The sequence below is a fragment of the Stenotrophomonas geniculata genome, assembly GCF_034508895.1.
In the GTDB taxonomy this organism is placed as follows: domain Bacteria; phylum Pseudomonadota; class Gammaproteobacteria; order Xanthomonadales; family Xanthomonadaceae; genus Stenotrophomonas; species Stenotrophomonas geniculata.
Genome location: NZ_CP140571.1, coordinates 1,907,986 through 1,952,500, shown reverse-complemented (window position 1 = coordinate 1,952,500; position 44,515 = coordinate 1,907,986). Strand labels below are relative to the sequence as shown.

The window sequence follows — 44,515 nt, the reverse complement described above, 5'->3', positions numbered from 1 at the left end:
CGTTGCGCGGTCAACGCCGCAACCGCTATCAATGCATGGATGCACACAGGAGAGACGGCAATGAACATGCAGGCGCGGCAAGCATGGTGGCGCGACCTTTCAGTACCGGCCCTCGTTGCCGGCTTCATTACTGTGCTGGTTGGCTTCGCCAGTTCGGCCGTCATCGTGTTCCAGGCTGCACAAGCCGTCGGTGCCAACCAGGCACAGATCGCCTCATGGATGTGGGCACTGGGACTGGGCATGGGTGTCACCTGCATCGGGCTGTCGCTGCGCTATCGCGTGCCGGTGGTGACCGCGTGGTCGACACCGGGCGCGGCAATGCTGGTGGTCGGTGCCGGTGGCGCCTCGCTCGCTGAAGCCACCGGTGCATTCCTGCTCGCCGCGGTGCTGGGCATGCTGGCAGGCTTCTCCGGCATCTTCGCCCGGTTGATGCAGCGGGTGCCGATGGCGCTGGCCGCCGGCATGCTGGCCGGCGTCCTGCTGCGCTTCGGTCTGGACGTGTTCGTGGCCATGAACACCCAGCTGGTGCTGGCGCTTGCGATGTTTGCCACCTGGCTGGCCGGACGCCGCCTGTTCCCGCGCTATGCGGTCATCGCCACCCTGCTGGTCGGCATCGCGGTCGCGGCCAGCCGTGGCCTGCTGCACGCACAGCAGGTACAGCTGCAACTGGCGGTACCGCAATGGGTGACCCCATCCTTGTCCTGGACGGCGGTGGCCGGCATCGCCCTGCCCCTGTTCGTGGTCACCATGGCCTCGCAGAACATTCCGGGCGTGGCGGTGATGCGGGCCTCCGGCTACGACGCCCCGGTGTCGCCGCTGATCGGCTGGATCGGTGTGGTCAATACGCTGCTGGCACCATTCGGGGCGTACGCGCTGAACCTGGCGGCAATCACCGCGGCGATCTGCATGGGTCGCGATGCGCATGAGGACCCGGCACGACGCTATACCGCCGCCATGGCGGCAGGTGCCTTCTACATCGTCATCGGACTGTTCGGTGCCACCGTGGCCGCGCTGTTCGCTGCGTTCCCGAAGGAGCTGGTGGCCTGCGTGGCCGGTATTGCGCTGTTCGGCACCATCGCCAACAGCCTGGCCAGTGCGCTGGCGGTGGAGCGGGACCGCGAGGCGGCACTGGTCGCCTTCCTGGTCACCGCCTCGGGCGTTTCACTGGCCGGCATCGGCTCGGCGTTCTGGGGCCTGGTGGCCGGTGCGCTGTGCCTGCTGGTGCTGCGGCCCCGTCAGGGCCGCTGACCCACCCTACCCCGCCAATGCGGCACCGACGGTGCTCAGTACCACCGCGATGACGATGGCGATCAGTGTGGCGACCACGCTGGTGCCGCCGCGCGCGGTCAGCTCGCTGCGCAGCCGTGCGTCATCGCCGCCGGTGATGGCTCGGGCCTGGGCGATCAGGCGCTGGCAGTGTGCCAGGTACCAGCTGTTGCCAAAGATGCCGGTGGTGATGCTGAGTGCCAAGGTGATGACCAGCGACAGGCCATCCGGCACGTCCAGCAAGGTCTCCACCACGCTGATCAGCAACAGCAGGCCAGCCCACATCGCCGCCAGGCGGTACATCCTGCGGTACATCATCCAGATCAGGCCGAGCAGGAAGGCCGGCCAGTGCCAGGTGCCACTGCCCGTGGCAATGCCCTGATCCAGCCGCCAGCGCTGGCGGTAGATCGGGAAGTTGCCGCCGACCACGCTGGCGTACAAGGCCATCTCGCCCTCCAGCCCGGCAGCCACGGCCCTATCCGGTACAGCGACCGGCGCTCGATAGGGATCGGACGGATCGCCGACACTCGGCGCGATGCCCTCAACCGCAGGGGCTGCGTCGATATCCGGGGCCGGGGCCACCTCGATGGGCGTGGAAGCCTGCTCCAGTTCCGACAACGGCCGCCATGAGGGCATGCCTTCGCACCAGAGCAGCGTGCGCGCCGTAACCGTCCCTTCCTGCTGCAGCTGGCGAAGACCGGCCAGATCCACCGGCCCACTGCTCTGCCTGCCATTGGCGTACCACCATTGTGCTTCCTGCATGTTTTCCGTCCTTGCTACCTGCATCGACAAACTGAAATCGCTGCCAGCGCCTACAGCGCGGCACTGGTCAGGGTCTGCACCAGCTGATGGCGCGCACCCGGCGCAAGCGTAATCTGCTCCGGGCCTGCGTTGGCCACTTCAAGGCAGACGTAATCGTGCCACCCATCGCCGACATCGGACATCCTGGCTGCGGCCTCGGCACCGGGATTCCAGGCCACCAGGGTCTGGCTGCCTTCGCTGCGGATCTCGATCCGCCGCTGCAGTACGGGGTCACGCAGTACGTAATGGCCGCCGGCACCGGTATAGATGCGATCGCTGCGACCGGGATCACGCGGATCGCGCAATGACCACGGTCCCTGTTGCAGGCGCAGCTGCGCATAGTCCTCGTACTTGTCCAGGTACTGCAGGCCATCAAGGCCCTCGACCTCGACCCGGTTGGCATCGCCCACCCGGAAATAGCTGTGCAGGGCCTGGGTGAAGGTCACCGGCGAGGTTCCGGTGTTCTGGGTGACCAGCTGCTGGCGCAGCTGGCGGCCGATGCGCAGCTGCATCTGCAGGCGCAGGCCGGGATCAGTGCAGGGCGCCGGCGCCAACTGCAGCTCGACCTCACCGTCATCGCTCTGGCTGGCCTGCAGAAGCTCCCAGCGCGCGGTACGTACCAGGCCATGCGCCGGTACATCGGCACTCTGGCCTTGGCGCCCGAACCATGGCCAGCACACCGGAACGCCACCGCGGATGGGCGTAGGCAGCTCGGCGCGCGTGGGCGAAAGCCACAGCAGGTCGGGCTGCCCATCGGGAATGAACGACAGCAGCTGGCCACCAAACACACTGACGACCGCCGTGGCATTGGCGGTTCGCACCTGCCAGGCCTCCAGGCCGTGATACAGGCCGGTGCTGATGTCCGGATTCAACTGCATGCGATGACGCTCCTTGAAGACCGCGGGGATGATGTCGCGGTCAACGTGCCGCCGGCAAGGCCTTCTGCCCAGCGGGTGCGATAGCGGCCTCTTCCTGCAGCGTGCGCAGGATGCGCTGGCCGGCGCGGCCGTCCACCTCACTCCAGCCCAGGCGCTGCTGCTCGGTCTGGATCGCGCGACGCGTGGCGGTACCGATCATGCCGTCGGCGGCACCGATGTCGTGGCCACGGGCCAGCAGCAGGGTCTGCAGCTGGCGGCGCTCATCGCGGCCCAGGCCCGGGTCATCGGTCGGCCAGGCGGTGGCCAGACCGTTGCCGCCACGCAATTGCTCAGCCAGCGTCGCGATCGCCAGCGCATAGCTTTCGGCGGCGTTGTAACTGTAGATCGCGTCGTAGTTGCGGAACACCAGCAATGCCGGGCCCTTGTTGCCGGCCGGCATCAGCAGGGCGGCGCGCGCATCCGCCGGCAGGTTGACCGGAACCAACGCGCTGCCATCCAGCGCGGTCACGCCCTGCGCACGCCAGTCGGCCAGGGCGCGACGCTGGGTGCGCCCCGCCTGGCTGGCGTTGAAGCCGGCAGGAACGCGAACTTCCATGCCCCACGGCTCTCCGCTGCGCCACCCGGCGCGCTTGAGGTAGTTGGCGGTGGACGCCAGCGCATCGGGAACGCTGCCGACCAGATCGCGGCGGCCATCGCCATCACCGTCCACGGCGATGCGTGCATAGGTACTGGGCATGAACTGCGTATGCCCGAAGGCACCGGCCCAGGAACCGGTGAGCCCCTGGGCCTGCAGGTCCCCGCGGTCGATCAGCTTGAGCAGCGCCAGCAGTTCACCGCGGAAGAAGGGTTGGCGACGGCCGGTGCAGGACAGCGTGGCCAGTGATTGCAGCAACGGGCGCTTGCCGAACACGCGGCCGTAGTCGCTCTCCACGCCCCAGACCGCGACGATGGTGGCCGGATCGACGCCGTACTGCGCCGAGACCCGATCGAGCAGGTCGCGGTGCTGCTGCAGCATGGCGCGACCATCAGCCACGCGCTGGCGATCGACCAGCGCGGCCAGGTAGTCCCAGATCGGCGTGGTGAATTCGGGCTGCGCATCGAGCAGGCCGAGCACGCTGGGGTCCGGGGTGAGCCCGGCGGTGATCTCGTTGAAGCGGACGGCGCTGATGCCCTGGCTGGTGGCCGTGGCCTGCAGACCCGCCAGGCAGCGGCTGAAGGTCGGATCGACGCTGGCATTGGATGCTGCAGGCAGCACGGGGGGCGAGGCGAGAGCGGCCGCCAGGCCGAGCGTGGTCAGAATGGGCATGGCGTCCTCCGTGTTGCCGTTGCACGGCCATCTTAGGGGTAGCGGTACTGCTGAACCTGAAGGGGCACCGGCTGGCCGTCCGCCCTAGATGGCACGCAGCAGGCGCAGGCCGTAGGCGGGACTGTCGGCATTCCAGCGCTGCGTGACCTGCAGTCCCGCCTCCTGCAGCAGCGACTCGAAGCTGTCGTCGGTGTACTTGTGGCTGTACTCCACGCGGATCGGTTCGTCGGCGGCAAAGTGGAAGGTCCGGCCATCCAGATGGACGTCCTGTGCCCGCTGGCTGACCAGATCGGTCTCGATGCGCAGCCGCGCAACGCTGTAGCGGGCACGATGACGGAAGCCATCGGGATCGAAGTCGCTGCCGATCTCGCGGTTGAGGCGCGCCAGCAGGTTTAGGGTGAATGCGGCGGTGAGGCCCTGCGCGTCGTTGTAGGCCGCCTCGATCAGGGCCGGGTCCTTGTGCAGATCGATCCCGACCAGGGCCAGGCCGTCGCGCCCCATCGTCTGGCGCATCGCCCGCAGCAGGGCGACGGCGTCTTCGCCTTCAAAGTTGCCCAGCGTGGAACCGGGGAAGAACAGCAGTCGTCGCGCGGGCTCGCGTTCGGGCAGGGGCACGGCCACGGGATGGGTGAAGTCGGCACAGACCGGCAGCATCTCCACCTCGGGCAGCGCCGGTGCCAGATGGTCGATGCTGGACAGCAGCGCGGCGCGCGAGATCTCGATCGGGGTGTAGGCCACGGGGTTCTGCAGCGCGGCCAGCAGCAGCGCGGTCTTGCGTCCGCTGCCGCTGCCCAGCTCCACCACGTGCAGGCGCGGGCCAGCGGTGCGGGCGATGTCCGGCAGCACGCGCGCCAGCAGGGCCAGCTCGGTGCGCGTGGGGTAGTACTCGGGGGTCTGCGTGATCTGCTCGAACAGGCGCGAGCCGCGTGCATCGTAGAAGTATTTGGACGGCAGCTGGCGGGGCGTGCGCGACAACCCGGCCACCACGTCGGTGAGGACCTGCTGGCGGCCGGGGGTGAGATCGGTCAACGCCTGCAGCGCATCCTGCACCGTACTCATGCGAGGTCCCTGGCCAGACGCAGCCCGGAGAACTGCCAGCGCGCCGGTGGCATGAAGAAGTTGCGGTAGCTGGCGCGCACATGGCCGCGGGGCGTCACGCAGCTGCCGCCGCGCAGTACCCATTGCCCGCACATGAACTTGCCGTTGTATTCACCGAGGTTGCCGGCGAAGGGGCGGAAGCCCGGGTAGGCGCCATACGCGCTGTGGGTCCATTCCCATACATCGCCGAACAGCTGCCGCAGTCCACGGCCCTGCCCTGCCTGCGGGTGCAGCCGATCGTCATCGGCGAAATGGCCGCGCAGCGGCTGCGACGCGGCAGCGGCCTCCCACTCGAACTCGCTGGGCAGGCGCGCGCCGGCCCAGCGGGCGAAGGCATCGGCCTCGTAGTAGCTGAGGTGGCAGACCGGCGCGTGCGGATCCAGTCCGCGCCAACCGCCCAGGGTGTACTCGCGCTGCAGGGCGTCATCCCAGTACAGCGGATGCCGCCAGTCCTCGGCTTCACGCATTGCCCAGCCTTCACTGAGCCACCAGCGCGGCTCGCGGTAGCCGCCGGCGTCGATGAAGGCGCGGTACTCGGCATTGCTGACGGGACGCTCAGCGAGCGCATGCGCGGGGAGCAGCACGCGATGCGCCGGCGATTCGTTGTCGTAGGCGAAGGCGGCGTGCTGCGGCCAGGCTGCGGCACCGACGGTGACGATGCGCTCGGGTGATTCGATCCAGCCCTGCGCACTGGCAGCGCTGGCGGCAGGCTGCAGGTCCTCGCGGTAGGCGGGCTGCAACGGGTTGCACCAGAACGCATGCTTGATGTCGGTGAGCAGCAGTTCCTGGTGCTGCTGTTCGTGCTGCAGGCCCAACTGCAGATGCTGCAGTGCCTGCTCATCAAGGTCGCCTGCCGCCAGCCGCGATTGCACCTGTGCATCGACCTGCTGGCGGTAGTCGCGCACCTGCTGCAGCGATGGCCGCGACAGCAGCCCACGCTGCGGCCGGGCATGCGCCGGCCCGATGCTCTTGTAGTAGCTGTTGAACAGGTAATCCCAGGCCGGGTCATGCGCCGGTGCAGCAGTGAAACCCGCCAGCACGAAGCGTTCGAAGAACCAGGTGGTGTGGGCCAGGTGCCATTTGCTCGGGCTGGCATCGGCCATGCTCTGCAGCATGGCGTCCTCGGCGCTGAGCGGCGCGGCCAGTTGCATGCTGCGCGCACGCACCCGTGCGAACTGGTGGGCGAGATCGTGCTGCGGGGCAGCGACGGCGGCGGGTACGCTGTCCATGTGGGCAGCATCGGCGCTGGACGGTGAGTGCAATGTCATGGTTCAGCGTCACTTCGTTCACATGGATGAGCCTGCCGCATTCAAGAAGCCACCCCGAACGCCGCTAACGGCAATGCTGCGGCCGCGTCGTCACCGCGCTGGAATTCCTGCTTGCCCCTGCATCCGCTCCGCCAGCCTGCGCACTACCTGTTCGTGCTGCCCGCCCTGCTGGTTGCCGTAGTGGTATGGACCGCATTGGATACCGCAGACGTGGCCAGCCCGGCGCAGCGCATCCTGCCCTGGCTGCTGGCCTGCCTCGGTGCCGGCCTGGCCCTGCTCTACCACCAGGTACGTCCGCTCTGCCTGCTGCTGGTGGTGGCGGTCATGTTCGCGCTGCTGCACCAGGACGTGGGCGGCTACCTGCGCAGCGGCCATGTCGGCGCGCTGACACCCCTGCGCTTCCATGCCATCTCGGCGTGGCTGCCATTGCTGTTCGCCGGCCTGTCGTTGTGGCCGGAGCGCGGGCGTCGCCGCCACGACCTGCTGTTGCGCTCCGTCGCCAGCGGTACGGCATTGCTGATCTTCCTGCTGCTGGCCACGCAGCAGCCGCGCGGCATGCACGATCTGCTGTCGAACCGTCACTGGGCGTGGATCCCGGCCGACTGGAACGCGCTGGCGCAGCTGCCGGCGCTGCTGTTCCTGCTGGCCACGGCGGCGCTGGGCTGGCAGGCCTGGCGGCATCCGCGGCCGCTGCACACGGCGATGCTGCTGGCCCTGCTGTGCCTGTGGTGGATGCTGCCACGGGTATTCCTGCAGCCGGTGCTGCTGCCAGCGCTGAGCAGCGCTGCCCTGCTGCTGATGCTGGGTGCGATGCTGCAGGAGTCCTTCCACATGGCCTTCCGCGATGAGCTGACCGGCCTGCCCGGGCGCCGCGCGTTCAACGAGACCCTGCAGCGGGCACGCGGCACCTACAGCATCGCGATGGTGGACGTGGACCACTTCAAATCGTTCAACGATACCCACGGCCACGACACCGGCGACGACGTGCTGCGCCTGGTGGCCTCGCGGCTGGCGCGGGTCGGTGATGGTGGACGTGCGTTCCGCTATGGCGGCGAGGAGTTCGCGGTGGTGTTCCTGGACCGCCCGGCAATGGCCTGTGTCGATGCCGTGGAAGCCTTGCGGCAGAGCATCGAGGACACGCGCATGCAGCTGCGTGACCGCAGCACCCGCAGCCGCGACGATGACGCCGGGCGCCAGCAGCGCGGGCGCGGCGGCAGCGGACAGGTAGTGCAGGTAACGGTAAGCATCGGTCTGGCCGACACCCGCGTCGGTCCGCGGCCGACGGCCGTGGTCAAGGCTGCCGACCAGGCGCTGTACGTCGCCAAGGACGGCGGCCGCAACCAGGTGCGCGCCTATGCCGGGCAGGGCGTGCTGGCAGTACGCGGTGGCTGAGGCTCAGAGCGCGTCGAGGTAATACCAGCGGCCTTCGATGCGCAGGAAGCGGCTGTGCTCGGTCATCTTCACCGCGCTGCCGCCGCCCACCCGGTAGCGCGCGGTGAACCGGACCTCAGCGCAGTCGGCGCCGGTGACGGTGTGCTCGTGCACGGTCAGGCCCAGCCAATGCGTGCGCTGACCGGGCGCATCATCCAGCGACAACTCGGCCGGACGCGTATCCGGGTGCCAGCTCTGGCGCAGGTAGTCGGCCAGGCCCCGCACATAGGCGCTGTAGCGCGAACGCATCAGGCGCTCGGCATCCGGCGCGGCTTCACCGGCGTGGAAGCGGCCGCAGCAGGCCGTATAGTCGGCGGGCAGGCCGCAGGGACAGGGATCGGCAGGTTTTTTGCTCATATCCGTATTGTCGCCGGGTTGCACAGATCGATCCACGCACGGAACGGGTCGCCGGTACAGGACAGGCGTATGCTGTCGCGCCCCCACCTTGATTGATCGCCGTGCTGGAACTGGTTCCCCCCGAGTTGTGGTGGCTGGTGGTGATCGCCTTCATCGCCGGTCTTGTGGATGCCGCCGTGGGTGGCGGTGGCCTGGTGCAGCTGCCGGGACTGTTCACGGTGCTGCCGCAGCAGACGCCAGCGATGCTGTTCGGTACCAACAAGTTCAGTTCGATGTTCGGTACCGGTGCGGCGGCCTGGCGCTATGCGCGCAACGTGCGCTTCCCGTGGAAACCGGTGCTGTTCGCGGCCGGCACGGCCTTCATCTTCTCCTTCGCCGGGGCCACGGCGGTAAGCCTGCTGCCCAAGGACGCGGTGCGCCCACTGGTGCTGGTGCTGCTGATCGCGATGCTGGCCTACACACTGTGGAAGAAGGACTTCGGCGCGCTGCACCGCCCGCAGGAGATCGGTCGCCGCGAGCTGGCGATCGCGCTGGCGATCGGTGCGGCGATCGGGTTCTACGACGGCTTCTTCGGGCCGGGCACCGGCAGCTTCCTGATCTTCCTGTTCGTGCGCTTCTTCGGCCTGGATTTCCTGCGCGCGTCAGCGGCATCGAAGGTGGTGAACCTGGCGACGAATGTTGCGGCGATCTCGTTCTTCGTGCCGACCGGCAACATCCTGTGGCTGTTCGCGCTGCCGATGGCGGCGGCCAACATCATCGGTTCGGTGGTGGGCACGCGACTGGCGCTGAAGGGCGGCACGCCGTTCATCCGCAAGCTGTTCGTGGGGCTGGTGGTGGTGCTGATCGCGCGGATGGCGTGGGATACGTTCCGCGGTTCGTGAGGGACGTTATGAAATGGCAGGTGCCAACCTTGGTTGGCACGTTGTTTCAGGTCGCGAAGAGCAGCCGAGCATGGCTCGGCTCTACAGGTAGATGGACCGAGGCGCTCAGGCCTCGGCTTCTTCCGGTTCGTTGGCCTGCTGGCGGCTGCGCTCGGGCAGCTTCAGGCGCTTGCCTTCTTCGTCGTACTCGATCAGCAGCACGCCGGAGTCGTGGCGGCCGCTGATCTCGACGAAGCAGGCGCCGCCGATGAACGGTTCCAGCGTCATCACCGACTTCAGCGGGGTGGCGACCACCATCTGGAAGCCGAAGTTGTCGAAGATGTTCATCGCCAGCGCGGTGAACTCGTTATCGGCCTTGTCGAAGGCTTCGTCGAGCACCACTGCGGCGTAGCTGGGCAGCTGGCTGTCGGCACCACCGAGCTGGTAGCGCAGCGCGGCCGCCAGGCAGGTCGTGGCCAGCTTCTGGCGCTGGCCACCGGACTTGCCGGCGCCGCTGCGGTAGATCTCGACCTGCTGGCGCGTTTCCGCATCCAGCTCGACGCCGATGAACTCCACGTGCATGCGCACGTCCAGCACCAGCTCGCGCCAACGCTTGTCCTCGCCTTCCTGCGAGCCCAGGCGGTTGACCAGCTGGCGCAGCACGGTGAACTGCGATTCGGCCAGCTCGCGCTGCTCGGTCTGCTGCTGCGACAGCACTTCGCGCAGCTGCAGGTGGAACTCGCCGACTTCCGGCAGGCGTCGGTCGTTCAGTTCGATGGTCAGCAGCGTGCCTCGGTTGAACGGCACCTGTTCCAGGCTGGCGTTCACTTCGTCCAGGCGCTGGCCGATCGACTTGCGGGCCTCGGCGCTGTGCCGCTGCAGGGCCAGTAGGTTGTTCTTGCTCTGGTTCTGCAGCAGGTCGAAGAAGCGCTCTTCGTGCTGCGGCAGGCCATCGCGTTCCAGGCGTTCGAGGCGCGCGAGGAAGTCCTCGGCCGAGGCCACCGAGACGGTGAAGTCGCCCGATTCCTCCGGCCACTGCTGGATGAAGCGACGGAAGCAGCCGATCAGCTGGTTCTCGATGCGGTTGAGGTCCTGCTGCGAGGAAGACAGCTGCTCATTCAGCGCGTTGCTGACCTGGCGCATGTGCGCTTCCAGCGTTTCCAGGCTGAGCGGGCCCTGCTCCTGAAGGCGCTCGGCGAGGCCGGCTTCCTGCTCCTGGGCCAGGCTCGGCAGCACCAGCGCACGGCTCTGCTGGCGTGCGCGGTCAAGGCGATCGCGCTCCTTGACCAGCTGGCCGCGCTCGACACGCACGTCTTCATAGGTGCGGCGCGACTGTTCGATGTCCGCGCGCACCGCATCGATCTGCTTGGCCAGCTTGGCGAGGTCGGCATTGCCTTCGCGCAGGTCGCGCAGCGTCGCTTCGATATCGCTGAGGCGCTGCTGCGGGGCGGCGATATCGATCTCGTTCCAGCTGATGCTGACCAGCTCGTGGCAGGCCAGGCGGCGTTCGTTGTCGCGATCACGCTGGCCACGCAGGCGCGCGATGTCGGTCTCGCAGCCGGCGATGCGCTTGGCCAGTTCCTGTGCTTCACGCTCGAAGGCGCCGACCTTGTCGTGGTTGTTGAAGCCGAGAATCCAGCGACGGCGGTCACCCACGGCACTGCGGTCGTCCTTCTCGAAGCGGTCACCCGGATGCTTGACCTGGCCTTCGCGGGTGATGCCGCGATCGACGTTGCGCAGCTGCTTGGCATCGACGCACTCGTAGTCGAAGCGCTTGCCAAGCTCACGGCGCAGCCAGCTTTCGAACACGTGCTCGCGCAGTTCCAGCTTGTGCAGCAGCGACTTCGCCGACGGCTCGCGCGCGAACGCATCATCGTTGCGGCGCACGCGGTAGTAGGTGAAGCGCATGCCCAGGTGGGTGCGGTTCACCCACTCGGCGACGTCGTTGTAATGCTTGTCATCGACCAGCAGCGACAGCGCGAAACCGCCCAGCACGCGCTCGATGGCACCCTGCCAGCCCTGCTCTTCGGAGCGGACCTGGATCAGTTCGCCAACGAACGGCAGCGCTGCTTCGGCGATGCCCGTTTCCTCGGCCAGGCGCGCGCGCAGCTTCTGCATCGGCGCAGGGATGTTGGACGGCGTGCGCTGCATCGCTTCGAGTTCCGCACGGACTTCGCCGAAGCGGCGCTCGTCATCGCGCTTGCCACCCAGGCGATCACTGATCGCGTCGTCCAGCGCCGAAGAGGCACGCTGGCGGTCCTGCAGTTCGTTCTGCGCGCGCTCGACCAGCTCGGCGAAGCCGTGGGCGTCGTCCGGCAGTTCAGCCTGCAGCTGCTGCGCGGCCTGGCGTGCCTGCTCGCGCTTGGCCTGGCGGCGGTCGCGCTCGGCTTCAGCACGGCCCTGCTCGCGTTCCAGTTCCTCGATGCGCTCACCGCCCTGCTGGCGGCGCTGCAGTTCCAGTTCGGCCAGGCGCTCGGTGTGGTTGTCCAGTGCGGCACGGCGCTGGGCTTCCTCGCCAAGCAGGCCACGGTCACGCACGTCCATCTCGCGCAGGCGCGCTTCGATCAGCGCCTGGCGGCGGCTTTCGCGGAAGCTGTCGACGCCGAGCTTCAGCGCTTCGTCGTCGCCACGCCGGCGGTGCATTTCCTTCAGGTCGTTGTAGTAGGCGCGTGCCGGCAGCAGGGTTTCCACTTGGCGGCGCGCGGTAACCACCGCCTGGTGCGCGCCATCGAGCTCGGCGAAGTCGCTGACCAGGCGCTCGGCGGCGTCGAAGGTCTTCGGCGTGTCGAGCATGAAGTCGCGCAGGAAGACATTGAGGTCGCCCAGGTTCTTCGCCGACTGCGTCTTGTGCAGCAGGCGCAGCGCCATCTCGTTGTCGATGCCGAGCAGGTCGCGGAAGCGCTCGGCGTAACCGGAGAAGGTGTCGAAGTGGTGCAGGTCGGACAGCTTCTGCTTGAGCTTGCGCAGGTCCAGGTCGAAACCACCAAGATCCTTGGCGATGTCGAACGGGCGCTCGGCGATCATGTAGTGCTTGCGCACATCGCCAGCCGAGGTGCCGTTGCCGGAGATCCACAGCAGGCGCACCAGGCTGACCACGCGGCCATCGCCGGCGCGGTATTCCAGCACCAGCGCGGTCCAGGTCGCACCCTTGCGCAGGTACTGGGTGGCGATTTCGCCGGTGCCGCTGTCCTGCTGGTCGGCCCACGCGCCACGCACGTAGGACACCAGGTTGCGGTCGCGGCCACTGCGTTCGGCTTCACGCGCGGCGGCGTTGAAGTCGACGATGGCCGGCGGCGTCAGCAGCGCGGACATGGCATCGAGCAGGGTCGACTTGCCCGAGCCGGAACGGCCGACGAACAGGAAGCCGCGCTCGGCGATCGGCACTTCGGTCAGGCCGTTGAAGGTACCCCAGTTGTGCACCTGCAGGCGGCGCATGCGGAACTGCTGCAGGCGTGGGTCCGGCAGGCCTTCGTTGAACAGGGCGGGAGTGTGCTTGGAGATAGCCATGCGATGGTCGGGTCTCTCAGGCCTCGGCGGCCGGGGTTTCGCGCAGCTGGCGGTAGACCGCCGAGAGCTGGGACACGTCTTCGGCGGAGAACAGCAGCTTCAGCGCCGGCGAGACTTCGTGGCGGTCTTCCTGGCCGCTGAGGCGGGTCAGGATGTGGTTGTCCTTCATCTTCTGCACCGCCGAAGCGACACGGCGGTTGAAGCCGGCGCGGTCGGTGGACAGGTTCTTTTCGTAGATGGCCAACGCTTCGGCCATCTCGGCATCGGCGACCACCGCGCGGTTGCCGCGCGCATCGGCCTCGGCCAGCTGCTGGCGAAGGTACAGCAGCAGCACCGAGTCGATGAAGGTCAGCGGCGAGGTGCGCAGCAGCACCGGCGCATCAACGTCTTCGGTATCGGCCTGGCGGGTGAACGCCACGCCGCTGTCACGATCGAGCACCAGTTCCAGGAACAGGTCCGCCAGCGACGAGCGGATGGCCGCCTCGCTGCGGATCAGCGCCGGCCACAGTTTGGCGTGGCGCAGCTGGTCGATGCTGGGGCCGATCAGCAGCTGGCACAGCGCGCGGCGCGCATCCAGCGGCAGGCGCCCGGTATCGCCGAGGTAATACACGTCGTTGCCACGGCGGGGCTGCGCCACGGCCGCCACCGGCTCGGCCTCGTAGGCGTCTTCCGCCACGTCGGCCTGCGGTGCGTCGATGGGATCTTCATGCCAGCTCATGGCGTCTCTCCTGAGTGAACCAAACCAGCGGGATGCGGGCGCGACGGATCTGGCCGTCGCCACCACGCCATTGCGCAAGCTCCTGCTCGCCGGCAACCACGTTGCCGAAGCGCGTGCCCAGCGACAGGTAGCCGATGACGCTGCCGAGGCCCTGCGGCGCTTCGCGCTGCGACAGGGCCTGGGCGATGCTGAGCCGCGGCTGTGCATCGAGCAGGTCGTGCAGGTCGCGGCGCAGGGTACGGAAATCGATTTCGGACGAAGCGACTAGATCACCGACGCTTTCCAGGCTGATGGCCGCGGCGTCGTTGTATTCGACATTGCCATCGACCTGGGCACTGCGCGGATCGTGCAGCCTCCACTGCGACCACGAGCGCAGGCGGCTGGTGGTCAACTGCAGGTCACGGCCGATGCCACGCTGTGCGGGGAATTCGTCGCGCAGAGCCAGTGCTTCGGACTGCGCCTGCTTCAGCAGCTGGTTGAGGCGACGCTGTTCCAGGTAGCCACGGCTCTGCACGAAGCCGCGCAGGCTGCGCGCGAAGTTCTGCAGCACGTCGTGCACCTGGCCACCGCGTTCGAGCATGGTGCTGGTGAAGCTGCGCAGGAAGTTGCGTTCGTTGCGGTCCAGGCGGCGCGCAAAGCCACGCGCCAGCACCGCTTCCAGCGCGGCATCGAGCTGGGCGCTCTGCTCGGCGTCGTTGAGCAGGCGCCAGAACGCCTGGAAACTGCGCCCGGCGTCACTTTCGCCGATGACATCCACGCCTTCGAACAGCTGCGACAACACGTCGCCGCGCTCGCCCTCGTCGTCGATGATGCGTTCGCGGAAATCGCGATTGAGCTGCTCGAAGTCATCGCGCACACGGCGGAAGTCCTCGGTCAGCTCGTCGGCCAGGCCGATGATCTGGCGGGTGCGTTCCAGCGCGCGCTTGCCGTCCAGCGCAACCACGCGGCCAGTGCCGACCCGGGCGATTTCGGCATCGATGCGGTCGCGCTCGTCGTGCAGCGCGGACAGGCGCGCATCAGGATCGGCTTCGGTCTGCGCAGCCAGCGCCGAGAGCTGCTCAATGACCAGCGCCAGGCGGCTTTCGGTGGCGGCCACGCGGGCCTGCTCGAGGCCGTCGGCGAAGCGGATCGCCTGCAGTGCGGCGGTGGACAGCTCGTACTGCTCCTGGTCGGCGCCTTCGGGCAAACGGCGTTCCAGCCAGCCCTGGGCCAGCCAGTGCGCGATGTAGGCCTGCGCGGTACGCGGCAGCTCGCGCGAGAGTTCATCGCCGGCCAGCTGGTCCAGCGCGCGCTGCAGGCGCTCGTTGAGCACCGACGAAGGCAACGTGCGCTCGCCGTCCATCAGCAGGCCCTGCAACAGGCCGATGATTTCCGGGGCGTGGTCGGCGGCAAGCAGCTTCCACTGGGGCTGTTCGCGCAGGTGGCGGTAACGGGCAATGCGTTCGCGATGCTTCATGCAGCGAAAGAAGTCTGTAGGGCTGACAGGGACGAGCCGCCATGCACGGCTGCCGCGGGGGCAGCCGTGGGCATGCCGGCCTGCAGGGGCCGGCGCGGTGCGGGCAAGCGGCTCAGCGCTTGCCGCCCACTTCGATGAAGCGCAGGAACTCGGCGCGGGTGCGCGCGTCGTCGCGGAAGCTGCCCAGCATCTTGGAGGTGACCATGCTGACGCCGCGCTTGTGGATGCCGCGCGTGGTCATGCACTCGTGGGCGCCTTCGACGACCACGCCGACGCCGATCGGCTGCAGCACATCCTGGATGCACTGGGCGATCTGCGCGGTCATCTTTTCCTGCACCTGGAAACGACGGGCGTAGGCTTCGACGACGCGGGCCAGCTTGCTGATGCCCACCACCTTGCCGGCCGGCAGGTAGCCGACGTGCACGCGGCCGATGATCGGCGCCATGTGGTGCTCGCAGTGGCTTTCGTACTCGATGTCCCGCAGGACGATCAGTTCGTCGTAGCCGGCCACTTCCTCGAAGGTCCGCTCCATGTAGGCGCGCGGGTCGTCGCGGTAACCGCTGAACCAGTCGCCATAGGCTTCGGCGACACGGCGGGGGGTATCCAGCAGGCCTTCACGGGACGGGTCCTCACCGGCCCAGCGCAGCAGGGTGCGCACGGCATCCTCGGCCTGGTCCTGGGTCACGTCGCCCTGCGGGGCGGCCTTTTCGTTGTTCTTGCTCATTGCGTACAGCGTCCCGAACGGGGGGCGAGCATCGTACCCGACCGGGGGGTGGGTCGTCCTGTTGGGACGGTTCATCGGGGGTCTCTTGCAGCGCCTCGTTGCAGCTGAGCGAGAGGGGGAGGGGCAGGCCAGGCAGGACACGCCGCAAGTACGTCCCTGTAGGCTCGGCCACGGCATCCATGCCGTGGACGGTCCTGCCTGGCCTGCCCCTCCCCCTCTCCGACAATTTCCCGCGGGCGCGGCCGGACCGCCCGAAAGCGGGGGCAAAAGCGGGGGTTCATGACTTCGGAAGCAGCGCGCCGCTGCTGTGGTGTCTTCTGCTTTGGTGGGTGCGGACCGTTGGTCCGCACTGCTTCTGCTCTTGCTTCTAAGAGCCAACCCACCGCGCTCGCGGGGGGATGGGAAGGCAGCGGGGGCCGGGCGGGGCAGGACCGTCCGCGGCATGGATGCCGCGGCCGAGCCCCCAAGGGTGAGGGCGCTTTGCTTGCGAGGCATGCCTCGCAAGCGCCCGAACGCACAGCCGCCAGCGGCTGGGCCGGACCCCGGAGGGGGGTTCACGGCGTGTCCTGCACCGTCCGGCGCCCGCTGCCCCACCGACACCAGGCAGGCGCAACGCTTTCCTCACCACACCCCACCCATTCAGAAAAACCTATTGATAGGAATGAAATTAGTAGTATCCTATCTATCTCTTATGGACCGACCCCTCGACGAGCGCACCGTGCTGCAGATGCAGCTCAGCTCCGGCCTGCTGTACGCAGGGCGGCAGTGGCAGCGCCTGGCCGACAGTCGGCTCGGCAGCTACGGCATCTCCACCGCCTGCACCATGCCCCTGTTGATGATCGGCCGCTCCGGCGGTGGCATCCGCCAGGTGGCACTGGCCCAGCAGCTGGGCATGGAAGGGCCCTCCCTGGTGCGCCTGCTGGACAAGCTGTGCGCCAGCGGCCTGGTCCGCCGCGAAAGCGATGCCAGCGACCGCCGCGCCAACCTGTTGTGGCTGACCGACGCCGGGCAGGCGCTGGTCAGCGAGCTGGAAGACCAGCTGATCGGCCTGCGCCAGGACGTGTTCGGCGAGCTTTCCATGGATGAACTGCACGCCGTGCTGAAGGCCTGGCGCCTGCTGGCCGAGGCCGCCGACCGCATCACGTAAGAGCGCTGCCCCCGAACACCGCCGCTGCCGTGCATACGCCAGCGGCTTTTGCCCGTTGCCGTTGTTCTGTTGTCCCTCCCCTCCCCCACCTCGCCCCCGCCCCTTCCGATGCCCGGTGAATTCAGTCTCCATGGAGTGTTCGTCCCGACCCTGCTCGGGTTGATGTTGTTGGCCTACTTGGTCAACAGCGGCCTGCACGCGCTGCTGCAGCGTGCCGGCGCCTATCGCCATGTATGGCACCCGGCGCTGTTCAACCTGGCGCTGTACGGGATCGTGCTTGGCCTGCTGTTCCACCTCCTGCGTTGGATGCAATCGTGAACAAGATCGTGAAGAAGACCCTGCCCATACTGCTGACCAGCGCAGCCGTGATCGTCGCCCTGCTGGTGCTGCGCCAGCTGTGGGTCTATTACATGGATGAGCCGTGGACCCGCGACGCCCATGTCGGTGCCGACGTGGTGCAGGTGGCACCGGACGTGTCCGGGCTGGTGGAAACGGTGAACGTGGCCGACAACCAGGCGGTGAAGAAGGGCGACGTGCTGTTCGTGATCGACCGCGCGCGCTACCGCATCGCGCTGGAACAGGCCAAGGCCAGCCTGGCCGAGCGCCAGGCCTCGGTGGCGCAGCTGCGCCGCGAAATCGGCCGTGACCGCAGCCTGCAGGATCTGGTCGCCGCCGAGGACGCCGAAGTGCGCCGCGCCAAGCTGCAGGCTGCACAGGCTGCGCTGGGCACCGCACAGGCGGCGGTCGACCTGGCCGAGCTCAACCTGGGCCGCACCGAGGTGCGCGCACCGGCCGATGGCCGGGTCAACGACCGCACCATGCGCGTGGGCGACTACGTGGTGGCCGGCAAGCCGGTGCTGGCGCTGCTGGACACCGGCTCGTTCCGCATCGACGGCTACTTCGAGGAAACCCGCCTGCGCGGCGTGGCCCCGGGGCAGCGCGTGGACATCCGCCTGATGGGCGAATCGGCGCCGCTGCGCGGCCATGTCGAGAGCATCGCCGCCGGCATCGAGGATCGCTACCGCAGCAACGGCAGCACCCTGCTGCCGAACGTGACCCCGGCCTTCGACTGGGTGCGGCTGGCGCAGCGCATTCCGGTGCGCATCGCGATCGACGAAGTGCCAAAGGGCGTTGAGCTGATTGCCGGCCGTACCGCCACGGTGACCGTACAGACCAACAGCACGAAGCATGCAGACAAGGTCGGCACCGCGCCGACACAGGCGGGCCTGTGAACGTCACCCTGCCCCGTCTCAGCCTGATCGTCGCGCTGGCCAGCCTGGCCGCGTGCAGGACCGTCGGCCCGGACTACGCGCTGCCGGAAGGCTCGGCGTTCAAGCGCCCGGAGGCCAATGCGGCCTTCATCGATACGCAGAACCCGCAGGTGGCCGCCAACCAGGCGCTGCCCGACCGCTGGTGGTCGTTGTACAACGACCCGGTGCTGGACGGGCTGATCACCCAGGCGCTGCGTGACAACGTGGAACTGAAGGCCGCCGATGCGCACCTGCGCCGCGCCGCCGCCGTGTACGAACAGGCGCTGGACGCCGGCGGCTTCGAGTACGAGGCCGAGGCCGGCGTCAGCCGCGCGCAGCTGTCGGCCGAATCGTTCCTGCAGGAGCACGAGCTGCCGGTGATCAACCTGGCCGATGGCAAGTTCGCGGTCAGCTACCAGTTCGACCTGTTCGGCAAGCTCAAGCGCGGCGCCGAAGCGGCGCGTGCCGACGAGCAGTCGGTGGCGGCGGCACGCGATCTGGCCCAGGTCAGTGTGGTCGCCCAGGTGGCCGACAGCTACCTGGAAATCTGCCATGCCAACCACGAACTGCACGTGGCCGAGCATTCGTTGCAGCTGCAGCAGCGCAGCCGCACCGTTACCGAACGCCTGATCGCGGCTGGCCGTGGCACGCCGCCGGAGCTGGCCCGCGCCAATGCCCAGGTGGCGCTGCTGGAAGCTGCACTGCCGCCGCTGCATGCGCAGCGCTCGGCGGCCGCCTATTCGCTGGCCGCCCTGCTCGGGCAGACCCCGGGCCAGCTGCCGGCTGGCGTGATCGACTGTGCACACGCCCCCGGCCTGGCGCAGCCGCTGCCGGTCGGTGATGGCCGGGCGCTGCTGCAGCGCCGCCCGGACGTGCGCCAGGCCGAACGCAAGCTGGCCTCGGCCACCGCGCGCATTGGCGTGGCCACCGCCGAACTGTATCCGGACATCCGCCTGGGTGCCTCGGTGGGTGCCGCCGGCCTGCTGGAAGACTTCGGCACGCCGATGACCCAGCAATGGTCGATCGGCCCGCTGATCTCGTGGACGTTGCCGTCGTCGGGCACGCACGCGCGCATCCACGCCGCCGAAGCCGGTGCCGACGCGGCGCTGGCCGAGTTCGACCACACGGTCCTGCAGGCGCTGCGCGAGACCCAGACCGCGCTGGACCGCTATGCGCAGGACCTGCGCCGGCTGCAGTCGCTGCGCATCGCGCAGGAACAGGCCGCACTGGCCGCCGAGCAGAACCGCCGGCTGTACCAGGGTGGCCGCACGCCGTACCTGTCCAGCCTGGATGCCGACCGCAGCCTGGCCACCAGCGATGCCACCCTGGCCGCCGCCGAAGCGCAGGTCTCACGCGACCAGATCCATCTGTTCCTGGTGCTGGGCGGCGGCTGGCAGGCAACGGTCGCCCCCGCGGCGCCGACCACCGCACAGGCCTCGGCGAAGTAAGCCATGAACGCGCTGACCGACCGCCAGGCCTGGCTGTTCTCGATCAAGACCTACCTGGCCGCGGTGGCCGCGCTGTACATCGCCATGGCCGGCAACCTGTCGCGCCCGTACTGGGCGATGGGCACGGTGTACATCGTCAGCCAGCCGCTGCTGGGCCCGACCCGTGCCAAGGGCGTGTACCGCATCGTCGGCACCCTGGTGGCCGGCCTGGCCACCCTGCTGGTGCTGCCGGCACTGGTGGAAACGCCGCTGGTCCTGAGCGCGGCGATGTCGATCTGGCTGGCCGGCTGCCTGTTCATGGCCCTGCTCAACCGCGGGCCGCGCGGCTACGCGTTCCTGCTGGCCGGCTACACCACCGCCTTCATCGGCTTCCCCGCAGTGACCTCGCCGGAAACCATCTTCGACACGGTGGTGGCGCGCAGCGAGGAGATCATCCTCGGCACGGTGGTGGCGGTGCTGTTCGCCTCGCTGCTGTTCCCGGCCTCGGTGCGCCCGATGCTGCGCGCCCGCATCGGCAACTGGATGGAGGACGCCGCGCAGTGGTGCCGGCAGATCCTGGAACGTGGCCGTGCACACGCGCCACGCAACCGGTTGGCCGCCGATCTGGTGCAGTTCGAGGCGCTGATCGAATTCCTGCGCCGCGATGATCCACGCCATGCAGGGTCGGCGGTGTCGATGGAGCGCCTGCGCGAGCGCATGCTGCTGCTGTTGCCGGTGCTGTCCTCGATCGCCGACCGCCTGAGTGCGCTGCGCAGCGATGGCCAGGCGTTGCCGGAAGGCCTGCCGGAGCTGATCGACGACATCCACGACTGGCTCGACGGGCCGACCAATGCCAGCGAGTACGCCCGCCTGCGCGCGCGCATCAGTGCGCTGAAGCCGCAGGTGGACCGCGACCTGCAGCACCTGCAGCTGGCCAGCCTGCTGCTGCGCCTGGAAGAACTGGTGGACCTGTGGCAGGACTGCCGCACCCTGCAGCATGCCATCGACCACGGCACCGCGCCGCTGGACCGCGCGCACTACCGCATCCGCACCGAACGCGTGGCCGCCGACAAGCACGTCGACTACGGCATGGCGCTGTTCTCCGCGCTCAGCGCCGGCGTGGCGCTGATGAGCTACTGCGTGCTGTGGATCGCGCTGGGATGGGAAGGCGGCGGCAACGGCGCGATGATGGCCGCGGTGACCGCCGCGTTCTTCGCCGCACAGGACGATCCGGCACCGAGCATGGTGTCGTTCCTGGTGTGGGCGATGGTCGCCTCGGTGGTGGCCGGCGTGTACCTGTTCGGCGTGTTCCCGGCCGTGCACGACTTTGGCCTGCTGGCACTGGTGCTGGCGGTGGCGTTCCTGCCCCTGGGGCTGATGCTGCACCACCCCAAGAGCGCGTTGTTCGCGCTGCCGCTGACAGTGAACCTGGCCGCGCTGCTGAGCCTGCAGAACACCTACAGCGCCAACATCCAGACCTTCCTCAACTCGTCCATCGCAATGTTCATCGGCATTGGCTTTGCGGTGGTGATGACCCGCCTGTTCCGTTCGGTGGGTGCCGAATGGACCGCGCGCCGGCTGGTGCGGCAGGGCTGGACCACGCTGGCCGAAGCCGCCGAAGGACGTGGCCAGCAGGACCGCCAGCGCTTCGCCGCGCGCATGCTCGACCTGCTGGGCCTGCTCGCACCGCGCCTGGCGGCGACGCCCGAGGGCAGTGACATCGCTTCGGTGGACATGCTCAATGAGGCGCGCATCGGCCTGAACATCCTGCAGCTGCGCCGTGCGCGGCTGGAGCTGCCCGAGCGCAGCCGCGAAGCGGTCGAGCACATCCTGGAAGAGATCGCCGTGCATTACCGCCGTCAGATCGCCGCGCGCAAACCCATTGTGGCGGCCGAGGCGCTGCGTGAGCGGCTGGATACCTCGCTGGGCCGGGTCGGCAGCGTGGGCGCCTGCAAGGCCCGCGACGAGGCGCTGATGGGCCTGATCGGCCTGCGCTTCGCGTTGTTCCCGGAGGCGAAAGCGTTGGCGCCGGGATGGGTAGGCGCCGAATCGCCGTCCGTGTAATGCGATCCGCCGGGCGCGGCCCGGCGCTACCATCGTGGTTCGGTAGCGCCGGGCCATGCCCGGCGGCCACTCGCGATCCCCACAGGACGGTTCAATGAGTTACGACATGATGGTGTTCGAGGCCAGCGCCGCCCCACGTGAGGCGGCGGCTTTCATCGCCTGGTTCGAAAAGCAGACGCAGTGGAACGAGCGCCACGAGTATGACGACCCGGCCGTCAGCAGCCCGGCGCTGCAGGCGTGGTTCACGGAGATGGCGCGGGACTTCCCGCCGTTGAACGGCCCATTGAGCAACGACGATGACGATCGTGCCGAAGTGACCGAGTACAGCATCGGCCACCAGGTGATCTATGGCGCATTCGCCTATTCGGTGGCCGAGCGCGCGCATGGTCGCGTGCAGGACCTGGCCGAGAAGCACGGCGTGGGGTTCTTCGATGTGAGCGCTGATGAAGCGGCGATCGTGTTCCCCGATGGCCTGGTGCTGATGCCGGAGTAGGTATGGCGGCAGGGCTGCGCCCTGCACCTGCCGAATCAACTTCAACGGCAACGTCAAAGGCTGGCATTCCGTGGGATGGCGGGGTGGGCCCGGTTGCGGGGGACGCTGCACGCCCCCGCAACCGGACCCACCCCGCCTTCGACAGTTTCCCGCGATCTGTCGGAATGGCATGGCTTGCTTCTGGTGGGTGTCGACCTTGGTCGACACGGTAGATCCACGCCATGCGTGGATGAAGGTGTGCGTTGTGATTGGAGGAATTGGAAGGACTGAGGTCAGAACAGCTGGCCCTGCACCGTCGGTTCTTCGATCGGTATCGATGGTGCTTCGATCACGCCTTCCGCACCCAAGCGCCAGGCCAGGCCACCCACTCGACTGGCGTGGCGTTTCAATGCGGCCTGCAGCACCTCTGCGCTGCCTGCTACGTGCAGGCGCTGGCGGGCGCGGGTCAGGCCGGTGTAGACCAGCTCGCGCGACAGCACGCGGCTATCCTGGCGTGGCAGCTGCAACCACACTTCGTCGAACTCCGAGCCCTGTGCCTTGTGTACGGTCATCGCGAACGCGCTTTCGTGCGCGGGCAGTGCGGCCGGGTGGAAGGCGCGTGGCTGCTCGACGGTATCGCCGGGGAACCAAGCCACCATCGCGCCGCTGCCATCGCGCAGGCAGATGCCGATATCGCCGTTGAACAGGCGGTGCCGGTAGCTGTTCTCGGTGACCAGCAGCAGGCGGCCCTGGAAGTAGCCCGGGGTGTTGCCGGCCAGCAGCTGTTCGATGCGGCTGTTGAGCCCGCGCGCGCCCTGCGGGCCTTCGCGCAATGCGGTCAGCACGCGCAGGCGCCCGGCCTGCTGCAGGGCACTTACCGGATCAGCGGCCTCGGCCAGCGCGCGCCAGTGGCCGAGCAGATGCTCGCGTTGGCCACGCAATGGATCGGCTTCGCCTTCATGGAAATGCACGCCAGCCAGTGAACCGCCACGCAGCAGCTGCAATGCGGTGCTGCTGTCGCCTTCGCGCACGGCATGCGCCAGCGGCGCCAGGTCCAGTGCATCACTCTGACGGTAACCGCGCTGCAGCTGCACGCGGCGGCCAGCAAAGGCGCGTGGTGCCGCCTGCGGCTGCAAGGTGGCCGGCGCCAGCAGTCCATGCAGTGCCTGCGCGTCGTCGGCGCGGGTGCCGATGCCATCGCCGCTGGCGCGCAGGATCGCGCTGAGTACGTCGCCGGCTTCCACCGACGGCAGCTGGTCCGGGTCGCCGAGCAGGATCAGCCGGGTGCCACTGGCGATCGCATCGACCAGCTTGGCCATCATCGGCAGATCGATCATCGACGCTTCGTCGACCACCACCACATCCACCGGCAGTGGATTATCAGCGTGGTGGCGGAAGCGCGGTGAATCGGGAATCACGCCGAGCAGGCGATGCAGGGTGGTCCCGGTACTGGGCAATGCCGCGCACAGCGTCGCATCCACTCCTTGTTCCTGCAGACGTTGCACGGCTACGCGAAGGCTCTCGGCCATGCGCTCGGCAGCGCGACCGGTCGGCGCGGCCAACGCCACCTCGGGCAGCGGCGGGCCGGCATGCCGGGCCTGCGCCGCCAGCAGCAGCAACAGGCGCGCGATGGTGGTGGTCTTGCCGGTGCCGGGGCCGCCGGTGACCAGTGCCAGCGGATGGCGCAGGGTCACGCCGGCTGCGCGTGCCTGGTGATCTTCACTGTTCAATGCCTGCGGGAACAGCTGCGCGAACAGCGGCGCCAACGCCGTCATGTCCGGCGCCGGCAGCGGATGCCGGCCGATGCGCTGCAGCCCGGCCGCCAGCTGGCGCTCGTACTCGCGATAACGGCGCAGGTAGAGCAGGCCGTTCTCCAGCACCAGTGGCGCATCCTCGGCGATGGCGTCGGCCTGCTCCGGCGTCGCTACCCAGGGCGATGCGCGCAGCTGCGCCAGCCAGTCGTGCGCGGCAGGCCACTCGGGCACGCCTTCCAGCAACCGCTGCGGTTGTGCCGGATCGAACGCGGCGTGGCCCTGCGATACCGCCAGCGAGGCCAGCGCCGCCGCCAGCGCCACACTCTCGGGCGTGTCGTCGCGCAGCCGCTGCAGGCTGGTCGCCAACGCGTGATCAAGGGTGCGCAGCTGGCCCTTCTGGTGCAGTTCCTTCAGCAGGCTCATGCGCTGGCTCCACGGGCACGTGCGGCCAGTTCGGCCTGGGCCTGCTCGCCACCGGCAAACAACGCATCCAGTGCCTCCACCAACGCCAGCGGGAAACGGTCCACATGCACGCCATTGCCGGTGCCATCCAGGCCGCGGCAGAACAGGTAGCGGATGCCGCCCATGTCACGTTCGTAGTCGTAGGCCGCGCCCAGGCGGAAGCGCAACCAGCGATGCAGGGCCACGGTGTAGATCAGCGCCTGCAGGTCGTACTCGCTGTGCCGCATGGCAATGGCCAGCAGGTCCGGGCTGTAGCCGGGCAGGCGGTTGGACTTGTAGTCGAGCACGTACCAGCGCCCGTCGCGCACGTAGGTCAGGTCGATCATGCCGGTCATCAGCCCTTCCAGGCGGCGACGCTGGCCGAAGCCTCGACGACCACTGGAAACGCCGTGCGCATGAAGGACCTGCAGCAGCCCCGGCACCGTGGTCGGTTCGATGGCGAAATGGAAGTCGATTTCTGCGCGGCGCTCGCCTTCACCCAGGCTGTGCAGCGCACCGCCTTCGGGCAGCGGCACGGTCAGCGTGTGGCCAACCAGCGGCACCAGCACGGCCACGCCGTCGTCCAGATCGACATCGGCATAGCCTTCGTCGTGCAGCGCCTTGCGCAGCACCTCGGCCTGGCCCTCAGGGGCTTCCAGGCCCGGCTGCCAGTCCGCCCATGCAGCAAAGTCGACGTTCTCCATCGCCTCATGCAGCACGTTGCCGAAGCGACTGCCCATGAAGCGCGGATCGAGCGGGGCGTTGTCCTCGGCGGCCGCGGTGGGTTCAGGCAGCGCCGGTTCCAATGGCAGTTCCGGGCCGGCCGGTTCGTCGGCGGCCGGTGCCGGCAGCTCGGTGGCGGCCGCTTCGATATCGCTGCCAACGCCTGCATCTGCGTGGGCCAGCTGGGTAAAGCTGTACACCCACCAGTCGTGCGGCACGCGCCGGGTCAGTGCACGCACGGCTGGAAGCTCACCTTCCACTTCGGCCGCCAGCTGCGGCAGCGTGGCCGGCGCCTCGCTGTCATCGATGTGCACATCGGCGAGCGCGCGCAGCGCCTGCAGGTCACCCAGCAGCGGCGCCAGCCGCGTCTTGCCGAGCCCGGCCAGATCACCCACGGCGATCCACAGCGCATGCTCGGCGCGGGTCAGTCCCACATACAGCAGGCGCGCATCCTCGGCGCGCTGCTCGCGTTCGCGCTGCGCGGTGGCCGCTTCCCAGGCCTCGTCCTTGTCCAGCTTCCAGTGCAGCTGGCGCTGGCCGCCCACATGCACCGTGCAGTGCGAGGCCGTGTTCGGTGCGCCGCCGTCGATGCCGACGAAGGGCAGAAACACCAGCGGATACTCCAGGCCCTTGCTCTTGTGCAAGGTGATGATCTGCACACGGCGCGCGTCCGATTCCAGGCGCAGCAGCTGCTGCTCGTCATCCTGGTCGGCGCTGGCCATCTGCCCCTGCAACCAGTCCAGCAGCCCGTGCATGCCCAGCGCCTGCGCGGAGGCTTCCTGCAGCAGTTCACCCAGCTGCAGGTAATTGGTGAGGCGGCGCTCGCCATCGATCAGCGCCAGCAGACGCTCGCCCTGCGCGGCACAGACATCGGCGATCACCGCGAACGGCCCGCCGCGCTGCCAGCGCTCTCGCCAGTGCAGCAGCTGCGCTTGGAACCCACGTTGCAGGTCGCCCTCGCGTTCCATCGCCGCAATCGCACTTGCGCGCTGGCCGAGCAGTACCGTGGCCAGCGCTGCGCGCAGGCGGCCCTCGTCGGCCGGTTGCAGCAGTGCCAGCAGCAGCGCACGCAGATCACGCGCTTCAGGCGTGGAAAACAGGCTCTGTTTGCCGGCTGCCACTGCCGGAATGCCGACCGCGGCCAGTGCGCGCTGCACCAGGGTGGCCTCGCGATGCGAGCGCACCAGCACCGCGATGTCACCGGGCTGCACCGGGCGCCCACGCAACACGGCATTGCCCGCACGCGCCTCGACCAGGATCTGGTGAATCGCGGCCACGCAGGCCTGGGTCGCCGCATCGCGCGAGGCATCGGCGCTCATCGCCTTGTCACCGCCACTGCGCAGCACGCGCAGGGTGAGCGCCGCGGCGGCATGGCCGTCGCGCTGGTAGTCCGCATCGCTGCGCACGCCACCGGGCCGCACCGGCTCGAACTGGATGTCGCGTTCGAGGAAGGCGTCTTCGCCGGCGTTGTCGTACAGCGCCTGCAGCGCGCGCAGCACAGCGGGTCGCGAGCGGAAGTTCTGGTCCAGCACCGGCGCCTGCTGCGCCACCTGCTTGGCCTTCAGGTAAGTGTGGATATCACCGCCGCGGAAACCGTAGATCGCCTGCTTGGGGTCGCCGATCAGGAACAACGCCGGTGCCAGGCCCAGCTCGCGCACCTCCGGCGAATCACCGAACACGGTGTGGAAGATGCCCCACTGGCGATCGTCGGTATCCTGGAACTCATCAACCAGCGCGATGCGGTACTGCGCGCGCAGCTGCCTGACCAGCGTCAGTCGCTGCGGGCCTTCCAGGGCGAGCGCTACGCCATCGATCAGATCGTCGTAGGTCTGCACCCGGCGGATGCGCTTCAGTGCCTGCAGCCGCTGCGTGGCGTCGGCGCGAAGCGCGTGCAGGAAATTCAATGCGGTGGCACGCAACCAGGCATCGCGTTCGGCCAGCAGCACGACATAGCGCCCCAACGGTGCCTGCAATGGCGACGACGGCGTGCGCTCGGCGAATTTCTTGTTGGTCTTGGCGGCCAACGCCTCCGGCAGCAGCGCCGGCAGGCGTTCGCTGATCAGCAGCTCGCGCGGGTCGGCGCGCTCGGCCCAGGCCAGCAGCTGCCGGCCCAACGCATGCAGCCAGCCCAGCTTGTAGGACACGCCGTTGAGCCACTTGTTGTCGACCGCATCGCAGAGGTCGATGAAGAACTGCTCGCCGTGTTCGCGTACGCGTGCAGACAGCTCTTCCGCCGCGCCCTGCAGGGCCATATGCGGATCGGGCAACGCCACCGGCTGCGGCAACGGATGCAGTGGCGGCGCGGCCAGCAGCGCGCGCAGATCGGCGGCCAGCGCGTCCGGGTTGGACCACAGCCAGGTCAGCGGCTCCAGCGTGGCCGGGTCATTGGCATGCACGCGCCATAGATCCGCTGCCAGTTCCTCCAGCAGCTCGCGGTCACTGGCCAGCAGTTCCGGCGGGTCGAAGGTATGGCCGCTTTCCAGCGCATGCTCGCGCAGCACGCGGGTGCAGAAGCCGTGGATGGTGAAGATGGACGCCAGATCGATCTCGTCTGCGGCCACCTGCAGGCGGCGCTTCAGTGCGGTGGCACTCTCGGAGCCGCTCTGCAGATGGCGCTGCAGGACTTCGCGGGTCAGGCATACATCCGGCGCTTCTCCCTCGGCCGGTTCCAGATCGACCAGGCGTGCGGCCAGCGCCAGGCGCTCGCGTATGCGCTTGCGCAGTTCCTGGGTGGCGGCGTCGGTGAAGGTCACTGCCAGGATCTGGCCGATGCGCAGGCCCTGCTCCACCACCAGGCGGGTGAACAGCGTGGCCAGGGTGAAGGTCTTACCGGTGCCGGCGCTGGCTTCGATGAGGCGGATGCCGTCCAGCGGCAGGGCCAGGTAGGGATCACGGCTGAGGGATTCGATGCCGTCTTCGGCGATGGCGGTGCTCATGCGTTGCCCTCCTGGCGTGCTTCGGCGCCGAGGGTGCGGCCTTCGCGCACCGCGCTGAAGACCACCTGGCTGTTGCGCAGCAGGTCGGCATAACTGGCATCGGTGGCGAACGGGTCTGCGCCGCGCAGCAGCAGCTGCCAGGCGTCGCTGCTGGATTCACCCCAGGTGCGGTCGCTGCCGTGCCATTGCTTCCAGCCTTCGCTGCGCTGTTTTTCTGTCGGCGCGTTGTACAGCACCCAGCCGGTGTACGGGGCAAAGCGCAGCGGCTCGCGCAAGCCACGCTGGCGCAGCTGCAGCAGCGCACGCAGCGCCGCGCGCGCCGCCGGAACGCTCAATGCCGGCAGCACATGCGGGCCGGGGCCGGCATCGCCGCCATCGTGGAACTGCACGAGGCGCAGCGCGTCGCCAGCGGCGTTGGCCAGCAGCCAGTCCAGGCCCTGGCGGATCACTGCATTGCCATTGAGCGTGCCGGCACGCAGGCGCACCAGCCCTTCGGGATGCCGATCGGCCACGCGGCCATGCAGGCGCACGCCATCGATGTCCACTTCGTAGCGGCGGCTTTCCAGTGGATCGCCCTGCATCCAGCCCAGCAGCGCACTGGCATACGGGCGTGTCTTCAACTGCTCCACCTCGAACTGGCGCTGGCCCAATGGACCTGACGGCAGCAGGCCACGCGCGCGCAGCCGCGGGTACAAGGGCTCGGTATCGCCGCTGAGCGTGGCGCGTACCACCGCCGCCTGCACGCTGCGCTTTTCCGGCCCGCGCGACGACAGCACCAGCGGTTCCAGGTCATCGACCTCCTCGACATCGTCGGCCAGGCGCAGGCCCAGCGACTGTGCGAGGAACTGCCCGGCCGGGTCGCACAGGAAGCGGCGCAGGGTATCGAGCGCGACCTCCTCTTCCACCGCATCGTCGAGCGGCGGCGGCAACGGTGCATCGAACCATGGCTGCAGGCCACCGCGCTGGCCGGTCAGGCGCCCGGCGGCCGGATGCCACTGGCGGCGATAGCTGAAGCGGCGTGGATCGCCATCACCGAACGCGGCTGGCGAGAACGGCTGCAAGGCGTGACGCACGGTGAAGTCGCGGACCGCCGCAGGCGGATCGAGGTGATACGCGGCGGCGGCATCGATCAGTTCGCTGACCAGTACCGACGGCTCACGCACGCTGCCATCGCGCGGATCGGCGCCGAGATAACTGAGATAGAACACCTCCTGCGCGGCCGCGAACAGCTGCAGGAACAGGAAGCGGTCATCCTCGCGGGTGGAGCGGTCGCCCGGACGGCGGCGCGGCGTATCCAGCTCGGCGGTGAGCTGGTTGAGACCGGCGGCAGGGTCACGGCGGGGGAAATCGCCATCATTGAGACCGAGCACGCAGATCACCCGGAACGGCAGCAGCCGCATCGGCACCATGCGGCCGAAACTGATGCCACCGGTCAGCAGCGGTGCGCGCGTATCGGCCTCCCCCAGTACGCCGGCGAAGTGCGAACGCACCACCTCCGGCGGCACGCCGTCTTCGAAACCAGCCTTGGCGGCATCGTCGGCGAACTGGTTGAGCAGCTTGCGCAGGCGCTCCAGCGCGCGCTGGCTGTTGGGCGAGCTGGGCGCGGTGGGCAGCAGTGCATCCAGCAGCGACAGCAGGCGCTGCCGCCACTGCGCCGGGGTCAGCAGCTCGCCGAGGCGACGCTGATAGATCGCCAGCACGCGCAACAGGCGCAGCAGCCGGTCCAGCGCGTCCAGCGCGCCGCCTTCCAGTTCGATCCACGGCGCCACACCGGCCAGGTCAGCCTCACTGCCGGTGGCATGGCCGAGTACCACGCGATCCAGCGCGAACTGCCAGGTGTAGGCGTCGTCGGCCGGTGCCTGGTGCTGATTGCGGTGCTTCGCATCCAGGCCCCAGCGTGCACCGGCCTGCTGCAGCCAGCCATGCAGGCGATCGAAGTCCACCGCTTCCAGCCCGGCCGCTTCGGCCAGCGGCGCGCTGGCCAGCAGGTCCAGCACTTCGTTCAAACCAAAGCGCGAGACCGGCAGGCCCAGCAGATGCACGAACACATCGGCCAGCGGCTCGCCCGCCAGTGGACTGCTGTCGGCCAACGCATACGGAATGTGCTCCTCCTCGCCGCCGCGACCGCCGAACACGGCTTCCAGGTACGGCACATAGGGATCGATGTCCGGTGCAAGCACCGCGATCTCGCGCGCCTGCAGCGGCGGGTCGAAGCGCGGATCCTGCAGCAGGCTGCGCAGCTGGTCGTGCAGCACCTGCAGCTCGCGCAGCCGGGTATGGCAGGCGTGCACCTGCAGGCTGGGGTCGTCACTGCGCAGGCCTTCGCGCAGCTCGCCCGAGGGCAGTGCGCGGCGGTGGAACAGATCGCGCTGCAGGCGATGCAGCAGGCTGTCGGACAGGCCGCCTTCGTCCAGGGTCGGCCGGGTGTCCTCCTCCGGATCGGAATAGGCGGCGATCTCGCCGGCCGGATGCACCACCTCGTAACTGCCCAGCACCGCCATGAAGTCGCGGCCGGCCGCCCCCCAGGCTTCCAGCAGGCGGTTCTCGCCGGCCGCTTCACCGAAGGGATCGGGGGCGCCGCTGCGCAGGCGCTCGGCCAGCGTCTGCAGGTCGCCCCAGTACGACTGAACCGGGGTGGGCATGTAGAAGTGCAGCTCGCCCACCCGGGCCTGGGTGGCCATCACCCGCAGCACGTCGGGCGAGATGTTGAGCGTCGCGAACGCAGACATGCGCGGCGGCAAGCCTTGCGGCAGCGGCTGGCCGGCGCCTTCGAAGCGGTCCAGGTACTCCTGGATGCGGCGGGCGCGATAGTCGTGGCCCCGGGTGATGGTGCGCCACAGGATTGCCTGCGGATCGGCCGGATCGGCCCCCGCCGCCCAGCGCAGCAGCCAGTCACGCCGCCAGGCCTGGTACTTCTCGAACACCGAGGCCAGCTCGCCGGCCAGCGCCCACGGCTTCAGAGCATCATCGCCGGCAAGATACGACTGCAGCGCGCGCATCGGTGGCTGCGCCAGCACCGACGGATCGCGCAGCGCCTGGTACAGCTTCCAGTGCAGGCCGGCGGCGTCCAGATCGTCCTGCTCACCGCTGACGTTGGCCTTCAGCGCGCGCGCCACGAACTCGCCCGGGGTCAGGAACTCGAGGTTGGCAGCCACGCCGAACTCGGCCGCCAGTGTCGCCTGCAGCCAACGCCGCATCGCCACCTGCGGGATCAGCACCACTTCCGGCGCCAGCAGCGGCTGGCCCGGTACCGGCGCACGCACGTTGCGCGCCAGCAGCGCGGCCAGCACGTCCAGGGAGTTGGAATGGTAGAGGCGGAAATCGCTGCCTGGGTCACTCATCATGCACAGTGTGCAGGACGGCAGGCAGTATTCAATGGTCAGCCCATCGCCGGTACGGATTGTTCCGGGCTGCCGGGCGATTGTCCCGGCCTGCGCGAGGCCTTGCCGTGCAACAATACTGGACCGTCCAGTCTGCTTATGTTCAGCCGACGGGCCCGATCCTTCGATGTCTAAAAAACGTTAATGGTGCCCATGTCGGCTTCCTCCTCCAGTCTGGTGCAGTTATCCAACGTCCGCATCGACCGGAGCGGACGCACGATCCTGCGCGACGTGTCGCTGCAGGTGCCCAAGGGCAGCATCACCGCGGTGCTCGGTCCGTCCGGCAGCGGCAAGTCGACCCTGCTGGCGGCGCTGACCGGCGAACTGCGCCCGGTCGCCGGCGAGGTCACCCTGTTCGGCAAGCCGATCCCGCATGACAGCGGCGCGCTGCTGGAAATGCGCAAGAGCGTGGGCGTGCTGTTGCAGGGCAACGGCCTGCTGACCGACCTCACCGTGGCCGAGAACGTCGCCCTGCCGCTGCGCACGCACACCCGCCTGCCGACCGCCGTGCTGCGCCGGCTGGTGCAGATGAAGCTGCATGCGGTGGGCCTGCTGGCCGCCGCCGATGCCTGGCCGCGCGAGCTGTCCGGTGGCATGGCGCGCCGTGTGGCGCTGGCCCGTGCACTGGCGCTGGACCCGCCGCTGATGATCTACGACGAGCCGCTGACCGGGCTGGACCCGATCGCCTCGGGGGTGATCATGAGCCTGATCCAGCGCCTCAACCACAGCCTGGGCCTGACCAGCATCATCGTCAGCCACCACGTGCACGAGACCCTGCCGATCTGCGACCAGGTGATCGCGATCGCCAATGGCGGCATCGTGTTCCAGGGCACGCCCGAGGCACTGCAGTCCAGCCAGGACCCGCTGCTGCAGCAGTTCCTGCACGGCCAGCCCGATGGCCCGATTCCGTTCGATGCCGCGCCACGCGCGAGGGTTGCCTGATGCCGTTCGTCCAAGCCACCCGCTCGCTTGGCCGCGCCGGCCTGTTCTCGCTGACCGTGCTGCGCGGTTCGCTGCCCACGCGTGATTTCCTGGCCGAGCTGACCCGCGAGATCTACAAGATCGGCGCGCGCTCGCTGCCGATCATCGCCGTCGGCGGTGCCTTCGTCGGCCTGGTGCTGACCCTGCAGGGCTACCGCACGCTGACCACCTTCGGCGCGGCCGACGCGCTGTCGACCCTGCTCGGCCTGTCGCTGTACCGCGAGCTGGCACCGGTGCTGACCGCGCTGCTGTTCATCGGTCGCGCCGGCAGTTCGATCGCCGCCGAACTGGGCCTGATGCGTGCCACCGACCAGATCAAGGCGCTGGAGCTGATGGCGATCGATCCGGTAGCCAAGGCGGTGGCGCCGCGCTTCTGGGCGGCGGTGCTGACTGTGCCGTTGCTGACCGGCATCTTCTGTTCGCTGGCGATCAGCGCCAGCTACTTCGAAGCCGTGCACGTGCTGGGCCTGGACAACGGGGTGTTCTGGTCGGCGCTGCGCAACAGCGTGGACTTCTGGGACGACTTCGGCGTGGCAATGCTGAAGTCGGCGATCTTTGGCGGCACTGCCGCGCTGGTCGCTGCCTACGTTGGTTTCCATGCCGAGCCGACCATTGAAGGCACTTCGGTGGCGACCACCCGTGCGGTGGTCAACGCCTCGCTGCTGGTACTGATGTTCAACTTCGTGCTGTCGGCAATGTTGTTCACCTAACCCCTCCACCGGCGGTGCGCAGGCGCGCGCGGCCACCACGACTCGATCAGGTAATCCACATGGCCATCCGCGGTCCCAGACTCGAATTCTCCGTCGGCGCTTTCCTGCTGCTGGCCCTGGCCTCGCTGATGGTGCTGGCCGTGGCCTCGACCAACCAGCGCTGGAGCTGGGGCAGTGAAGGCTATGACCTGAAGGCGCGCTTCTCCCAGGTCGGCCAGCTGCGCAAGCAGGCGCCGGTGAAGATCGGCGGCGTCACCGTCGGCCAGGTCGCGTCGATCGACCTGGACCCGGTGAAGTTCGAATCGATCGTGACCCTGCGCATGGACAGCAAGGTCAAGGACCTGCCGGCGGACACCTCGGCCGGCATCTTCACCAGTGGTTTGCTCGGCGAGAGCTATATCGGTCTGCAGCCGGGCGGTGATCCGGACGTGCTGAAGGCCGGCGACGAGATCGTCTTCACCCAGCCGGCAGTGGACCTGATCCAGCTGGTCGGCAAGTACATGTTCAGTGGCGGCGCCGGTGGCGGCGCTGCTCAGAAGCCCAACGATGGCGCGCAGGCGCCTGCAACGGAACCGCAACCATGAAGATGAAACTGATTCCGGCCCTGCTCGCCTCGGCGCTGCTGGCGGCCACCCCGTTCCTGGCCCAGGCCCAGGCCGCCGCGCCTGCCGCTGCCGCAACGCAGAGCCAGGCCGGCAAGGTGGTGATCGATGCCAGCAGCCGCATCCTGTCCACGCTGCAGCAGCGCAAGAGCGAGTTCACCAGCAACCCGGCCAGCCTGCGCAGCTACATTGACAGCGAGCTGACCCGCACCTTCGACCGCGACTACGCCGCGCGCCTGGTGCTGGGCCCGCACGCCCGCGGCGCCTCCGACGCCGACATCAAGCTGTTTGCCGATGCCATGGCCGACAGCCTGATGCAGCGCTACGGCTCGACCCTGCTCAACATCCAGGGCAAGCCGAGCTTCCGCCTGAAGGGTGAAAGCCCGCTGCCGGGCAATCGTGGCGTGCGCGTGAGCACCGAACTGGTGCGTGCCGGCAACGAGCCGACCCCGGTCGAGTACTGGATGCGCAACGTGAATGGCCAGTGGAAGATCTTCGACGTCAACATCGAAGGCATTTCCTACGTGCAGACCTTCCGCAACCAGTTCGATACCCCGCTGCGCCAGAAGGGCATCAAGCAGGTGGCCAACGAACTGCACAGCGGCAGCATGCAGGCCGGGCCCGCGGGCAATGGCAAGTAACGCACTGGCGCTGCTGGAAGGCGACACCCTGCGCCTGCGCGGGGTGCTCGACCGTGCCGCGGTGATCGCGCTGTGGCCGCAGCTGCAGGCCCTGCCGGCGAAGCTGTCACGGCTGGAGCTGGGTGAGGTCGAACGCGTGGACAGCGCCGGCCTGGCGCTGCTGGCCGAACTTGCCGCACGCGCGCGCAAGAGCGGTCACCCGCTGGCAGTCTCCGGCGCGCCGGCCGGCTACAACGAGCTGAGCGCAGCCTACCGGCTGTCGCCCGACCTGGATTTCAACGCTACTTCTGCTGCGAGCTGACATGAACGTCGTACGCACTTTCCCCCTGATCGTCCTGGCCACCGCCCTGACCGCCTGCGCCGGCAAGCCCGCACGCAGCGATGCACCGGCAGCCAGTACCGTAGTCCCGGCCAGCACCATCGCCGAGGCCTCCGCCCCCACCGCCGATGCCGCTACGGTCGATGCCGCGCCGGCCGCAGCCGTGGTTGCCGCACCTGCACCGGCCACGCCACCATCCGCACCGGCCCGCAGCGCCGACACCGATGCGGCCAGGGCCGCAGCGGCGACCGCCCCCGGTGGTGATGAAGACTTCGATGCCCTCTATGGTGGTGCCGGCAACACCGGCAGCGCGGCGGCCTACGATCCGTGGGAACCGTTCAACCGCAAGGTGCACACCTTCAACAACGCGGTTGACCGCGGCATCGCGCGCCCGCTGGCCACGGCCTACACCCACGTGGTGCCACGCTTCGCCCGCACCGGCGTCAGCAACTTCTTCAGCAACCTGCGCGCACCGGTGACCATCACCAACCAGCTGCTGCAGGGCCGCGGCGCCGATGCGTGGGACAGCCTCGGCCGCTTCCTGATGAACAGCACGCTGGGTATCGGCGGCCTGTTCGATCCGGCCAGCAAGGCGATGGTACCGCGTCGCAATGAGGACTTCGGCCAGACCCTGGGTGCCTGGGGCTGGCGTCGTTCGCGCTACGTGGAACTGCCGTTCTTCGGCCCGCGTACCGTGCGTGATGTGTTCGGCCTGGCCGGTGACATTCCGCTGTCGCCGATCCGCCGTATCGAAGAGGACAAGATCCGCATCGGCCTGCAGGGCCTGCAGCTGGTCGATACCCGCGCGCAGCTGCTGGCGATCGACAACCTGCGTGACACCGCCGTGGACGAGTACTCGCTGGTACGCGATGCGTGGATGCAGCGCCGCAACTACCAGATCGAGAACGATCTGCGCAGCAAGCGCGACCGTGGCCACGACGATGCCAATTCGCCGATCCCGGTCGATGCCATGCCGATGCCGAACTGGAGCAACTGACCGCTGCAGCCCGTGCATGAAAAAACCCCGCCTCGGCGGGGTTTTTCTTTTCCGGTAGGTGCCAACCCTGGTTGGCACGCTTTCCTCAGGCCGCCAGCGCGGCCTCGATGGCTTCGCGCAGGCGCGCGTCATCGGCAGCCACGTCCGGGGCGAAGCGCGCGATGACCTTGCCGTCGCGGCCAACCAGGAACTTCTCGAAGTTCCACAGCACCGCCGGTGCTGCGTGGATCGGAATCTCCTTGCTCGCCAGGCGCTCACGCAGCGGGCCTTCGCCGATCGACTGCGGCTGGGCGGCGGTCAGCTGCTGGTACAGCGGGTGGGTGTCATCACCGGCCACGCTGATCTTGGAGAACATCGGGAAACTGACATCGTAGGTGAGCTGGCAGAACTGCTGGATCTCCGCCTCGCTGCCCGGCTCCTGGCCGAGGAAGTTGTTGGCGGGGAAGCCCAGCACTTCCAGGCCCTGCGCGTGCTTTTCCGCATACAGCGCCTGCAGGCCTTCGTACTGCGGAGTGAGGCCGCACTTGGAGGCGACGTTGACCAGCAGCAGCACCTTGCCCTGGTAGTCGGCAAGCGAGGACGGCTTGCCGTCGATGGTGGTGAGGGAAATGTCCTGGATCGGGGTGCTCACGCGGGGGCTCCGGCAACAGCGGGGAATGGCCCACCAGCATAGCGCCGCGCGCGCGGTTGTAGAGCCGAACCCACGCTCGGCTGATGCCACAGCAGCCGAGCGTGGGCTCGGCTCTACAGGCAGGATTCAATCCACGCAGATCGTGCCCTGCGCCTTGCCCTCATCAATGCGCTGGCGGCATCCGAAGTTCTGGCGCACATCACGCTGGCAGGTCCCGGTGGCGACGCTGCCGACAGTCACCTCGCCGCCGGCCAGGCACTGGCCCATGCAGTCGCTCTTGCGGCTGCAGGCCTTGCCGGCGTCGGCGTAAGGAATCACGCACTGTTCGCGCTGCAGCCGGCCCAGCCGCTGCAGGGTGCCGCCAGCGGCCTGGCAGTCGACGTCGCGCGCTTCGCGGTACGCCTCGGCCGCTTCGGGGCTGGTGGCTGCGGCGGATGCCGCCGCCGTATCGGCAGCCGGTGGTGTGCTGCTGCAGGCGGCAAGCAGCGCGGTCAGGACTAGGCTGGTGAAGCGGCGCAGGCGCATGACGATACCTGATCGAAGCGGACAGGCCGCCAGCATACGCATCGGCGATGCAGGCGGCGTGTCAGCGTGGCTCAGGCCTCGTCGCCGTCGCCTTCACTGCCCTCGTCCTCGGCGGCCGCATCACCCTCGGCCAGATCGCCGAGCAACGACTGTGCCTGTTCGGACGCCAGCGACTCCACGCCACGCAGGCGCCGTTCGATGGTGCGGGTCTTGCGGCTGGCCTCGCCGATGCTGCGACCCACCGTGGTGATCTGCTTCTCGGCCTTTTCGAGGATGCCGGCGAACTTGCCGAACTCGCTCTTCACCGCACCCAGCAGGCTCCACACCTCGCTGGAACGCTGCTCGATGGCCAGCGTGCGGAAGCCCATCTGCAGGCTGTTGAGCAGCGCGGTGACCGTGGTCGGGCCGGCCACCACCACGCGGTGCTCGCGCTGCAGCAGGTCGACCAGGCCCGGGCGCCGGATCACTTCGGCATACAGGCCCTCGGTGGGCAGGAACATCACCGCGAAGTCGGTGGTGTGCGGCGGCGCGATGTACTTGTCGCAGATCGACTTGGCCTGCACGCGCACCGCGCGTTCAAGCTGGATGCCCTGCAGGCGCACACCCTCGGCGTCTCCCTGTTCCTGCGCGTCCAGCAGGCGCTCGTAGTCCTCGCGCGGGAACTTGGAGTCGATCGGCAACCACACCGGCGTGTCGTCGCTGCTGCGGCCCGGCAGGCGCACGGCGATATCGACCATCTCGCCACTATCCGGGCGCACCTTCACCGCACGCGCGTACTGCTCCTGGGTGAGCGTCTGCTCGAGGATGTTCTCCAGCTGTACTTCACCCCAGCTGCCACGGTTCTTGACGTTGGTCAGCACGCGCTTGAGGTCGCCGACGCCGGTGGCCAGCTGCTGCATTTCGCCGAGGCCACGCTGCACCTGTTCCAGGCGCTCGGAGACCAGCTTGAAGGAATTGCCGAGCCGCGTTTCCAGCGTGGACTGCAGCTTCTCGTCCACGGTGTGGCGCATCTGCTCCAGCTTCTGCGCGTTGTCGTTCTGCAGCGCGCGCAGCTGTTCTTCCAGCGTCGTGCGCATCTCGGCGATGCGCTGCTCGTTGCGCTGGGTCAGTTCCTGCAGGCGCAGGCCAAGGCTTTCGGTCAGGCGCTGCTGCGACTGCGCGCCCTCCTCGCGGCCCTTGCGTGCATCGTCCACCAGGGTCTGGCGCAGCGCGCCGAGCTGGGTATCGGTACGCCCGGTGAGCTCCTGCAGCTGCTGGCCAAACGCATGGATGCGCGCTTCCTGCTGCTGGCCGAAGGTCTCCAGCTGGCCCCGCAGTTCCTGCAGCCGCTGTCCCATCAACGCCGCGCCCCTCTGCTGGCTCTCGGCCGCTTCGGCGCGCGCCTTTCGGGCATCTTCGCCCAGCGCTTCGCGCAGCAGGTCCAGGCGCTGGTCGGTGCGGGTGGACAGATCGGTCAGCGCGCGGGCGAAGCCATCGAGCTGTTCGCGCAGTTCGCTGCGCCCGGCGCGCGCCTCCTCCCGCACCGCCTGCTCCAGGCGGTCGTGCGGCGGGCGGCGCAGCAGGGCGACCAGCTGCAGGATGAGCACGGCCAATAGAAGACCGCCAATGAGCAGATATTCGGTTTGCATGGGGCAAGTGTAGGCTGGCCGAGTCTCAGCTGCTGCGTCAGGACCATGCTCGCTCTGTACGGAAAGCCCACCTCCATCAATGTGCGCAAGGTGCTGTGGCTGTGCGCCGGTCTGGACTTGCCCCTGCACCACGAACCGGCCCCCCCGCCGGACCTGCTGGCCGCGCTGAACCCCAACCGGCAGGTGCCAGTGCTGCGCGATGGCGACTTCGTGCTGTGGGAATCCAACAGCATCTGCCGCTACCTGGCCGCACGCGCCGGTCGCGAGGATCTGCTGCCACCTGCAGCGAAGGACCGGGCCCGGGTGGAGCAGTGGATGGACTGGCAGGCCAGCGACCTCAACAGCGCCTGGCGCCACGTGTTCATGGCGCGCGTACGCCAGCATCCGGACTACCCGGACGATGCCCGCGCCGAGGCCAGCCTGGCGCAGTGGAACCGGCTGATGGGTGTGCTTGACGCCCAGCTGGCCGCCACCGATGCCTACGTGGCGGGCAGCACCTTCACCCTTGCAGATATCGTGCTGGGGCTGTCGACCCAACGCTGGCGCAGCACGCCGGGCAGCAAGCCCGCGCTGCCCCACCTCGTCGCATGGTTCGAGCGCCTGCGAGAGCAGCCCGGTTTCGCCAAACACGTCGACAACGGCGTGGCGTGAGCCGTGGTTCCCGCAGCTGTTGGTAGGTGTCGACCCTGGTCGACACGGCTGATCCACGCCATGCGTGGATGAAGCTCCGTAGAGCCGAGCCTATGCTCGGCTGACGCCCACGCGCGAACGGCAGCCGAGCGTGGGCCCGGCTCTACAGACAGCGTCTGCTCCTACCAGCCTTCCAGCACGATCTTGCCCTTGGCGCGATGGCTCTCCAGCAGCGCATGGGCACGGCGCAGGTTGGCTGCGTCGATGCGTCCGAAATGCTCGCCCAGGGTGGTCTGCAGCACGCCCGTGTCGATCAGCTCGGCCACCCGGTTCAACAGATCGTGCTGGCGCTGCATGTCGGCGGTGCGGTACAGCGGCCGGGTGAACATCGATTCCCAGTGCAGTGACAGCGCCTTGCGCTTGAGCGCCATCACATCCACCTGGCCCGGGTCATCGATCAGGCCGAGCTGGCCCTGCGGCGCCAGCAGCTCCACGATCTGCGCGTAGTGCTGGTCGGAGTGGGTCAGGCTGGCCACGTGCTGCACCTCGCTGATGCCGAGCCGTGCCAGGCCCTCGGCCAGCGGCAGGCTGTGGTCGATCACGTGGTGCGCGCCCATCGCGTAGACCCAGTCCTGGGTATCCGGACGCGAAGCGGTGCCGATCACGGTCAGCTTGGTCAGCTTCCGCGCCAGCTGCACCAGGATCGAACCGACACCACCGGCAGCACCGATCACCAGCAGGGCCTGGCCCTCGCCACCGCCCTCGGGAATACGCAGACGGTCGAACAGCAGCTCCCAGGCGGTGATCGCGGTCAGCGGCAACGCTGCGGCGGCCGCATCGTCGAGACTGGCCGGCTTGCGGCCGACGCTGCGCTCGTCCACCAGCTGGTATTCGGCATTGCTGCCCGGCCGGTCGATCACGCCGGCGTAGTAGACCGCATCGCCGGGCTGGAACAGGGTCACTTCGCTGCCCACCGCATCGACGATGCCGACCGCGTCCCAGCCCAGCACGCGCGGGCCGTCGGTGGCCACGCCGCGGCGGACCTTGGTGTCGACCGGGTTCACCGCCACGGCACGCACCGCCACCCGCAGGTCGCGCGGGCCGGGCTGCGGCAGTTCCAGTTCGATGTCGATCAGGGCCCGGGCGTCGTCGATCGGCAGGCCGGCGTGGGTGTAGGCAATGGCGCGCATGGCAGCGGTCCAGTGGGGAAGGAGTGGACAGGTTGCGCCGCGCACGGCCGCTCAGAAAGGCGCAGAATCAGGCAGCACTTTCACTCCGGCAATGAAGATGATCCGCTTCGACGACCTGCAGTTGTTCGTCCGCACGGCCGCGCTGGGCAGCTTCTCGCAGGCCGCCCGCGAGGCTGATCTGTTACCCGGCCAGGTCGCTGCTGCCGTGGCGCGGCTGGAACGCGAGCTGGACCTGCGCCTGTTCGTGCGCACCACCCGCAGCCTGCGCCTGACCGGCGAGGGCGCGCTGTACCTGCCGTACGCGCAGGAGGTGCTGGCCACCCTGCGCGAGGGCCAGGCGCGCGTGCAGGGCGAGGACACCGAGCTGCACGGCACCCTGCAGCTGTCGGCGCCCTCGGACCTCGGCCGCAACCTGCTGCTGCCCTGGCTGAGCGCCTTCCGCGCCGCGCACCCGCGGCTGCGCCTGCACCTGCGCCTGTCCGACGAAGTGGCTGATGTGTTCCGCGACCCGGTCGACGTGGCCATCCGCATCGGCCACTTCGACGACGCCAACTACGTCGCCCTGCCCCTGCTGGAAGGCAACCGGCGCGTACTCGCGGCCTCGCCCGGCTACCTGCAGCGGCGCGGTACGCCCACCCGCCTGGACGAGCTGCGTGAGCACGATTGCCTGGTCTACCAGCTCAGTGGCCGCGCCTACGATCGCTGGTCGTTCGAGGTCGACGGGCGCCGCAGCGTGATTCCGGTGCGCGGTCCGCTGGTCTGCGACGACGCCGATGTAGTGCGACGCTGGGCGGTGGCCGGCGAAGGCATCACCTACAAGTCCTGGCTGGACCTGCGCGAGGACGTGCTGGCCGGGCGCCTGCAGCTGCTGCTGGACGGTGTTGGCAGCAGCATCCCGCTGCAGCTGGTATGCCCGCACCGCAAGCAGTTCTCGCCAGCGGTACGGCAACTGCATGCGCAGCTGCGCCAGCACCTGCAACCGCTGCTGTCTGGCATGCCCGATGGCCTCGCCAGCCCCCTGTCGCCAAGTGCAGCACTGGCCGACAATGGCGGCCCCCCGTAAGAGAGAACGCCGCCATGCCGTGGATGGGCATCCAGGACCTGTGGACGTTTCTGGTCGCTGTGCTGGTGTTTCTCGCCCTGCCCGGCCCCGGCACCTTCACCCTGCTGACCGCCACCGGCCGGGGCGGCGTGCGTGGCGGCTACACCGCGCTGGCCGGCCTGCTGGTCGGCGACCAGATCCTGATGTGGCTGGCGCTGGCCGGTGTGGCCGCACTGCTGAAGGCCAACCCACTGGTGTTCCACGCCGTGCAGTACCTGGGTGCGGCCTACCTGGTGTGGGTGGGCATCAGCCTGCTGCGCACGCCGAAACACGAGGGGGGTGACGCCGGGCCGATCCGCATGCAGCCGGGCCGCTACTTCCAGCAGGCGATCCTGGTCAGCCTGCTCAACCCGAAGGCGATCCTGTTCTACATGGCCTTCCTGCCGTTGTTCATCGATCCGAAGGCACACCAGGGCATCGCCACCTTCGCGGCACTGGCCGGCATCATCCTGGTGGTCAGCATCGGCTACTGCTCGATGCTGATCGGTGTGGGCAACCTGGCCCGTCGCCGGTTGATCCAGCACCCGCGGATCAGCGATGCGCTGCGCCGCGTGGCCGGCCTGTTCCTGGTTGGGTTCGGCATCCGGTTGGGGCTGAACGGATGATCCGGCGGCTGCTGGTGCTGGTGTTCATCGGGCTTCTGGCCGACACCGCAGCGGCCAGCGTGCAGGACCATCGCTGCCTCACCGGGGGCCGCAACGACGGCATCCACCTGCTGTGGCGCTGGCTGGACGATGGCAGCGCCGACGTGCAGTACGCCGGGCAGCGAGGCCGCCTGCAACTGCAACAGGTGTCGCAGGAAACGACGGTGCTGGCCGAAGACCGCCCGTACCAGTTCGACAGCGTCTGGGAAGAACGCATCGGTGGCCGCCTCAATGGGCGCTACTACCTGAGCACCCAGGGCGCGCACGTCTACGGTTTCAGCTACGAGCGCGCCCGCGACGGGCGACGTATCGAGTTCAACGAGGACGTCGAGGCGTGGCACGAGGATGGCTGCCATTGGCCGGGAGGCGTAGCGGCGCGCGTGGTCGATTGAAGCATGCCAACCAAGGTTGGCATCTACCGGTCGTGCATCTCCGCGCGCAGGTGGTCGATGAACACCCGCAGCTTGGGCGCCATCTGCTCACGCGCGGGGTAGTACAGGTGGAAGCCGGGGAACGGCGGCTGCCAGTCCTGCAGCACGCTCTGCAGTCGCCCAGCGGCGATGTCGTCGGCCATCAGCGAAGCGAACCCCTGGGCCATGCCCAGCCCCGCCAGCACAGCGTGATGGGCGACGCCGGCATCGTTGAACACCAGCCGCCCGCTCACTTCCACGTCCAGGTCGTGGCCTTCGCGGCTGAACTCCCAGGGCATCAGCCGGCCATTGGCCAAGCGGTGCACGATGCAGGCGTGGCGCTGCAGGTCATGCGGGGTCTGCGGCACGCCATGGCGTTCGAAATAGGCCGGCGTGGCCACCACCACCTGGCGCTCAGGTGGCCCGACCGGCACCGCGATCATGCCCTGTGCGAGTGATTCGCCGAGGCGGATGCCGGCGTCGAAGCCCTCGGCCACCAGATCGGTCAGCGCCGGGTCGACGCACAGTTCCACCTGCACCTGCGGGTAGCGCGCAAGGAAATCGGGCAGCCGCGGCAGGACCATGCGATCGGCGACGATGCGCGGCAGGGTCACACGCAGCCGCCCGGCAGGCACCGAGCGCGCGCTGTCCAGTTCGGCAAAGGCTTGGTCGATCTGGTCCAGGCCGCCGCGCACGCGCTGCAGGAAGCGCGCGCCGTGTTCGGTCAGGCTGACCCGCCGTGTGGTCCGCTGCAGCAGGCGCACGCCCATCCGCGCTTCCAGCGCGCGCACGCTCTGCGACAGCGCCGAGGTCGACACGCCCAGGGCATCGGCGGCGCGGGTAAAGCTGGCGTGCTCGGCCACGTGGACGAAGGCGACCACAGCGGTGAGGGGGACGGAGGCATCCATTGTGAAGCCAGTCTTCAAGGTAAGTCCGGTGGCACGCAGTTTATCCACATGATGACGTGGAGGATGCTGTGCCCCTCGCCGCTGCCCCTCCAGGCGTGGCGCCTTCCCCAAGGAGATCCGCATGAAGACCCGTACTCTCGGCCGCGCCGGCCCCACCGTGTCCCCCCTTGGCCTGGGCTGCATGGGAATGAGCGCCTACTACGGCGGCCGCGGCAGTGACGATGACGGCATTGCCGTCATCCGGCACGCGCTGGACCGGGGCGTGACCCTGCTCGACACCGCCGATGTGTATGGCCCGCACACCAACGAGGTGCTGGTCGGCCGCGCGATTGCCGGCCGCCGCAACCAGGTGTTCCTGGCCAGCAAGTTCGGTATCGGCCTGGACCCGACCGACCCGAAGGGGCGGCCGGTCAACGTCCACCCGGACTATGTGCAGGCCGCCTGCGAGGCCAGCCTGCGCCGCCTGGGCGTGGACCACATCGACCTGTACTACCAGCACCGCGTCGACCCGACCGTGCCGATCGAGGACACCGTAGGTGCGATGGCACGCCTGGTGGAACAGGGCAAGGTGCGCTGGCTGGGCCTGTCCGAGGCCTCGGCGGCCACCCTCCGCCGTGCCCATGCGGTCCACCCGATCACGGCGGTGCAGAGCGAGTACTCGCTGTGGTCGCGCGATCCGGAGCAGAACGGAGTGCTGGCCACCACGGCGGAACTGGGCATCGGCTTCGTGCCGTATTCGCCGCTGGGCCGTGGCTTCCTGACCGGCGCCATCCGCAGCCCGGACGACTTCGACGCCGACGATTACCGGCGCACCTCGCCCCGCTTCGAAGGCGAAAACTTCCAGCGCAACCTTGCACTGGTGGACACCGTACAGACGCTGGCCGCCGAGCGCGGCATCGCCGCCTCGCAGCTGGCGCTGGCCTGGGTGCTGTCGCGCGGCGAGCACATCGTGCCGATTCCGGGCACGACGCGGCGGGTACGGCTGGACGAGAACCTCGGTGCGCTGCAGGTGGAACTGGATGCGGCCACGCTGGACGCACTGGATGCGGCCTTCCCGCCGCATGCCGCGGCCGGTGAGCGCTATTCGGTCAGCGGCATGGCCAACATCCAGTCGTAGCAGCGGCCGGGACCAATGCACACCGGTGGCTGCCGCCGGATTGTGCCGATTCCGGCAGCCTGGCCGGGGCGCAGCGCGCGCCCCGCCCTGCATGACCCCCGTCAGTGGTAATGCTGCGCTGCGTTCGGTCACACTCGGGAACTTGTCGTTCTTAGTCACCCCTTCCGAGGCCTGCATGTCCCTGTTCCGGCGCAAGTCCCTAGATTCCGTCACCGT

The 44,515-nt window shown here is 68.6% G+C and carries 39 protein-coding genes (1 of these 39 cut by a window edge); 21 read left to right on the top strand and 18 right to left on the bottom strand.

The window, feature by feature from the left end:
• Positions 1-60: 60 nt before the first annotated feature.
• Positions 61-1,248, top strand: coding sequence for a benzoate/H(+) symporter BenE family transporter (locus tag RI032_RS09095; protein WP_322548167.1), 1,188 nt, complete (start codon positions 61-63; stop codon positions 1,246-1,248).
• Between the two features lie 6 nt (positions 1,249-1,254).
• Here the strand turns inward: RI032_RS09095 and RI032_RS09090 are convergent, their stop codons facing one another.
• The 5 genes from RI032_RS09090 to egtB all read right to left on the bottom strand — a co-directional run bounded on the left by RI032_RS09090 (position 1,255) and on the right by egtB (position 6,578).
• Entirely contained in the window at positions 1,255-2,028 is a 774-nt protein-coding gene (locus RI032_RS09090) for a DUF2628 domain-containing protein (protein WP_057502445.1), read from the bottom strand.
• A 50-nt stretch (positions 2,029-2,078) separates the two neighbouring features.
• Positions 2,079-2,945, bottom strand: a complete 867-nt coding sequence (locus RI032_RS09085; protein ID WP_164194362.1) for a D-hexose-6-phosphate mutarotase — start codon at positions 2,943-2,945, stop codon at positions 2,079-2,081.
• Between the two features lie 40 nt (positions 2,946-2,985).
• The gene (locus RI032_RS09080; RefSeq protein WP_322548166.1) at positions 2,986-4,251 is read right to left on the bottom strand and encodes a lytic murein transglycosylase; all 1,266 of its coding nucleotides are present in this window, start codon (positions 4,249-4,251) and stop codon (positions 2,986-2,988) included.
• A gap of 84 nt (positions 4,252-4,335) precedes the next feature.
• Positions 4,336-5,310 carry an L-histidine N(alpha)-methyltransferase gene (gene egtD / locus RI032_RS09075; protein ID WP_322548165.1) on the bottom strand — a complete coding sequence of 325 codons (975 nt, stop codon included), beginning with the start codon at positions 5,308-5,310 and terminating at the stop codon, positions 4,336-4,338.
• Positions 5,307-6,578, bottom strand: coding sequence for an ergothioneine biosynthesis protein EgtB (gene egtB, locus RI032_RS09070; RefSeq protein WP_109815281.1), 1,272 nt, complete (start codon positions 6,576-6,578; stop codon positions 5,307-5,309). The genes egtD and egtB overlap by 4 nt, the downstream gene beginning before the upstream one ends.
• A gap of 150 nt (positions 6,579-6,728) precedes the next feature.
• On the opposite strand from egtB, the gene RI032_RS09065 reads away from it, so the two are divergent.
• The gene (locus tag RI032_RS09065) at positions 6,729-8,009 is read left to right on the top strand and encodes a GGDEF domain-containing protein (protein ID WP_197656858.1); all 1,281 of its coding nucleotides are present in this window, start codon (positions 6,729-6,731) and stop codon (positions 8,007-8,009) included.
• A 3-nt stretch (positions 8,010-8,012) separates the two neighbouring features.
• Here RI032_RS09065 and RI032_RS09060 read toward each other — a convergent pair whose 3' ends face one another.
• Positions 8,013-8,405 carry a YchJ family protein gene (locus RI032_RS09060; RefSeq protein WP_322548164.1) on the bottom strand — a complete coding sequence of 131 codons (393 nt, stop codon included), beginning with the start codon at positions 8,403-8,405 and terminating at the stop codon, positions 8,013-8,015.
• A gap of 101 nt (positions 8,406-8,506) precedes the next feature.
• Between RI032_RS09060 and RI032_RS09055 the strand changes: the two genes are divergently transcribed.
• Positions 8,507-9,286, top strand: coding sequence for a sulfite exporter TauE/SafE family protein (locus RI032_RS09055; RefSeq protein ID WP_029380158.1), 780 nt, complete (start codon positions 8,507-8,509; stop codon positions 9,284-9,286).
• A 105-nt stretch (positions 9,287-9,391) separates the two neighbouring features.
• Here RI032_RS09055 and RI032_RS09050 read toward each other — a convergent pair whose 3' ends face one another.
• From RI032_RS09050 to folE, 4 genes are all read right to left on the bottom strand, one after another.
• The gene (locus RI032_RS09050; RefSeq protein WP_010487513.1) at positions 9,392-12,772 is read right to left on the bottom strand and encodes an ATP-binding protein; all 3,381 of its coding nucleotides are present in this window, start codon (positions 12,770-12,772) and stop codon (positions 9,392-9,394) included.
• Between the two features lie 16 nt (positions 12,773-12,788).
• The gene (locus RI032_RS09045; RefSeq protein WP_005421303.1) at positions 12,789-13,490 is read right to left on the bottom strand and encodes a DUF4194 domain-containing protein; all 702 of its coding nucleotides are present in this window, start codon (positions 13,488-13,490) and stop codon (positions 12,789-12,791) included.
• Positions 13,477-14,946: a DUF3375 domain-containing protein gene (locus RI032_RS09040; RefSeq protein WP_010487509.1), complete on the bottom strand. Its 1,470-nt coding sequence runs from the start codon at positions 14,944-14,946 to the stop codon at positions 13,477-13,479. Before RI032_RS09040 ends, RI032_RS09045 begins: the two co-directional genes overlap by 14 nt.
• A 112-nt stretch (positions 14,947-15,058) precedes the next feature.
• Entirely contained in the window at positions 15,059-15,670 is a 612-nt protein-coding gene (folE, locus tag RI032_RS09035; RefSeq protein ID WP_004141296.1) for a GTP cyclohydrolase I FolE, read from the bottom strand.
• Positions 15,671-16,361: 691 nt separating this feature from the next.
• On the opposite strand from folE, the gene RI032_RS09030 reads away from it, so the two are divergent.
• The 6 genes from RI032_RS09030 to RI032_RS09005 all read left to right on the top strand — a co-directional run bounded on the left by RI032_RS09030 (position 16,362) and on the right by RI032_RS09005 (position 22,051).
• Positions 16,362-16,817, top strand: a complete 456-nt coding sequence (locus tag RI032_RS09030) for a MarR family winged helix-turn-helix transcriptional regulator (protein WP_134959077.1) — start codon at positions 16,362-16,364, stop codon at positions 16,815-16,817.
• Positions 16,818-16,925: 108 nt separating this feature from the next.
• Positions 16,926-17,135 carry a DUF1656 domain-containing protein gene (locus RI032_RS09025; protein ID WP_010487502.1) on the top strand — a complete coding sequence of 70 codons (210 nt, stop codon included), beginning with the start codon at positions 16,926-16,928 and terminating at the stop codon, positions 17,133-17,135.
• The gene (locus tag RI032_RS09020; protein ID WP_043403026.1) at positions 17,132-18,049 is read left to right on the top strand and encodes an efflux RND transporter periplasmic adaptor subunit; all 918 of its coding nucleotides are present in this window, start codon (positions 17,132-17,134) and stop codon (positions 18,047-18,049) included. The genes RI032_RS09025 and RI032_RS09020 overlap by 4 nt, the downstream gene beginning before the upstream one ends.
• The gene (locus RI032_RS09015) at positions 18,046-19,515 is read left to right on the top strand and encodes an efflux transporter outer membrane subunit (protein WP_322548163.1); all 1,470 of its coding nucleotides are present in this window, start codon (positions 18,046-18,048) and stop codon (positions 19,513-19,515) included. The genes RI032_RS09020 and RI032_RS09015 overlap by 4 nt, the downstream gene beginning before the upstream one ends.
• 3 nt (positions 19,516-19,518) lie before the next feature.
• Entirely contained in the window at positions 19,519-21,558 is a 2,040-nt protein-coding gene (locus RI032_RS09010) for an FUSC family protein (RefSeq protein WP_126560701.1), read from the top strand.
• Positions 21,559-21,652: 94 nt separating this feature from the next.
• Positions 21,653-22,051, top strand: a complete 399-nt coding sequence (locus RI032_RS09005) for a hypothetical protein (RefSeq protein WP_322548162.1) — start codon at positions 21,653-21,655, stop codon at positions 22,049-22,051.
• Between the two features lie 272 nt (positions 22,052-22,323).
• Here the strand turns inward: RI032_RS09005 and recD are convergent, their stop codons facing one another.
• Genes recD through recC form a run of 3 tightly spaced genes read right to left on the bottom strand, consistent with a single transcriptional unit; the run spans position 22,324 to position 31,228 of the window.
• Positions 22,324-24,207 carry an exodeoxyribonuclease V subunit alpha gene (recD, locus tag RI032_RS09000; protein ID WP_322548161.1) on the bottom strand — a complete coding sequence of 628 codons (1,884 nt, stop codon included), beginning with the start codon at positions 24,205-24,207 and terminating at the stop codon, positions 22,324-22,326.
• Positions 24,204-27,884 carry an exodeoxyribonuclease V subunit beta gene (recB, locus tag RI032_RS08995; RefSeq protein WP_322548160.1) on the bottom strand — a complete coding sequence of 1,227 codons (3,681 nt, stop codon included), beginning with the start codon at positions 27,882-27,884 and terminating at the stop codon, positions 24,204-24,206. Before recB ends, recD begins: the two co-directional genes overlap by 4 nt.
• Positions 27,881-31,228: an exodeoxyribonuclease V subunit gamma gene (gene recC / locus RI032_RS08990; protein WP_322548159.1), complete on the bottom strand. Its 3,348-nt coding sequence runs from the start codon at positions 31,226-31,228 to the stop codon at positions 27,881-27,883. The genes recB and recC overlap by 4 nt, the downstream gene beginning before the upstream one ends.
• Positions 31,229-31,417: 189 nt before the next feature.
• On the opposite strand from recC, the gene RI032_RS08985 reads away from it, so the two are divergent.
• Genes RI032_RS08985 through RI032_RS08960 form a run of 6 tightly spaced genes read left to right on the top strand, consistent with a single transcriptional unit; the run spans position 31,418 to position 35,514 of the window.
• Positions 31,418-32,206, top strand: coding sequence for an ABC transporter ATP-binding protein (locus RI032_RS08985; RefSeq protein ID WP_322548158.1), 789 nt, complete (start codon positions 31,418-31,420; stop codon positions 32,204-32,206).
• Entirely contained in the window at positions 32,206-32,955 is a 750-nt protein-coding gene (locus RI032_RS08980) for an MlaE family lipid ABC transporter permease subunit (RefSeq protein ID WP_005414955.1), read from the top strand. Before RI032_RS08985 ends, RI032_RS08980 begins: the two co-directional genes overlap by 1 nt.
• A gap of 59 nt (positions 32,956-33,014) precedes the next feature.
• Positions 33,015-33,539, top strand: a complete 525-nt coding sequence (mlaD, locus tag RI032_RS08975; RefSeq protein WP_010487482.1) for an outer membrane lipid asymmetry maintenance protein MlaD — start codon at positions 33,015-33,017, stop codon at positions 33,537-33,539.
• Positions 33,536-34,198, top strand: a complete 663-nt coding sequence (locus RI032_RS08970; RefSeq protein WP_010487479.1) for an MlaC/ttg2D family ABC transporter substrate-binding protein — start codon at positions 33,536-33,538, stop codon at positions 34,196-34,198. The genes mlaD and RI032_RS08970 overlap by 4 nt, the downstream gene beginning before the upstream one ends.
• Positions 34,188-34,499, top strand: coding sequence for an STAS domain-containing protein (locus RI032_RS08965; protein WP_032128488.1), 312 nt, complete (start codon positions 34,188-34,190; stop codon positions 34,497-34,499). The genes RI032_RS08970 and RI032_RS08965 overlap by 11 nt, the downstream gene beginning before the upstream one ends.
• Before the next feature lies 1 nt (position 34,500).
• Positions 34,501-35,514, top strand: coding sequence for an MlaA family lipoprotein (locus RI032_RS08960; RefSeq protein ID WP_109814697.1), 1,014 nt, complete (start codon positions 34,501-34,503; stop codon positions 35,512-35,514).
• Positions 35,515-35,599: 85 nt separating this feature from the next.
• On the opposite strand, the gene RI032_RS08955 is transcribed toward RI032_RS08960, so the two are convergent.
• The 3 genes from RI032_RS08955 to RI032_RS08945 all read right to left on the bottom strand — a co-directional run bounded on the left by RI032_RS08955 (position 35,600) and on the right by RI032_RS08945 (position 38,298).
• Positions 35,600-36,145 (bottom strand): glutathione peroxidase, encoded by a 546-nt coding sequence (locus RI032_RS08955; protein ID WP_053443763.1) that lies wholly within the window; start codon positions 36,143-36,145, stop codon positions 35,600-35,602.
• 126 nt (positions 36,146-36,271) lie between these two features.
• Complete coding sequence (locus tag RI032_RS08950) at positions 36,272-36,670, bottom strand: hypothetical protein (protein ID WP_053443764.1); 399 nt, start codon at positions 36,668-36,670, stop codon at positions 36,272-36,274.
• A 71-nt stretch (positions 36,671-36,741) separates the two neighbouring features.
• Entirely contained in the window at positions 36,742-38,298 is a 1,557-nt protein-coding gene (locus tag RI032_RS08945; RefSeq protein WP_029380156.1) for a DNA recombination protein RmuC, read from the bottom strand.
• Positions 38,299-38,343: 45 nt separating this feature from the next.
• Here RI032_RS08945 and RI032_RS08940 point away from each other — a divergent pair, with 45 nt between their 5' ends.
• The gene (locus RI032_RS08940; protein ID WP_322548157.1) at positions 38,344-38,949 is read left to right on the top strand and encodes a glutathione S-transferase family protein; all 606 of its coding nucleotides are present in this window, start codon (positions 38,344-38,346) and stop codon (positions 38,947-38,949) included.
• 161 nt (positions 38,950-39,110) lie between these two features.
• Here RI032_RS08940 and RI032_RS08935 read toward each other — a convergent pair whose 3' ends face one another.
• Positions 39,111-40,118: a zinc-binding alcohol dehydrogenase family protein gene (locus tag RI032_RS08935; RefSeq protein WP_010487464.1), complete on the bottom strand. Its 1,008-nt coding sequence runs from the start codon at positions 40,116-40,118 to the stop codon at positions 39,111-39,113.
• 91 nt (positions 40,119-40,209) lie between these two features.
• On the opposite strand from RI032_RS08935, the gene RI032_RS08930 reads away from it, so the two are divergent.
• The 3 genes from RI032_RS08930 to RI032_RS08920 are packed head-to-tail and all read left to right on the top strand — an operon-like array spanning position 40,210 to position 42,256.
• Positions 40,210-41,181, top strand: coding sequence for a LysR family transcriptional regulator (locus RI032_RS08930; protein ID WP_057503110.1), 972 nt, complete (start codon positions 40,210-40,212; stop codon positions 41,179-41,181).
• Positions 41,182-41,195: 14 nt separating this feature from the next.
• Complete coding sequence (gene leuE, locus RI032_RS08925; protein WP_010487461.1) at positions 41,196-41,825, top strand: leucine efflux protein LeuE; 630 nt, start codon at positions 41,196-41,198, stop codon at positions 41,823-41,825.
• Positions 41,822-42,256, top strand: coding sequence for a hypothetical protein (locus RI032_RS08920; protein WP_010487459.1), 435 nt, complete (start codon positions 41,822-41,824; stop codon positions 42,254-42,256). The genes leuE and RI032_RS08920 overlap by 4 nt, the downstream gene beginning before the upstream one ends.
• Before the next feature lie 23 nt (positions 42,257-42,279).
• Here the strand turns inward: RI032_RS08920 and RI032_RS08915 are convergent, their stop codons facing one another.
• On the bottom strand, positions 42,280-43,182 hold the full coding sequence (locus RI032_RS08915) for a LysR family transcriptional regulator (protein ID WP_057503111.1): 903 nt from the start codon (positions 43,180-43,182) through the stop codon (positions 42,280-42,282).
• Between the two features lie 121 nt (positions 43,183-43,303).
• Here RI032_RS08915 and RI032_RS08910 point away from each other — a divergent pair, with 121 nt between their 5' ends.
• Entirely contained in the window at positions 43,304-44,299 is a 996-nt protein-coding gene (locus RI032_RS08910; protein WP_322548156.1) for an aldo/keto reductase, read from the top strand.
• 175 nt (positions 44,300-44,474) lie between these two features.
• On the top strand, positions 44,475-44,515 hold the 5' end (the start) of the coding sequence (locus RI032_RS08905) for an amino acid permease (RefSeq protein ID WP_010487453.1). It continues 1,387 nt past the right edge of the window; only the first 41 of its 1,428 coding nucleotides appear in the window; the start codon lies at positions 44,475-44,477; its stop codon lies off the right edge, out of view.

What these genes read in the sequence shown, in the direction of transcription:
- recB (WP_322548160.1), bottom strand. Translation starts at nt 27,884, where the DNA reads ATGAGCACCGCCATCGCCGAAGACGGCATCGAATCCCTCAGCCGTGAT.
- RI032_RS08970 (WP_010487479.1), top strand. Translation starts at nt 33,536, where the DNA reads ATGAAGATGAAACTGATTCCGGCCCTGCTCGCCTCGGCGCTGCTGGCG.
- RI032_RS09025 (WP_010487502.1), top strand. Translation starts at nt 16,926, where the DNA reads ATGCCCGGTGAATTCAGTCTCCATGGAGTGTTCGTCCCGACCCTGCTC.
- RI032_RS09040 (WP_010487509.1), bottom strand. Translation starts at nt 14,946, where the DNA reads ATGAAGCATCGCGAACGCATTGCCCGTTACCGCCACCTGCGCGAACAG.
- RI032_RS08980 (WP_005414955.1), top strand. Translation starts at nt 32,206, where the DNA reads ATGCCGTTCGTCCAAGCCACCCGCTCGCTTGGCCGCGCCGGCCTGTTC.
- RI032_RS08945 (WP_029380156.1), bottom strand. Translation starts at nt 38,298, where the DNA reads ATGCAAACCGAATATCTGCTCATTGGCGGTCTTCTATTGGCCGTGCTC.
- RI032_RS09080 (WP_322548166.1), bottom strand. Translation starts at nt 4,251, where the DNA reads ATGCCCATTCTGACCACGCTCGGCCTGGCGGCCGCTCTCGCCTCGCCC.
- RI032_RS08985 (WP_322548158.1), top strand. Translation starts at nt 31,418, where the DNA reads ATGTCGGCTTCCTCCTCCAGTCTGGTGCAGTTATCCAACGTCCGCATC.
- RI032_RS09095 (WP_322548167.1), top strand. Translation starts at nt 61, where the DNA reads ATGAACATGCAGGCGCGGCAAGCATGGTGGCGCGACCTTTCAGTACCG.
- egtD (WP_322548165.1), bottom strand. Translation starts at nt 5,310, where the DNA reads ATGAGTACGGTGCAGGATGCGCTGCAGGCGTTGACCGATCTCACCCCC.
- RI032_RS08935 (WP_010487464.1), bottom strand. Translation starts at nt 40,118, where the DNA reads ATGCGCGCCATTGCCTACACCCACGCCGGCCTGCCGATCGACGACGCC.
- folE (WP_004141296.1), bottom strand. Translation starts at nt 15,670, where the DNA reads ATGAGCAAGAACAACGAAAAGGCCGCCCCGCAGGGCGACGTGACCCAG.
- RI032_RS09090 (WP_057502445.1), bottom strand. Translation starts at nt 2,028, where the DNA reads ATGCAGGAAGCACAATGGTGGTACGCCAATGGCAGGCAGAGCAGTGGG.
- RI032_RS08910 (WP_322548156.1), top strand. Translation starts at nt 43,304, where the DNA reads ATGAAGACCCGTACTCTCGGCCGCGCCGGCCCCACCGTGTCCCCCCTT.
- RI032_RS08940 (WP_322548157.1), top strand. Translation starts at nt 38,344, where the DNA reads ATGCTCGCTCTGTACGGAAAGCCCACCTCCATCAATGTGCGCAAGGTG.
- RI032_RS08960 (WP_109814697.1), top strand. Translation starts at nt 34,501, where the DNA reads ATGAACGTCGTACGCACTTTCCCCCTGATCGTCCTGGCCACCGCCCTG.
- RI032_RS08915 (WP_057503111.1), bottom strand. Translation starts at nt 43,182, where the DNA reads ATGGATGCCTCCGTCCCCCTCACCGCTGTGGTCGCCTTCGTCCACGTG.
- RI032_RS09060 (WP_322548164.1), bottom strand. Translation starts at nt 8,405, where the DNA reads ATGAGCAAAAAACCTGCCGATCCCTGTCCCTGCGGCCTGCCCGCCGAC.
- RI032_RS09030 (WP_134959077.1), top strand. Translation starts at nt 16,362, where the DNA reads ATGGACCGACCCCTCGACGAGCGCACCGTGCTGCAGATGCAGCTCAGC.
- RI032_RS08930 (WP_057503110.1), top strand. Translation starts at nt 40,210, where the DNA reads ATGAAGATGATCCGCTTCGACGACCTGCAGTTGTTCGTCCGCACGGCC.
- RI032_RS09085 (WP_164194362.1), bottom strand. Translation starts at nt 2,945, where the DNA reads ATGCAGTTGAATCCGGACATCAGCACCGGCCTGTATCACGGCCTGGAG.
- egtB (WP_109815281.1), bottom strand. Translation starts at nt 6,578, where the DNA reads ATGGACAGCGTACCCGCCGCCGTCGCTGCCCCGCAGCACGATCTCGCC.
- RI032_RS09050 (WP_010487513.1), bottom strand. Translation starts at nt 12,772, where the DNA reads ATGGCTATCTCCAAGCACACTCCCGCCCTGTTCAACGAAGGCCTGCCG.
- RI032_RS08965 (WP_032128488.1), top strand. Translation starts at nt 34,188, where the DNA reads ATGGCAAGTAACGCACTGGCGCTGCTGGAAGGCGACACCCTGCGCCTG.
- mlaD (WP_010487482.1), top strand. Translation starts at nt 33,015, where the DNA reads ATGGCCATCCGCGGTCCCAGACTCGAATTCTCCGTCGGCGCTTTCCTG.
- leuE (WP_010487461.1), top strand. Translation starts at nt 41,196, where the DNA reads ATGCCGTGGATGGGCATCCAGGACCTGTGGACGTTTCTGGTCGCTGTG.
- recC (WP_322548159.1), bottom strand. Translation starts at nt 31,228, where the DNA reads ATGATGAGTGACCCAGGCAGCGATTTCCGCCTCTACCATTCCAACTCC.
- RI032_RS08920 (WP_010487459.1), top strand. Translation starts at nt 41,822, where the DNA reads ATGATCCGGCGGCTGCTGGTGCTGGTGTTCATCGGGCTTCTGGCCGAC.
- RI032_RS09045 (WP_005421303.1), bottom strand. Translation starts at nt 13,490, where the DNA reads ATGAGCTGGCATGAAGATCCCATCGACGCACCGCAGGCCGACGTGGCG.
- RI032_RS09005 (WP_322548162.1), top strand. Translation starts at nt 21,653, where the DNA reads ATGAGTTACGACATGATGGTGTTCGAGGCCAGCGCCGCCCCACGTGAG.
- recD (WP_322548161.1), bottom strand. Translation starts at nt 24,207, where the DNA reads ATGAGCCTGCTGAAGGAACTGCACCAGAAGGGCCAGCTGCGCACCCTT.
- RI032_RS08950 (WP_053443764.1), bottom strand. Translation starts at nt 36,670, where the DNA reads ATGCGCCTGCGCCGCTTCACCAGCCTAGTCCTGACCGCGCTGCTTGCC.
- RI032_RS09010 (WP_126560701.1), top strand. Translation starts at nt 19,519, where the DNA reads ATGAACGCGCTGACCGACCGCCAGGCCTGGCTGTTCTCGATCAAGACC.